This window comes from Hyphomicrobium sp., assembly GCF_019744875.1.
In the GTDB taxonomy this organism is placed as follows: Bacteria; Pseudomonadota; Alphaproteobacteria; order Rhizobiales; family Hyphomicrobiaceae; genus Hyphomicrobium_C.
This window is the reverse complement of record NZ_JAIETU010000002.1, coordinates 282,757-337,054: the sequence shown is the minus strand read 5'-3', so window position 1 is coordinate 337,054 and position 54,298 is coordinate 282,757. Positions and strand designations below refer to the sequence as shown.

Annotated in this window: 60 protein-coding genes and 1 tRNA gene (2 of these 61 running past the window's edge); 33 read left to right on the top strand and 28 right to left on the bottom strand. The window is 64.2% G+C overall.

Features of this window, described 5'->3' with window-relative positions; genetic code table 11:
* Positions 1 to 868, bottom strand: partial view of an APC family permease gene (locus tag K2Y42_RS01710; protein ID WP_291147755.1) — the 5' portion only. Its footprint begins 764 nt before the window's first position; the window shows 868 of its 1,632 coding nt (coding positions 1-868); the start codon lies at positions 866 to 868; the stop codon falls past the left edge of the window.
* Between the two features lie 329 nt (positions 869 to 1,197).
* A complete protein-coding gene (locus K2Y42_RS01705) occupies positions 1,198 to 1,872 on the bottom strand; it encodes a TetR/AcrR family transcriptional regulator (protein WP_291147753.1) in 675 nt (224 codons plus the stop codon).
* Positions 1,873 to 2,357: 485 nt separating this feature from the next.
* Here K2Y42_RS01705 and K2Y42_RS01700 point away from each other — a divergent pair.
* Positions 2,358 to 2,433: transfer RNA gene (locus K2Y42_RS01700), tRNA-Ile, on the top strand.
* A gap of 65 nt (positions 2,434 to 2,498) precedes the next feature.
* Here K2Y42_RS01700 and K2Y42_RS01695 read toward each other — a convergent pair.
* The 6 genes from K2Y42_RS01695 to K2Y42_RS01670 form a co-directional block, all read right to left on the bottom strand.
* Positions 2,499 to 3,047, bottom strand: a complete 549-nt coding sequence (locus K2Y42_RS01695; protein WP_291147751.1) for a cytochrome b — start codon at positions 3,045 to 3,047, stop codon at positions 2,499 to 2,501.
* A gap of 3 nt (positions 3,048 to 3,050) precedes the next feature.
* Positions 3,051 to 3,368, bottom strand: coding sequence for a hypothetical protein (locus tag K2Y42_RS01690; protein WP_291147749.1), 318 nt, complete (start codon positions 3,366 to 3,368; stop codon positions 3,051 to 3,053).
* Positions 3,368 to 3,793 carry a cytochrome c-550 PedF gene (pedF, locus tag K2Y42_RS01685; RefSeq protein ID WP_291147747.1) on the bottom strand — a complete coding sequence of 142 codons (426 nt, stop codon included), beginning with the start codon at positions 3,791 to 3,793 and terminating at the stop codon, positions 3,368 to 3,370. The genes K2Y42_RS01690 and pedF (K2Y42_RS01685) overlap by 1 nt, the downstream gene beginning before the upstream one ends.
* A gap of 17 nt (positions 3,794 to 3,810) precedes the next feature.
* Complete coding sequence (locus K2Y42_RS01680) at positions 3,811 to 4,269, bottom strand: hypothetical protein (protein ID WP_291147745.1); 459 nt, start codon at positions 4,267 to 4,269, stop codon at positions 3,811 to 3,813.
* Positions 4,270 to 4,280: 11 nt separating this feature from the next.
* Positions 4,281 to 4,988 carry a pentapeptide repeat-containing protein gene (locus K2Y42_RS01675; RefSeq protein WP_291147743.1) on the bottom strand — a complete coding sequence of 236 codons (708 nt, stop codon included), beginning with the start codon at positions 4,986 to 4,988 and terminating at the stop codon, positions 4,281 to 4,283.
* A gap of 119 nt (positions 4,989 to 5,107) precedes the next feature.
* A complete protein-coding gene (locus tag K2Y42_RS01670) occupies positions 5,108 to 7,012 on the bottom strand; it encodes a methanol/ethanol family PQQ-dependent dehydrogenase (RefSeq protein WP_291147741.1) in 1,905 nt (634 codons plus the stop codon).
* 445 nt (positions 7,013 to 7,457) lie between these two features.
* Here K2Y42_RS01670 and K2Y42_RS01665 point away from each other — a divergent pair, with 445 nt between their 5' ends.
* From K2Y42_RS01665 to K2Y42_RS01655, 3 genes are all read left to right on the top strand, one after another.
* On the top strand, positions 7,458 to 7,961 hold the full coding sequence (locus K2Y42_RS01665; RefSeq protein WP_291147739.1) for a hypothetical protein: 504 nt from the start codon (positions 7,458 to 7,460) through the stop codon (positions 7,959 to 7,961).
* Positions 7,962 to 7,985: 24 nt separating this feature from the next.
* Positions 7,986 to 8,438, top strand: a complete 453-nt coding sequence (locus K2Y42_RS01660; protein ID WP_291147738.1) for a DUF3617 family protein — start codon at positions 7,986 to 7,988, stop codon at positions 8,436 to 8,438.
* Between the two features lie 132 nt (positions 8,439 to 8,570).
* On the top strand, positions 8,571 to 9,197 hold the full coding sequence (locus K2Y42_RS01655) for a hypothetical protein (RefSeq protein ID WP_291147737.1): 627 nt from the start codon (positions 8,571 to 8,573) through the stop codon (positions 9,195 to 9,197).
* Between the two features lie 98 nt (positions 9,198 to 9,295).
* Here the strand turns inward: K2Y42_RS01655 and K2Y42_RS01650 are convergent, their stop codons facing one another.
* Positions 9,296 to 9,976 (bottom strand): response regulator transcription factor, encoded by a 681-nt coding sequence (locus K2Y42_RS01650; protein WP_291147736.1) that lies wholly within the window; start codon positions 9,974 to 9,976, stop codon positions 9,296 to 9,298.
* A 20-nt stretch (positions 9,977 to 9,996) separates the two neighbouring features.
* A complete protein-coding gene (locus K2Y42_RS01645) occupies positions 9,997 to 10,479 on the bottom strand; it encodes a hypothetical protein (RefSeq protein WP_291147734.1) in 483 nt (160 codons plus the stop codon).
* Between the two features lie 545 nt (positions 10,480 to 11,024).
* Between K2Y42_RS01645 and K2Y42_RS01640 the strand changes: the two genes are divergently transcribed.
* The 14 genes from K2Y42_RS01640 (at position 11,025) to K2Y42_RS01575 (ending at position 23,978) form a co-directional block, all read left to right on the top strand.
* The gene (locus tag K2Y42_RS01640) at positions 11,025 to 12,857 is read left to right on the top strand and encodes a methanol/ethanol family PQQ-dependent dehydrogenase (protein ID WP_291150135.1); all 1,833 of its coding nucleotides are present in this window, start codon (positions 11,025 to 11,027) and stop codon (positions 12,855 to 12,857) included.
* Between the two features lie 217 nt (positions 12,858 to 13,074).
* Positions 13,075 to 13,953 carry a methanol oxidation system protein MoxJ gene (gene moxJ, locus K2Y42_RS01635; protein WP_296205406.1) on the top strand — a complete coding sequence of 293 codons (879 nt, stop codon included), beginning with the start codon at positions 13,075 to 13,077 and terminating at the stop codon, positions 13,951 to 13,953.
* A gap of 48 nt (positions 13,954 to 14,001) precedes the next feature.
* Complete coding sequence (gene moxG / locus K2Y42_RS01630) at positions 14,002 to 14,580, top strand: cytochrome c(L), periplasmic (RefSeq protein WP_291147732.1); 579 nt, start codon at positions 14,002 to 14,004, stop codon at positions 14,578 to 14,580.
* Positions 14,581 to 14,676: 96 nt separating this feature from the next.
* Positions 14,677 to 14,967: a methanol dehydrogenase gene (locus K2Y42_RS01625; protein ID WP_291147730.1), complete on the top strand. Its 291-nt coding sequence runs from the start codon at positions 14,677 to 14,679 to the stop codon at positions 14,965 to 14,967.
* A 145-nt stretch (positions 14,968 to 15,112) separates the two neighbouring features.
* Positions 15,113 to 16,162, top strand: a complete 1,050-nt coding sequence (locus K2Y42_RS01620) for a MoxR family ATPase (protein ID WP_291147728.1) — start codon at positions 15,113 to 15,115, stop codon at positions 16,160 to 16,162.
* Positions 16,159 to 17,034, top strand: coding sequence for a hypothetical protein (locus K2Y42_RS01615; protein ID WP_291147726.1), 876 nt, complete (start codon positions 16,159 to 16,161; stop codon positions 17,032 to 17,034). Before K2Y42_RS01620 ends, K2Y42_RS01615 begins: the two co-directional genes overlap by 4 nt.
* A 3-nt stretch (positions 17,035 to 17,037) precedes the next feature.
* Positions 17,038 to 17,952 (top strand): nonribosomal peptide synthetase MxaA, encoded by a 915-nt coding sequence (locus K2Y42_RS01610; protein ID WP_291147724.1) that lies wholly within the window; start codon positions 17,038 to 17,040, stop codon positions 17,950 to 17,952.
* Positions 17,949 to 18,950 carry a vWA domain-containing protein gene (locus K2Y42_RS01605; RefSeq protein ID WP_291147722.1) on the top strand — a complete coding sequence of 334 codons (1,002 nt, stop codon included), beginning with the start codon at positions 17,949 to 17,951 and terminating at the stop codon, positions 18,948 to 18,950. The genes K2Y42_RS01610 and K2Y42_RS01605 overlap by 4 nt, the downstream gene beginning before the upstream one ends.
* A complete protein-coding gene (locus K2Y42_RS01600; protein WP_291147721.1) occupies positions 18,947 to 19,564 on the top strand; it encodes a hypothetical protein in 618 nt (205 codons plus the stop codon). Before K2Y42_RS01605 ends, K2Y42_RS01600 begins: the two co-directional genes overlap by 4 nt.
* Positions 19,564 to 20,526, top strand: coding sequence for a vWA domain-containing protein (locus tag K2Y42_RS01595; RefSeq protein WP_291147719.1), 963 nt, complete (start codon positions 19,564 to 19,566; stop codon positions 20,524 to 20,526). Before K2Y42_RS01600 ends, K2Y42_RS01595 begins: the two co-directional genes overlap by 1 nt.
* Before the next feature lie 16 nt (positions 20,527 to 20,542).
* Entirely contained in the window at positions 20,543 to 21,076 is a 534-nt protein-coding gene (locus K2Y42_RS01590) for an SRPBCC family protein (protein ID WP_291147718.1), read from the top strand.
* Between the two features lie 5 nt (positions 21,077 to 21,081).
* Positions 21,082 to 22,068, top strand: a complete 987-nt coding sequence (locus K2Y42_RS01585; RefSeq protein ID WP_291147716.1) for a YncE family protein — start codon at positions 21,082 to 21,084, stop codon at positions 22,066 to 22,068.
* Between the two features lie 35 nt (positions 22,069 to 22,103).
* A complete protein-coding gene (locus K2Y42_RS01580; protein ID WP_291147715.1) occupies positions 22,104 to 22,421 on the top strand; it encodes a hypothetical protein in 318 nt (105 codons plus the stop codon).
* A gap of 339 nt (positions 22,422 to 22,760) precedes the next feature.
* Positions 22,761 to 23,978: a serine hydrolase domain-containing protein gene (locus tag K2Y42_RS01575; RefSeq protein WP_291147713.1), complete on the top strand. Its 1,218-nt coding sequence runs from the start codon at positions 22,761 to 22,763 to the stop codon at positions 23,976 to 23,978.
* Positions 23,979 to 24,021: 43 nt separating this feature from the next.
* Here the strand turns inward: K2Y42_RS01575 and K2Y42_RS01570 are convergent, their stop codons facing one another.
* A complete protein-coding gene (locus K2Y42_RS01570) occupies positions 24,022 to 24,840 on the bottom strand; it encodes a quinoprotein dehydrogenase-associated SoxYZ-like carrier (RefSeq protein ID WP_291147711.1) in 819 nt (272 codons plus the stop codon).
* Between the two features lie 88 nt (positions 24,841 to 24,928).
* Here K2Y42_RS01570 and K2Y42_RS01565 point away from each other — a divergent pair, with 88 nt between their 5' ends.
* From K2Y42_RS01565 to K2Y42_RS01535, 7 genes are all read left to right on the top strand, one after another.
* Positions 24,929 to 26,038 (top strand): formylglycine-generating enzyme family protein, encoded by a 1,110-nt coding sequence (locus K2Y42_RS01565; RefSeq protein WP_291147709.1) that lies wholly within the window; start codon positions 24,929 to 24,931, stop codon positions 26,036 to 26,038.
* Positions 26,039 to 26,397: 359 nt separating this feature from the next.
* Positions 26,398 to 28,278, top strand: a complete 1,881-nt coding sequence (locus tag K2Y42_RS01560) for a PQQ-dependent dehydrogenase, methanol/ethanol family (protein ID WP_291147707.1) — start codon at positions 26,398 to 26,400, stop codon at positions 28,276 to 28,278.
* A 177-nt stretch (positions 28,279 to 28,455) separates the two neighbouring features.
* The gene (locus K2Y42_RS01555) at positions 28,456 to 30,276 is read left to right on the top strand and encodes a quinoprotein dehydrogenase-associated putative ABC transporter substrate-binding protein (RefSeq protein WP_291147706.1); all 1,821 of its coding nucleotides are present in this window, start codon (positions 28,456 to 28,458) and stop codon (positions 30,274 to 30,276) included.
* Positions 30,277 to 30,384: 108 nt separating this feature from the next.
* Positions 30,385 to 30,987 carry a cytochrome c gene (locus K2Y42_RS01550; protein WP_291147705.1) on the top strand — a complete coding sequence of 201 codons (603 nt, stop codon included), beginning with the start codon at positions 30,385 to 30,387 and terminating at the stop codon, positions 30,985 to 30,987.
* The gene (locus K2Y42_RS01545; RefSeq protein ID WP_291147703.1) at positions 30,984 to 32,252 is read left to right on the top strand and encodes an ABC transporter substrate-binding protein; all 1,269 of its coding nucleotides are present in this window, start codon (positions 30,984 to 30,986) and stop codon (positions 32,250 to 32,252) included. The genes K2Y42_RS01550 and K2Y42_RS01545 overlap by 4 nt, the downstream gene beginning before the upstream one ends.
* Before the next feature lie 22 nt (positions 32,253 to 32,274).
* Positions 32,275 to 33,246 carry a PQQ-dependent catabolism-associated beta-propeller protein gene (locus tag K2Y42_RS01540; RefSeq protein ID WP_291147701.1) on the top strand — a complete coding sequence of 324 codons (972 nt, stop codon included), beginning with the start codon at positions 32,275 to 32,277 and terminating at the stop codon, positions 33,244 to 33,246.
* Positions 33,247 to 33,273: 27 nt separating this feature from the next.
* Positions 33,274 to 34,389 (top strand): WD40 repeat domain-containing protein, encoded by a 1,116-nt coding sequence (locus K2Y42_RS01535; RefSeq protein WP_291147699.1) that lies wholly within the window; start codon positions 33,274 to 33,276, stop codon positions 34,387 to 34,389.
* Positions 34,390 to 34,424: 35 nt separating this feature from the next.
* Here K2Y42_RS01535 and K2Y42_RS01530 read toward each other — a convergent pair whose 3' ends face one another.
* The 8 genes from K2Y42_RS01530 to pedF (K2Y42_RS01495) form a co-directional block, all read right to left on the bottom strand.
* A complete protein-coding gene (locus K2Y42_RS01530; RefSeq protein WP_291147697.1) occupies positions 34,425 to 35,876 on the bottom strand; it encodes an ATP-binding protein in 1,452 nt (483 codons plus the stop codon).
* An 81-nt stretch (positions 35,877 to 35,957) separates the two neighbouring features.
* Positions 35,958 to 36,431: a DUF3617 family protein gene (locus tag K2Y42_RS01525; RefSeq protein WP_291147695.1), complete on the bottom strand. Its 474-nt coding sequence runs from the start codon at positions 36,429 to 36,431 to the stop codon at positions 35,958 to 35,960.
* 173 nt (positions 36,432 to 36,604) lie between these two features.
* Positions 36,605 to 37,429 carry a DUF1194 domain-containing protein gene (locus K2Y42_RS01520; protein WP_291147693.1) on the bottom strand — a complete coding sequence of 275 codons (825 nt, stop codon included), beginning with the start codon at positions 37,427 to 37,429 and terminating at the stop codon, positions 36,605 to 36,607.
* 143 nt (positions 37,430 to 37,572) lie between these two features.
* Entirely contained in the window at positions 37,573 to 39,345 is a 1,773-nt protein-coding gene (locus K2Y42_RS01515) for a PQQ-dependent methanol/ethanol family dehydrogenase (protein WP_291147691.1), read from the bottom strand.
* Positions 39,346 to 39,524: 179 nt separating this feature from the next.
* The gene (locus tag K2Y42_RS01510) at positions 39,525 to 40,529 is read right to left on the bottom strand and encodes a quinoprotein relay system zinc metallohydrolase 1 (RefSeq protein ID WP_291147689.1); all 1,005 of its coding nucleotides are present in this window, start codon (positions 40,527 to 40,529) and stop codon (positions 39,525 to 39,527) included.
* Complete coding sequence (locus tag K2Y42_RS01505) at positions 40,507 to 41,307, bottom strand: quinoprotein dehydrogenase-associated SoxYZ-like carrier (RefSeq protein WP_291147687.1); 801 nt, start codon at positions 41,305 to 41,307, stop codon at positions 40,507 to 40,509. The genes K2Y42_RS01510 and K2Y42_RS01505 overlap by 23 nt, the downstream gene beginning before the upstream one ends.
* A 14-nt stretch (positions 41,308 to 41,321) precedes the next feature.
* A complete protein-coding gene (locus K2Y42_RS01500; RefSeq protein ID WP_291147685.1) occupies positions 41,322 to 42,170 on the bottom strand; it encodes an ABC transporter substrate-binding protein in 849 nt (282 codons plus the stop codon).
* A gap of 14 nt (positions 42,171 to 42,184) precedes the next feature.
* On the bottom strand, positions 42,185 to 42,619 hold the full coding sequence (gene pedF / locus K2Y42_RS01495; protein WP_291147683.1) for a cytochrome c-550 PedF: 435 nt from the start codon (positions 42,617 to 42,619) through the stop codon (positions 42,185 to 42,187).
* Positions 42,620 to 42,849: 230 nt separating this feature from the next.
* Here pedF (K2Y42_RS01495) and K2Y42_RS01490 point away from each other — a divergent pair, with 230 nt between their 5' ends.
* The 3 genes from K2Y42_RS01490 to K2Y42_RS01480 all read left to right on the top strand — a co-directional run bounded on the left by K2Y42_RS01490 (position 42,850) and on the right by K2Y42_RS01480 (position 45,324).
* Positions 42,850 to 43,863: a YVTN family beta-propeller repeat protein gene (locus K2Y42_RS01490; protein WP_291147682.1), complete on the top strand. Its 1,014-nt coding sequence runs from the start codon at positions 42,850 to 42,852 to the stop codon at positions 43,861 to 43,863.
* Complete coding sequence (locus K2Y42_RS01485) at positions 43,845 to 44,453, top strand: rhodanese-like domain-containing protein (RefSeq protein WP_366512355.1); 609 nt, start codon at positions 43,845 to 43,847, stop codon at positions 44,451 to 44,453. The genes K2Y42_RS01490 and K2Y42_RS01485 overlap by 19 nt, the downstream gene beginning before the upstream one ends.
* Positions 44,454 to 44,607: 154 nt before the next feature.
* Positions 44,608 to 45,324, top strand: coding sequence for an SIMPL domain-containing protein (locus K2Y42_RS01480; RefSeq protein WP_291147681.1), 717 nt, complete (start codon positions 44,608 to 44,610; stop codon positions 45,322 to 45,324).
* 66 nt (positions 45,325 to 45,390) lie between these two features.
* On the opposite strand, the gene K2Y42_RS01475 is transcribed toward K2Y42_RS01480, so the two are convergent.
* The 5 genes from K2Y42_RS01475 to K2Y42_RS01455 form a co-directional block, all read right to left on the bottom strand.
* On the bottom strand, positions 45,391 to 46,299 hold the full coding sequence (locus K2Y42_RS01475; RefSeq protein ID WP_291147679.1) for a carbon-nitrogen hydrolase family protein: 909 nt from the start codon (positions 46,297 to 46,299) through the stop codon (positions 45,391 to 45,393).
* A complete protein-coding gene (locus tag K2Y42_RS01470) occupies positions 46,296 to 46,889 on the bottom strand; it encodes a GNAT family N-acetyltransferase (protein ID WP_291147677.1) in 594 nt (197 codons plus the stop codon). The genes K2Y42_RS01475 and K2Y42_RS01470 overlap by 4 nt, the downstream gene beginning before the upstream one ends.
* Positions 46,890 to 47,010: 121 nt before the next feature.
* Positions 47,011 to 47,436 (bottom strand): ketosteroid isomerase-related protein, encoded by a 426-nt coding sequence (locus K2Y42_RS01465; RefSeq protein ID WP_291147675.1) that lies wholly within the window; start codon positions 47,434 to 47,436, stop codon positions 47,011 to 47,013.
* A gap of 224 nt (positions 47,437 to 47,660) precedes the next feature.
* Complete coding sequence (locus K2Y42_RS01460; RefSeq protein ID WP_291147673.1) at positions 47,661 to 47,984, bottom strand: hypothetical protein; 324 nt, start codon at positions 47,982 to 47,984, stop codon at positions 47,661 to 47,663.
* Positions 47,985 to 48,019: 35 nt separating this feature from the next.
* Positions 48,020 to 48,439, bottom strand: coding sequence for a secondary thiamine-phosphate synthase enzyme YjbQ (locus K2Y42_RS01455; RefSeq protein ID WP_291147671.1), 420 nt, complete (start codon positions 48,437 to 48,439; stop codon positions 48,020 to 48,022).
* 47 nt (positions 48,440 to 48,486) lie between these two features.
* Between K2Y42_RS01455 and greA the strand changes: the two genes are divergently transcribed.
* The 4 genes from greA to K2Y42_RS01435 all read left to right on the top strand — a co-directional run bounded on the left by greA (position 48,487) and on the right by K2Y42_RS01435 (position 50,781).
* Positions 48,487 to 48,954 (top strand): transcription elongation factor GreA, encoded by a 468-nt coding sequence (greA, locus tag K2Y42_RS01450; protein ID WP_291147669.1) that lies wholly within the window; start codon positions 48,487 to 48,489, stop codon positions 48,952 to 48,954.
* Between the two features lie 143 nt (positions 48,955 to 49,097).
* Complete coding sequence (locus K2Y42_RS01445) at positions 49,098 to 49,397, top strand: hypothetical protein (RefSeq protein ID WP_291147667.1); 300 nt, start codon at positions 49,098 to 49,100, stop codon at positions 49,395 to 49,397.
* Positions 49,398 to 49,543: 146 nt separating this feature from the next.
* A complete protein-coding gene (locus tag K2Y42_RS01440) occupies positions 49,544 to 50,053 on the top strand; it encodes a hypothetical protein (RefSeq protein ID WP_291147665.1) in 510 nt (169 codons plus the stop codon).
* Between the two features lie 140 nt (positions 50,054 to 50,193).
* Positions 50,194 to 50,781 carry a YSC84-related protein gene (locus K2Y42_RS01435; protein WP_291147663.1) on the top strand — a complete coding sequence of 196 codons (588 nt, stop codon included), beginning with the start codon at positions 50,194 to 50,196 and terminating at the stop codon, positions 50,779 to 50,781.
* A gap of 26 nt (positions 50,782 to 50,807) precedes the next feature.
* Here the strand turns inward: K2Y42_RS01435 and K2Y42_RS01430 are convergent, their stop codons facing one another.
* Both K2Y42_RS01430 and K2Y42_RS01425 read right to left on the bottom strand, forming a co-directional pair.
* Positions 50,808 to 52,367, bottom strand: a complete 1,560-nt coding sequence (locus K2Y42_RS01430) for a diguanylate cyclase (RefSeq protein WP_291147662.1) — start codon at positions 52,365 to 52,367, stop codon at positions 50,808 to 50,810.
* 138 nt (positions 52,368 to 52,505) lie between these two features.
* Positions 52,506 to 52,880, bottom strand: coding sequence for a hypothetical protein (locus K2Y42_RS01425; protein ID WP_291147660.1), 375 nt, complete (start codon positions 52,878 to 52,880; stop codon positions 52,506 to 52,508).
* A 199-nt stretch (positions 52,881 to 53,079) separates the two neighbouring features.
* On the opposite strand from K2Y42_RS01425, the gene K2Y42_RS01420 reads away from it, so the two are divergent.
* Positions 53,080 to 53,274 carry a hypothetical protein gene (locus K2Y42_RS01420; RefSeq protein ID WP_291147658.1) on the top strand — a complete coding sequence of 65 codons (195 nt, stop codon included), beginning with the start codon at positions 53,080 to 53,082 and terminating at the stop codon, positions 53,272 to 53,274.
* A gap of 122 nt (positions 53,275 to 53,396) precedes the next feature.
* Here the strand turns inward: K2Y42_RS01420 and K2Y42_RS01415 are convergent, their stop codons facing one another.
* Entirely contained in the window at positions 53,397 to 54,116 is a 720-nt protein-coding gene (locus K2Y42_RS01415; RefSeq protein WP_291147656.1) for a hypothetical protein, read from the bottom strand.
* Positions 54,117 to 54,246: 130 nt separating this feature from the next.
* On the bottom strand, positions 54,247 to 54,298 hold the end of the coding sequence (locus tag K2Y42_RS01410; RefSeq protein ID WP_291147654.1) for a hypothetical protein. It continues 194 nt past the right edge of the window; the window shows 52 of its 246 coding nt (coding positions 195-246); its start codon lies beyond the right edge, outside the window — the gene reads right to left on this strand; its stop codon occupies positions 54,247 to 54,249.

The following is a 54,298-nucleotide window of genomic DNA, read 5'->3' as shown; positions in this document are numbered from 1 at the left end:
AGAGAATGCCGGCGGCGATGAGAGACAGCGGCGTATCGCGACCCGGATTGCGGAACTCCCGCGTGTAGCAGACCGCAGTCTCGAAGGCGTAGGTCGACCAGCCGGCAATGAACAGGCCACCGGCGAATACGGTCCAGCCGGCCATGTTCCACTCACCCGCGATGGGGTTTCCGGCAGCGTCGCGTGCGAGCGGCACGAACGGCTCGAAGTTCGCCCACGAGAAGCCGCCGGTGAAGAAGGGCGAGAGGCCGATGATGATCAAGGGCGCCAGCGCCGTGATGGCGAGCAGCTTCTGAAGGTTCGCGGCCTTCAGTACGCCGCGGTGCTGCACCGCAAAGACGATGAGCACGAGGATCCAGCCGAGCACGAACACCGAGTTGATGCGAAGGGTCAGGCCGGACTTCAGAAAGTCGAGTGAGAGCAGGGTGATCTGCCACGTCTGAACGGGATGATCGGCCGGAAAGAAGAGATTGAGAATGTAGCCGGCGCCCAAGCCGGTGCCGATTGCGAGCACGGGCGTCCACGAGAACCAGTTCGACCACACGGAGATCGGGCCGAGCATCTTGCCGTAACGCACCCAGGCGAGCGCGCCGTAGACAGAGGCACCACCCGACTTGTGCGGGTACATCGACGAGATCTCGGCGTACGTGAAGGCTTGCAGGAAGCCGAAGATGATCGAGATCGTCCAGACCAGTGGCGAGATGTTGCCGACCGTGGCCGCAATGGCACCGACCGAGAACAACACGAGAGCCGGTGTGCCGGCGGCGAACCAAAATGCGTGGGTCCAATTCAGCGTGCGGACGAGAGAGTGCGAAGTCGCGCCCTCTGCCGAACGCGCGGGTACTTGCGGTAGCGTCGTATCCGTCATCGTTCCTCCCCTGTGCGGACGGCCCCTTTTGTTGCTCTGTCCGCAATCTCGCTTCTTCCCTAAGTGCGACAAACTTGCCAGCCATTGATTGACTAGTCAATCAAATACGAAGAGGCCCGTCTCCGGCGCAGAGATTTGCGCACAAGTAAGCGCCGCCAGCGACCAGCGATGAGCGAGCAACAAGCGGAGCGAGGGTGGAAAACGCGGAGCGGAGGGCCCGCAAAGCGATGCACCATCGGTGTTCGCAAGCGCGAACGGTGCGCGCCGGCGAAGAAGCGCGGAAGGAGGGGAGTGCAGCCGATGCGCGGCTGCTGCGGCCGGGCCGGCTGTTAGGCCTTCTTCGGATCGTAGCCCACGTAAGCCCAGAAAGCGGTGCGGAACGCGGCGATGGCCGCGGGCACGTTGAGCTGCGGCTGGATGATGGAGCGGACCATCACGCCATCGAGATGCATGGAGGCAAACATCGCGGCCGTCTGCGGAGATACGTTGTTGAACAGCCCCAGGCGCTGACCGCGCCGGATGGCTTTGGAGAGAACCTCGGTTTCGACGTCGTAGAACTTGCTCACCACGTCATCCAGCACGCGCGTCTGCGAACTCGAGCTCGAATAGTCGATCAGGATTTTCACGAGCCGGCGAATGTCCGAGGTCAGCTCCACGTGCATCTGGAACCAGTCGTCGATGAGGTCGACGGGTTCCGAGTGCTTGCTGGCGATCTCGGCGTAGTTCCGCATGGCGGCGCCCACGGCTTCCTCGAGCGCGGCCCGAAACAGGGCCTCCTTGTCGGCGTAGTAGTAATAGAGGAGCGAGGTATTGACCTGCGCGAGCTGCGCGATGTCCTTGATCGTGATGGCCGAATAGTCGCGCTCGGAAAACAGCTTCAGGGCCGCCGACAGAATTTCCTGACGCCGCAGCAGGCCTTCCTTTTGCCCAGCCGCTTTCTGCTGGGCCCCTTTCTGCGAAGCCCCTCTCTGCTTGGCCTCTTTCGGCGCCGCCTTGGTGGTCATTTCCAGTCCTCGGTCTTGCACGTGTCGTCAGCAGGCAACGGCACGTTGCCGTCCTGAACCCCTGCCGCGATTACTGCCGCAACTCGCCAAAAAAGGAAAGCTCACCCAGGCGGAACAGGGCACGTGCTGGGAGAGGCACCGCAAACGCAGTGGATGAACCAACGGATGTTTGTCATCGGCTATCGGCTGGGAGGATCGCGCAGGCCGCAAGTTCCGCGCCGCGCCAAGGCGCGTGAGCGCGCCGATTTGATCCCTCTTGCGGGCCCCCCTCTTGCAGGGATGGCTCCCGGCTTCTAGGGTCCGCCGCTCGTCGCGGGCCTCAACCCGGCCATGGTCTATGAGTTTCTGGACGTCACAGGGCGCGCCGCCACCTGATCCGAAACCGGGCCCGGCACGCGTGACGACGAATCGAGCGATTTATGGTAGGCGACGGAAATACATATGCTATTTCCGCCGCAGGGATGGCATCGCACCCCGTTTGCGGGGGGCCCGTAGCTCAACGGTTAGAGCTGGCGGCTCATAACCGCCTGGTTCCAGGTTCGAGTCCTGGCGGGCCCACCAAATTTGACTGTTGATGCAATCCGGCCAGCGCGCGGCGCGGCGCCCCGCACGTCTTCCCGGCAACGTCAACGCGCCACCGGCTTGATCATCCGCCACAGCGTGCCGTCGCCATCGACCACGTGATGCTTCAAGGCGGCGCCGACGTGAAGAACGATGATTGCCGCCAGCAGGTAGGCGAACGTCGAGTGCGCGAGCGAGACGGCCTCGTTCCACGGCACGTTCTTTTCAGACAGCAGCTTGGGGATGAGCGGCGCGCCGAACACCTCGACGGGACGCGCGTACGTCACGGATTTCAACATCCCCGTCACCGGGATGGCGACGGTCAGCAGCAGCATGGCCTCATGAACGCGGCGTGCGACCCGCGTCTCCCAGCCCGGCGCGTGCGCCGTGGCGGGGGGAAAGCCTTCACGGCTGCGCCACACGAGCCGCAGGAGCGCCAGCGCCCCGACCAGGACGCCGCACGATTTGTGGATCTGGATCGCCGCGGTCTTGTCCGGACCGCTCTCCATCGCGCCGACCCAGACGCCGAACCCGATCATCCCGAGAATGCCCACGGCAACCAGCCAGTGCAGCGCGATGCTTGTCGCTGAAAATGCGCGGGGCGTCGCGGACATGGCTCACTCTCCCTTGGGCCGCAGCAGCTCCAGGCTGTCGAACTCGCGCGCCGTCGTTTCTGCCCGGCAGTGGCGATCGTCGTCGGGATCGGTGCAGATCACGAAAAGACCGTGCGGATACGAGGAGACGTCACGGCATTCGGCCTTGAACCGCCGCCAGTCCGGCCGTCCGGCATCCAGCCGCTCGAGCTTCTGCACGCCGCACGTCGTGCCCAGATAGAGCATGCGCAGGATCATGTAGTCGTGAATTTCGGAGCGCGCCGGAGAGCCGAGCCCGGCCACCGTCGAAAACGCAAGCGCTACGACCCGCAAAGTCAGCATCAGTCGGGCTGAGAGTCGATGTACGTGCGGATGGCCCAGATGGCTTCCTGATTGAGCAGCCCTTCGAAGGGAGGCATCTTCTGGCGGCCGCTGACGACGGCGCCCTGCAGAACGCGCGAGATGAACCAGGCGTCTTCCGTCTCGCTCTCGCCGAGTTCGCGCAGGTCAGGCGCCATGCCGCCGGATTTCGCTTCGAGGCCATGGCAGCGGGCGCAGTTCGAATTGTAGCCCCGCGATCCGATCTCGATGGCGGCAGCCTTCTGCTTGGCATCGTCGCGATAGGGGTTCGTGCCGCGCCACTCATCTCCGAGCGGCTCGAGGCCGGTCGTGTCGACGGGCTGCGGGGCTCCGTCGCCGTGAGCGAGAACCGCGGTCGGTGCCGCGAACAGAATGGCAAATGCAACAACAGCAGCGCGCAACGTCATCGGAAAGTGCCTCTTTGCTAATTGGTCTTCATGTCTCTTTGCGGCTCGAGCCAGATGCGCCAGGATTCACTGCCGCTGACGTCGAGGTAGTAGGTTCCTGGGCGGTCGATGAGGTAGCTGTCCTCGCCCCCGCCGCCGATGTGGAGGTTCTGGATCACGGTGTCGTCGGGCGCCTTGAGATAGAGAACGAAGATCGGACCGTCGCTTTGGTATCGAAGCACCGTCGGCCCATCGATCTGGAAGCGATCGGTCGTCTTGCTCAGGCGTCCTGAAAATGTCGGCGCGACGAGGTTGCGGACTTCGCGGTCGTAGCAGGCCAGTCTCTCGCTGTCGGCCGCGATGCCGAGGCACGTCTGAACCGATGATCTTGGATCGCCCGCGAACGCAACCCCGTCGACGCACGGCAAGGCCAGGAGCATGAGGGCCGCGATGCAGCCGAAGCCGGCGTTGCCGAGGAGATGAGGCGCTGCGCGCATGCGGGCCACCGTTATTTGGTCGCCGGCTCGGGCGCAGCGGGCTCCCACCGCTCCTTGTTCGTTTCCCACACGCGCTCGCCGTGCTGCCAGGTCAGCGGACATCCCTTGCAGCCTTCCATGAAGGCATCCTGGAAGATCGCAAACCGGATCTTCACACCGTCGAACACGGCATTCGACAGGTCGGCCTCGTAGAATTTCGTTTCCTGGACGTCCGTGTTGATGAATTTGGTGCCGATGAACTTGACGCCCTTGGCCATCGCTTTTTCAAGCGTCGCGGCCGTCAGGTCGGCGTTGCTCAGATCGGCCTTGTTCATGCGAACGAAGGAGAGGTCGGCGCCCTTGAGCGACGCGCCCGGCATCTTGACGCCCTGGATGAACGCGATCGTGAGACGCGCGCCGTCGAGATTGGCCCCCGTCAGGTCCGCGCCTTGCAGGTTGGCGTGCCGAAGATCGGCGCGAGCAAGAATGGCGCCCTTGAGATTTGCGCCCTGAAGGTTGGCATCCTTGAGATCGGCGTGCCGAAGATCGGCGCCCTCGCAGGTGGTCTTCGGCGCGATCGTGCAGCCGTTGATGACCCAGGGTTCGGGCCGCGGCTCTTTGTTGACGATGATGGGGTAGCCCTGCGCATCGGCCTGAACCGGCACCGCGTCACCCGCAATCACAGTGGCAATAGCAAGAAGCAGCGGCTTCGCACCGCGCAGAAGTCGGCGTCCGGTCATGCGGCAAGTCCCGTGCTTGAGAACGGAGGGAACCGCCAGCGCGGCGTGGTCGCGCTGGCGGTCTGGTGTCTCGAGCGGCTTGGAGAGGAAGGTTTATCCGGCCGCTCAAGCCAATTGCACTACTCGTTCGAAGCCGTGGTGCGCGGCACCTCGAACACCCAGAACGAACCGCCCTGGCTGACCTGCTTGGTCTGGTCGGCCATGTCGCCACCCCAAAGCGGAACGGCGCCGCCGTAGCCCGAGGAGATGCCGATGTACTGCTTGCCGTCAGCTTCCCAGGTCACAGGCTGCGAAACGACGCCAGAGCCCGTCTGGAACGACCAGAGCTGCTTGCCGTCCTTCGAGTCGAAGGCCTTCACGTAGCCGTCGCTCGTGCCGGTGAGAACGAAGCCGCCCTTGGTGGCGAGCACGCCGCCCCACAGAGGCATTTCTTCCTTGTGTTCCCACACGATCTTGCCGCTTGCCGGGTCCATCGCGCGAAGCACGCCGACGTGCGTGTCGAACTGGCGCTTGATGCGGAAACCCTGTCCGAGGTAGGCGGCACCCTTCTTATAGGTGACGTTCTCGGTCCAGTAGTCTTCCGACCAGTCGTTCGTCGGGATGTAGAACAGCTTGGTGTCCTGGCTGTAGGCCATCGGCATCCAGTTCGTGCCGCCGAGGAAGTTCGGCGTGACCTGAATGACCTTGCCCTTCTGCTCGCCGGCAGCCGGTGCCGGAGGACGCTGTCCTTCGACTTCGTTCGGACGGCCGTTGGCGACATCCCAGCTCTTTGCCCAGGTGATGTCGGGCACCATCGGGTAGATGCCGAGCGCGCCGCCGACCTGCTTCGAGATCTTGCCGTCGCGTGCGGTCAGCTTGTCGAGATCGGTGATGAACAGGTAGCCGTTGCGGTCGGCGTGAGCGCCGGCGCGGACCGTCTTGCCATCCTTCTCCATTTCGAACAGCGTGATCGGGTTGTTGCCCGAATAGTCCCACGCGTCGTTCGGCGTGTGCTGGAAGAAGCCGACCGGCTCGCCGGTCGACGGCTCGATGTAGACCTGGCCCGACGTGTAAAGGCTGTCGTAGGGCTTCCAGTCGCCGTTCGGGCCGGAGCGATAGTGATGGTTCCACGGAGCCGGGTTGCCCGTTCCGATGACGATCGTGTTGGTCTTCTCGTCATAGGTCGCCGTCTGCCACGGAGCGCCGCCGCCGTGATTCCAGGCTTCGACCTTCTTGCCGTCCTTGGCGTTCGGCCACGACGGAGCCTTCGGATCGCCCGTCGGCGTCGAATCCTTGCCGTTCATACGACCGACGTGGCCTTCGACCAGCGGACGCATCCAGATTTCCTTGCCGGTGTCGGGGTCGCGCGCATAGAGGCGGCCGACGACGCCGAACTCGTCACCCGACGAGCCGTGAATGAGAAGAACCTTGCCGGTCTTCTGATCCTTCACGATGGAGGGCGCACCCGTCATCGTGTAGCCGGCGGTGTGGTCTTCGAACTTCTCGCTCCAGACGACCTTGCCGGTCTTCCGGTCGAGAGCGACGATGCCGGCATCGAGCGTGCCCATGTAGAACTTGTCGCCGTAGAGAGCGCCGCCGCGGTTGACGACGTCGCAGCACGGGCGAATGTCGTCGGGCAGGCGGTGCGAGTAGGACCAGATCTTCTTGCCGGTCTTGGCGTCGAGCGCGAAGGCGCGCGAGTAGGACGCCGTGACGTAGATCACGCCATCATGGACAAGGGCCTGGGTTTCCTGGCCGCGCTGCTTTTCATCGCCGAACGAGAACGACCAGACCGGCTTCATCTGGCCGATGTTGGCTGCGTTGATCTGCTCGAGCTCGCTGTAGCGATGGTTGCGAACGCCCATACCCCAGCTCACCACGTCGCCGGGCGTTTTTTCGTCGTTGAGAATGTCTTCCCAGCTCACCGGCTTGGAGCCCGTCTGGGCTTGCGCGGTGAGGGTGCCGCTAAAGGCGGCAATCGCGAGTGTCGATGCGGCCGCAAAAAGCGTCGCGTTGACGCCCCGAAGGGGGTGTCTACGTTGCATGGCGTTTCTCCCAGTTTCATTTTAACGAGGCGAGTTTCGAAATCCGCCCCTGCCCGAGAAATTCAGTTTTTGAAATGTGCGTCTATTCGCCTTTTGGCGAACAATGAGCGTTTCGCGATCTCATGTAGACCAATGGACAATATGGAAATTCCATAAATTCCCAGTAGCGCCCAGACTAGTTCCCGAATACGTCAAGATAATCACGTAAATGCAACGCGTTGGACGATTTGCCACCTTTCGCGGAAAACAAATGGCGTCGTGGTGGGTTGGCCGCATTGGGCGTGAATTCCCATTATTGGCGGGAAGTAATTGCACACGCTATTTCACGTTCGCGTCATGTAAAGAGCCGCCGGGAAGATAAGCCTTGAAGGCCGAGGGGTCGCGGTCAATATCCCGTCAAATTCAGCGCCCGGCATCCCTAGATAAAGTGGTTTGGAGCATCAGAATGCGCACGTTGCTGCGAGTAGTCGTCGCCCTGTCGGCCCCCTTCGTTGCCTCCGCAGCCTTAGCCTCGACGATGGCGTTCGAGGACAACAAATTGAACTTCAAAAGCTGTGACGGGGCCAATGTCACCGCCCGCTGGCGCGGACATGTTTTTTCCCTTTCGGAGCCCGGTAAATCGCTCGGCGACGATCACGCAGCGTTCACGCACCTCGGCTGGGACGGCAAGTGCGAGAAGGCGAGCTGGAACGCGGACGGCGCGAAGTTCACGGTTGAAGCGGACGGCGCAGCCAAGCCCGCCCACGTGGTGCGCTACGTTGCGCCCGACGGCTCGAAGTGGGTCGGCATGCGGGCTGGCGACGGCTTCTTCGTGACCCGGATCGCGCGGGAGAACGAGGAGATCTCACCCGAGCGCGTCAAGAACGTCGCCGACTGGCTGGCGCGCACGAGCAAGGAATACACGCCCGGAGCCGAGCTCGCCGTCCACCTCAAGGCCACGGTCCAGTAGGACGCCGCTGAGGTGCCAAGTGCCATGAGGACAGGATCTGTGGTTTCGCGTCTGGTGGCTTCGTCAGTCGCGCTCGGCGCCATGCTGCTCGGCGTGAGCGTTAAGACCGCGACGGCATTCGCAGAGCCACTGCCGGTGCGCAAGGCAGGGCACTGGCGCATCACCAGCGTCTCCGCCGAGCTTGGCATGACCGAGTTCGACGCGTGCATCGCGCCCGCCGACAGCATTGCGGTTCCCTCGGCTGGCAGCACCTGCGCCGAGCCGGATGTGAAACGCTTCGACGATCAGGTGATTGTCAACGTTGTGTGCCGCTCCAAGCTTGGCGAGGAGCGCATCAGCACGCTCTACACCGGTGATTTCCAGACGTGGTACCGCGGCATTACGAAAATGACGTTCGATCCGCCCGCCAATGGCCAGGCCTCCATGGCCGTCACGGTGGACGCGAAGTACGTCGGCCAGCAATGTCTGCCCCCGTGACCGGAAACGCACCGCCGGAGCGGGCGTGCGGCGCCATCCGGAAAAAATCCCATCTGAATTTGCCGCGACACGCCGCGGCGCAGACCGGCAAGTGAAATTCGATCTCAAACCGAAGAAAAATGGAGAGTTCAGGTGCGGACAGTCGTTGTCGCAATCGCGGTTTTGATGGGCCTCGCAGGTCATGCGCAGGCCGATTGCAAGAGCGAGGTTGACCAGGCCTTCTCCAAGCTGCGGAGCGGGAAGAGCTTCCGCCTCGAGACGCGGATCGTCAACGAGCAGCAGGGCTCGCTGACCATGACGGTCGACTATCTCCTGCCGGACCGCATGCACCAGCGCGTCAGCCTCGGCGATTCACCGCAGAAGATGGAGACCATCGCCGTCGGCGATAAGGTCTGGTCCAACCAGGGCCAGGGCTGGTCCGAGGTGCCCGCGAATTTCGCCGAGGTCATCTCCAAGCAGCTCAAGGAAACCATCGCCGAGCCCGCCAAGAGCAAGATCGACTACGAGTGCCTGGGCGAGACGACGTTCGAAGGCAAACCCTATGTCGCCTACAAGGCGACGCTTCCGTCGGCCGTCGAGGAGCAGGCGAAGGGTGACCAGGCCAAGCCGAAAGACGAGCCGAACGTGCAGACGCTCTACGTCGACAAGGCGACTGGTCTTCCGGCGCGCAACGTCGTGACGAAGGGCGCCAGCGCGACGCGCCTGTTCGACGGCACGTTCTCGACGCCGGCCGATATCGCGATCAAAGCTCCGGGCTGAAACTGGTCTTCGCGTACCAATCGACGCGGCACAAACAAAATGGCCGGGCAGATGCCCGGCCATTTTTTGTTATTCAGGATCGATGTGGGAGGCGCGAGCTATTCCTTGCCGCGCCGGCCGGACGGGCCGGGCAGATGCTGGATCGCAAGGCGCATCAGCTCGGGCAGGCTCCGCGCGCCGAGCTTCGACTTGATCTGCGACGTGGTGTTGGCGACGGTCTTGTAGCTGATGTTGAGTTCGTCGGCGATCACGCCGTACGACTTCCCTTCCGAGATCAGCGACAGCGTCTGCAGTTCGCGCACGGTGAGCGCGTTGAGAGGATTGGCGCTGTGGCGCGTGTCGCTGAATGCGATCTCGGACGCGACCTCGTGGCTGAGATAGGGCTTGCCCTGACGCACGCAATGGAACGCCTTCAGAAACTCCTCAGCCGGCGCGTCCTTGAGAAGATAGCCCGTCGCGCCTGCTTCGAGCGCGCGGCGGATGATCATCGGATCGCTGTGCATGCTGAGCACGAGGATCGGCGTCCGCTTGTCGTGCAGCCGCAGGCGGCGCACGAACGACAGGCCGCCGAGCGTCGCGGTCTTGATTGAAAGATCGACGATGATCACGTGCGGATGATGCGCGCGATATTGGCGATAACCGTCAGCGAGACCGCCGGACTGAAGCGCGCGCGCGATATCCGCCTCTTCGAGAATGCGCGCGCAGCCCTGCAGCACAAACGGATGATCGTCGATGATAAGGACGCGGAGCTGCTCTGCGCCTTGAGTATCTAGTCCCATGGGAAGTCTATCCTGAAGTGTTAGCGCCGTGGTCCATAGTGGGTTTTGAGAGCGGCAAGCGCGTCCTGCCGCTCGACGCGCGCAACGCGAAGATTGAAGTAGTGCTGGCTGATTGCGCCGAAGCCTTCCGTTTGGTTGACCTCTCCGGCAATGCTCGTGAGATCGTCCAGAATTTCGATGGGGCTCTCGACGATGCCGAGCGGCGCGAGCATGTCGGAAAGCTGCGAGGCGCGATTGGCGATCATGCGCTCGCCTTCACGATATCGCTCGTTTGCAGCGGCGAGCCGGTCTGCAACGGTGATTACGTCGGCGTCGTCGGCCGGCTTCAACGTATTGTCGCGCTTGCTGACGAGCCACTGGGCCGGGCTCAAGGGGCTCGAAACCTCGAGCCACTTGACCGTGTAGGCAGGTTCGCCGCTCGCAGGCGCTTTCGCATGCTCGGTCGTCGCTTCGTCGCCGCACCCGCCGATTGTAATCGTGCCGATCAGAATGGCTGCGATCACGGACGAAGTCCGCACCGGCGCGCCGATCAGTTTCTGATGTCGAGAGCAAGGCACGCTGGTCGAAGCCTCTTCAAGAATGCGTCCGCCGACGCATGCGCTGCGTCGTGTTCGCCTTGAAACACCACAAGCTTGCTCCCGAGCGCAATCACAAAAACGTTACACAGTTACATGCGAGCCGTGAACCGGCACTAGCCCGGCGGGTTTGCAGTTGTTTCCCGCTGATGTCTGCCAGTCGGACTAGAGACCGATACGAAAGTCGCAGTCTAGCGTGAGCCCACGGAACGAGATGCAATGTCGCAGCGGATAGCTAAGTCCTCTGCGTGCCGAGCGGATCGAAACGTGCTCGCGATGTCCGAGAATTGGTCAGTGGCCATCGCGAATTTGAACAGTGGCAGGCCGCGCCAGCGCCGGGTGGTTTTTCCCTCCGGAGCGCAACGCGGGAACTGCCGCGACCTTGGGATGGATAACGCGAGGTTTAGGGAATGATGAAGCACCTGGGTACGGGGCTGCTGGCAGGCGCGTCTTGCGTCGCGCTGACGGTCGCCATGCAAGTGGGTTCGGCTTCGGTTTCGTTCGCCAACGACAAGCTCAATGAGCTTTCGAAGAGCAACGAAAACTGGGTCATGCCGGGCAAGAACTACAGCTCTCAGAACTACAGCCCCAACACGCAGATCAGCACCGAGAACGTTAAGCAGCTCCGCGCTGCCTGGTCGTTCTCGACGGGTCTGCTGCACGGGCACGAGGGAACGCCGCTCGTTGTCAACAACGTGATGTACGTTCACACCTCGTTTCCGAACAACACGTTCGCTCTCGACCTGAACGACCCGGGCCACATCCTGTGGCAGCACAAGCCGAAGCAGGACCCGGCCGCACGCTCGGTCGCTTGCTGCGACCTCGTGAACCGCGGTCTGGCTTACTGGCCGGGCGACGGCAAGACGCCTGCGCTGATCATCAAGACCCAGCTCGACGCTCACCTTGTGGCCCTCAACGCCGAGACCGGCGAAGAGTACTGGAAGGTTGAGAACGGCGACATCAAGGTCGGCCAGACGCTGACTCAGGCTCCTTACGTCATCAAGGATCTGGCTCTCGTCGGCTCCTCGGGTGCAGAGCTCGGTGTTCGCGGTTACACGACCGCCTACAACGTCAAGACGGGCGAGCAGGTCTGGCGCGTTTACGCGACCGGTCCGGACAACGAAGTGGGCCTCGCAGCCGACTTCAACAGCGCCAACCCGCACTACGGCCAGAAGGGCCTCGGCACTGGCACCTGGGAAGGCGACGCCTGGAAGATCGGCGGCGGCACGAACTGGGGCTGGTACGCCTACGACCCCGAGACCAACCTCTTCCACTACGGCTCGGGCAACCCGGCGCCGTGGAACGAGACCATGCGTCCGGGCGACAACAAGTGGACGATGACCATCTGGGGCCGCGATGCGGACACCGGACAGGCCAAGTTCGGCTATCAGAAGACCCCGCACGACGAGTGGGACTACGCAGGCGTCAACGTCATGATCCTGTCGGAACAGACCGACAAGGCTGGCAAGAAGCGTAAGCTTCTGACCCATCCGGATCGTAACGGCATCGTCTACACCCTCGACCGTGAAAACGGCGACCTGGTCTCGGCTAACAAGCTCGACGACACGGTCAACTGGGTAAAGCAGGTCGACCTGAAGTCGGGTCTGCCGGTTCGCGATCCTGAGTACGGCACGCGCATGGACCATAAGGGCAAGGAAATCTGCCCGTCGGCCATGGGCTACCACAACCAGGGCCACGACAGCTACGATCCCACGAAGGAACTCTTCTTCATGGGCATCAACCACATCTGCATGGATTGGGAGCCCTTCATGCTTCCCTATCGTGCCGGCCAGTTCTTCGTCGGCGCAACGCTGTGGATGTACCCGGGCCCGAAGGGCGATCGCCAGAACTACCTCGGCCTCGGTCAGATCAAGGCCTACAACGCGATCTCCGGCGAGTACAAGTGGGAAAAGATGGAGCGCTTCTCTGTCTGGGGCGGCACGCTGTCGACCGCAGGCAACCTGGTGTTCTACGGAACGCTGGATGGCTTCATCAAGGCTCGCAACTCTGACACCGGTGAGCTGCTCTGGAAGTACAAGCTTCCCTCGGGCGTGATCGGTCACCCGATGACGTATGAGCACAAGGGCACCCAGTACGTCGCCATCATGTACGGCGTCGGTGGCTGGCCGGGCGTTGGCCTCGTGTTCGACCTCCAGGATCCGACGGCCGGTCTCGGTGCGGTTGGCGCCTTCAAGAACCTGCAGAACTACACGCAGATGGGTGGTGGCCTCCAGGTGTTCTCGCTCGATGGCAAGAACCCCTACTCGGAAGACATCAACGTCGGTGAGTTCGACAGCAAGGGCTGATCCAGCCTGAACTAACGGTCGCCGCAGTGCCGAACCTCAATGAGGCACTGCGGCGGCTCTTCACGACCTAGCTAAAAGCCGCACAACCGCGAGAGACGCATCTGAAGCGTCCGGGATGGAGTGTGCGCCGAGCCAAGCCGCAAAGCCCGGGCCCGTGTCCGGAAGCAAAACAGACGGCAGGCCCGAAACCACAAGAGGAAACCCAAGGGTAGAGACTATGAAGCGTTTTGCCTCCTTCAGCTTCGCGTTTATGAAATTCGGCCTTGCCGCGCCGGCTCTCGCAGCCGGCTTGATGGCGGCCCCGGTGCTTGCCGCCGACGATGACGTCGAAAACCCGAATGCTCTGCGCATCTGCGCCGCCGCCGATGAGCTCCCCTATTCGAACCGCGACGGCTCTGGCTTCGAGAACAAGATCGCAATTGCGCTGGCGGAAGCCATGGGCCGCAGCCCGATGTTCGTCTACTTGAACAAGCCTGCGATCTACCTCGTGCGCGATCTTTTGGACGTGAAGCGCTGCGACGTTGTCATGGGCCTCGACACCGGCGACGATCGCGTCCTGACGACCAAGCCGTACTACCGCGCGCCCTACGTGTTCATCCAGCGCAAGGACACTAAGCTCGACATCAAGGACTGGTCGAGCCCGGACCTCGCCAAGGCGTCCAAGATCGGCTTCACGCCGGGATCGCCTGCCCAGATCATGCTCGAGAAGATCGGCCTCTTCCGCGAGCACTTCAACTACATGCACTCGCTGACCAACTTCCAGGACAAGCGCAACAAGTTCACGCGCATTCCGCCCCAGCGGATGGTCAACGAGGTCGCCGACGGCACGGCTGACGTCGCGATCAATTTTGCACCCGAAGTGGCCCGCTACGCGAAGGCCTCCGACAAGATCATGCTCACCGTCATCCCCGACAACAACACCCGCAGCGACGGCGAGAAGGTTCCGCACCATTTCGACCAGTCTGCCGGCGTCCGCAAGGATGACAAGGCTCTTCTCGCCGCGCTCGAAGCAGCGCTCGAGAAAGCAAAGCCGAAGATCGAGGAAATCCTGAAGGACGAGGGCATCCCGCTCGTCGGAGGATTGCCGCGCTCGTAAGACGCGGCTGAACAGATCAAGCGTTAAAGAATGGATGGCGATTACACGATGAAGAGCAAGGCACTTGTTGTGATGGCGGCGGTCGCCGCGATGATTACCGGAACGGCCGTGGCGGCGGAAACTTTCCGCAACACGATTACGGGTGACGATCTCAAGGTGCCGGAATCTTCCAATCCGGAAGGGCGCGATACGGCAGCGGTCAAGCACTTCCTCGAAAGCGGTGTCAACCTCTACACCGAGGTCAAGGCATGCCTGCCGAAGGGTGAAGAAGTCTACCTGACGTCGTGCTCGGGCTGTCATGGCCACGTGGGCGAAGGCAAGGTTGGCCCGGGTCTCGCCGACAACTATTGGACCTACCCGAAGAACAAGACGGACAAAGGTCTCTTCGAGACGATCTACGGCGGCGCGCAAGGCATGATGGGCCCGCACAGCGATCTGACGCTCGATGAGCTTCTGAAGTTGATGGCTTGGATCCGCCACATCTACTCAGGCGATGTCGCGGATGCCGATTGGCTGACCGAAGAGCAGAAGAAGACGTTCAAGCCATACAAGCCCGAAGAACACGCGTCCGCGGACGGCAGCGCCAAAGCCGCCGACGGGGATGAGTGCAAGGTATCCGCAAACTAGTCGGCAAGGCGCCCTGTAAAAGGCGCTCCCGACAGCATGTGGGTGTCAAGGCGGATGAAACCGCTCGAAGTGGAAGACGATTTGGAGGAACGACCCATGACGATCAAGTCTATTGTCACCGTTGCAGCAGGAGCGCTTGTGCTCGCGATCGGAGCCGGTGCAGCCGGCGCCTACGACGGCACCAAGTGCAAGGCCCCCGGCAACTGCTGGGAAGCCAAGCCTGGCTATCCCGATAAGGTGGCCGGCTCGAAGTACGATCCGAAGCACAACCCGGCTGAGCTCGCCAAGCAGCAGGCTGCTCTTGACGGCCAGGACGCACGCAACAAGAAGCGCGCTGAGCACTTCAAGAAGACCGGCAAGTGGGTTTACGACGTATCGAAGCTCTAGAAGCTTCGGCGTTCTAGTCTCCTCGGCTGCGGTGCCACGCTTGCAAAGTGCTCTGCTTCCTCTCCGAGGGTTCTTGGGGTGCGGCTTCGGCCGCACCTCCTTTTGAATGGGCGACGGGTCGGCTCCGCGCGCCGCGAGGTCAAAGATGGCGCTCGACAGAAGGGAAAGCGGCGAAGTGGCCGAACGCATAGACTTGCGCGAATGGCGCGAGCGCGCCCAGAAGTTCGAAACGGAAGTGTCCAAGGCCGTCGTCGGCCAGCAGCGCGTCATTCGCCTGCTTACGATTGCGCTTTTCGCACGTGGACACGTGCTTCTCGAAGGTGACGTCGGCGTCGGTAAGACGACGCTGTTGCGCGCCGCCGCGCGGTGCGTGGGCGGGGCCTACGAGCGCATCGAGGGCACCATCGACCTGATGCCCGGCGATTTCATCTACCACACGTACCTCGCCGAAGATGGCCGACCGCGCGTCGAGGAGGGGCCCGTGCTGCGTGCGGGCGAAGACCTCGCAATCTTCTTCTTCAACGAGATCAACCGCGCCCGCCCCCAGGTGCATTCATTGCTCCTGCGCATCATGGCCGAGCGCAGCGTCTCCGCATTCAATCGCGAGTTCCACTTTCCGCATCTCGTCGTCTTCGCAGACCGCAACCGCGTCGAGCGCGAAGAAACGTTCGAATTGCCGGCCGCCGCGCGCGACCGCTTCTTGATGGAAATCGCCATCGGGCTTCCGTCGGACGACGCCACGCGGCGCGCCCTCGCGTTCGATACGCGTTACCACGATGGCGACCGGCTGATCGGGCAGCTCGAGCAAGGCATCCTCAAGCACGATCTGCTGAACGATGTCGGACGGGCCATTCAGAACGAGACAAAGACTAGCGACGTGCTGGAGCGCTACGTGCTCTCCCTCTGGGAGGCCGTCCGCAACCCGAAGGCAGCCGGCATCGACATCGATGGTGTCGACACCGCGCGTCTCGTCGCGGCAGGCGCCAGCCCTCGCGGCCTGAGCTATCTCGTGCGCGCGGCCCGCGTCGCCGCCTGGCTCGACGGCCGCTCGGCAGCGCTGCCCGAGGATGTGCGCGATGTCTTCTTCGAGACCATGGCGCACCGCATCTTCTTCGAACCGGCTTATGAGTTGCGGCGCGAAACCATCGTGCGCGAGCTGATCGGCGCGCTGTTCGATCGGATACCGGTGCCATGACGGCCACTGAGATGGCGTCGAACAACGCGCTCTCGGACGTCCCCTATCGCATCATCTGGCGCAGCCGCGCGCTGCGGCAGGGAGCCCATCGCAGCACGCACGCGGGCTCGGGGGGCGTCTTCCGCGATCTCGCCAGCCTGCTCGAATACCGCGACCCGCGCCGTATCGATCTGCGCCAGACGATGCGCGATCCGTTCGGCGCCCTGCACGTGCGCCGCTTCGAGGAGAGAAGCCAGATCGGCGTCACGATGCTGCTGGATGTCTCGGGCTCGATGGGGTTTTCGGGCGCGGCCCGCAAGATGGCCATCGCGGCCGATCTTGCGCAGGTCTTTTCAGCGTCCGCACGCCGGGCAGGGGACACCTTCGCCCTCTTCAGCGCCGACGAGACGATCCGCGAGGAGCTGTGCGTCGCGCCGCAGCGTTCCCGCGCTGGCGAGCCGCAGATGGTCGACGCCATCCGCACCTATGTTCCCCTGCGCCGGGGCGCATCCGGGCTTGTCGACGCCGCGCGCCGCGTGGGCCGCAAGCGCAACCTCGTGATCGTCGTGTCGGACTTTCTGCTCCCCGAGAAGCAGATCGAAGCGGTGTTCGAAGAGCTGAGCACGCACGATGTCGTGCCCATCCGGATCTCGGACTCGCGCGAAAATGCGGAGCTGCCGTCGTGGGGGCTCCTGGAGCTTTCCGATCTCGAAACTGGCCGGCGCCGTCTCGTCGCCATGAGGCCCTCACTCCGGGCCGAGTGGCAAAGGAGGATCGAGGCGCGCCGGTCCTTTTTTCGCTCGCTTGCCGCACGCTACGGCCGTGAGCCGTTTGAGATTACCGATCACATAGCCTGGGATCGCCTCGGCGCCCATCTCGCAGCGGGGGCGTGAGCGATGGTGCGCGCGCTTCTCGCGGCTCTCATTCTCGGCGCGTTCGCCCAGCACGCAGCGGCCGAGGTGCGCTCCGTGCGCATGATCGAACCGCGCCCATTCGGCTACTTCCTGGGCGACACGCTGCAACGCACGGTCGAGATCGAAACCGGCCTGGAGGATGAGATCGTCCCGGCTTCGCTGCCGCGCGTGGGCCCGTCGAACTACTGGCTGGAGCTGCGCGGCATCGAGCAGCACGCCGTGCGCCGGGGCGACGCGCGCGTCCACATCCTGAAGCTCACCTATCAGATGTTCTATGCGCCGATCGACCCGCGCAAGCAGACGATCCCGGCGGCCGAGATCGCGGTGCGCGGCGCGGGCGGAGCCGCGACGGCCACCATTCCGGCGTTCACGTTTCTCATGTCGCCCCTGCGCGAGATCTTCCCCGAAAAGAGCGGCGAGACGGCCGAGACATTTCTGCGGCCGGATTACCCCAACGGCCTGCGGCGCTCTGGAGCTACGCGCACGTTTGCGCTGATCATGGCGGCGCTCTCTCTGGGGCTGCTCGCGCTGTTGGCGCGCGAGCTAGCCTGGTGGCCGTTCCACCGCCGCCCCGCGCGGCCCTTTTCCCGCGCCACACGCGAGATCGGCCGCGCCCTGGCGCAAGGCGGTTCCGAGGGCTATCGCGCCGCGCTTCTCGCCCTGCATCGCGCCTTCGATGCGGCCGCCGGCCGCCGGCTTATGGCCGCCGACGTCGATGCGTTTCTGGGCACGCATCCCGAGCATGGCGACGCGCGCATGGCAGTCGACCGTTTTTTCCGAGCCTCCCACGCGGTCTTTTTCGGCGAAGGGCGGAGAAGCAATCCTGACACGTTCGGAGCGGTCGAGCTCAAGGAGCTTGCGGCCAATCTGGCACGACAGGAGCGCGCCAGCCGATGAACCTCGCGGTCTCCAGCCCGGCCCTGCTTCTGCTGCTGCCTCTCGCGCTGCTTCCGCTCTTCCGGTCCGCGCAGCGCCCGCAGAGCGCGTCATCGCTCGACGGCATCGAATCCGATCCGCTTTCGGTCGCCATCGACTGGACGCTGCGCATTGCCGGTGCGGTCGCCATCACGGCGCTCATCCTCGGCATCGCCGGCCTCCACCGCCTGGGCCGCACTATCGAGAAGACAGGCGAGGGCGCGCACATCGTGCTCCTGATTGACCGCTCGTCGAGCATGGACAACACGTTCGCCGGGCGCGCGCCCGAGGGGGGAGAAGAAAGCAAATCGGCCGCCGCGCGGCGTCTGCTGAAAGACTTCATCGCCCACCGCGATCATGACCTCGTCGGCGTCGCCGCCTTCTCGACATCGCCGATGCACGTCCTGCCGATGACGGAGCACAAGGCAGCCGCCATGGCCGCCATCGACGCCATCGACCGCCCGGGCCTTGCCTTCACCAACGTCGGGCGCGGTCTGGCCTTGTCGCTCGACATGCAGGAGGCGGACACGTCGCCCGCGTCTCGCGTCATCGTGCTGGTGTCGGACGGCGCGGCCGTCATCGACCGCAAGGTGCAGGAGACGCTGCGCGCGGCCTTCGCCCGCCGCCCGATCAATCTCTATTGGCTGTTTCTGCGCACCGCCGGCACGCCCGGCATCTCCACCGTTCCCGCCCCCGGCGAGGACGACACGCCGCAAGCCATGCCGGAGCGCCATCTCGACAAGTTCTTCAAGTCGCTCAACATCAGCTACCGCGCGTTCGAAGCGGAGAATCCGGAAGCCGTCAGCGGCGCCATCGCCGAGATCGGCAAGCTTGAGCGCAGCCCCATCACCTATTTCGAGCGCATCCCGCTCGAGGACATGAAGGCGCACGCCTTTGCCGTCGCCATCGCGGCGCTGATCGTGCTGCTCGCGGCGAAGTTGGCCGAGGTCCGCCTCGTGCCGGTCGCGGAGGGAGCATGATGGAACGTTCGCAATCCGCGTTCATAGCGCAAGCCCGAGCGGCGCTCGTGGCGGCCTGGCGCAAGGTGCGCTTGCCGGCGCTCGTCGTGGCGCTGGCGGCGTCGGTCGCCGCGCTCGCGGCGCTCACTTGGCAAATTCTCGAGGTTCGCCGCGACAACGCAACCATCGCGGCCCTCAAGGCGGGCGAGGACATTCCGGTCGATCTGCGCAAGGCGTCCGACGAGGTTCTGTTCGCCCGCTCGGAATTCCTGATTGCGCGCGACCGGCGCGAGGAAGCGCAGGCCCTGCTCGATGCGTCTTCGTCCATGGACGATCCGAAGCTGCGCGCGCGCCTGCTGGCCAACCACGCCAACGCGCGCATCCGCTCGGCCATCGCCTTCGTCGAGCGCGGCGATCAGGACAAGGCCATTCCGATGACCCGGCTCGCGAAGGACGAATACCGCCTGGCGCTGCGCCTGGATCCGGAAGCGTGGGATATCAAATACAACTTTGACGTCGCCATGCGCATCGTCCGCGATTTCCCAGGCTACGACCAGGAAGGCGAAGACATTCCGCCCGACGCGCCAAAGCGCCTTTGGACCGATCTTCCCGGCGTGCCGAAGGGACTTCCCTGATGCGGCTTCCGTTGGACGATGCCCGGTTCTGGGCGCTCCTCGCGGCGCTGCTGCTCACGTGCCTCGCGATGGCGCTGCCGCGCGTCACGCTCACGCGCAATGTCTACGACCTCGTCGCCATCGTCGACGTGACGGGCAGCATGAACACGCGCGACATGACGGACGCCGGCCAGCCCGAAAGCAGGCTCGACGCATCGAAGGCGGCGCTTGAGCGCCTGCTCGCCCAACTGCCGTGTCAGTCGCGCCTGGGGCTCGGCATCTTCACCGAGCGCCGCAGCTTCCTGCTCTTCAATCCGGTCGAGGTTTGCGACAACTTCGCCCCGATCGAAACCGCCATCCAAAACCTCGATTGGCGCATGGCGTGGGAAGGCGACAGCATGGTCACCAAGGGCGTCTACCACGCCATGACGATCGCCGAGGATCTGAAGGCCGACCTTCTGTTCCTGACGGACGGCCACGAGGCCCCACCCGAACCGCGCGGCGTGCCGTTGCCGGAGTTCGAAGGCACGCTCGGCAAGGTCAAGGGCGTCGTGATCGGCGTGGGCGGCAAGGACAAGGTGCCGATGCCCAAGTACGACGACGACGGCAACGAGATCGGCAGCTACGGCCCCATGGACGTGCCGCAGGAAAATCATTCCGGCCCCCCGCCGCCTGACGCACATCTCCGCCCCGGCTACCACCCGAAGTGGGCGCCGTTCGGATCGGATGCACCGCAGGGCGACGAGCATCTCTCGTCCGTGAGAAGCGAACACCTCGCTGCCATCGGGGCGAAAACGGGCCTGGCCCACGTCGATCTCATCGACAATCCGAACCTTCTCGAAACCATCGCCGGCAACGCGCGCTCCCGACCGGTTGAGGTCGCAGTCGACGTGCGCCCGGTGCCCGCGGCACTCGCGCTCGCGTTGCTGGTTGCTCTTTACGCCGCGCCGGCCTTCCTGCGCGGCACTCCATCGAAACTCTAGAAAAGTGAGGTCACGAATGTCGAAGTTCGCACACGTAATGGGAGCATTGGCTCTCTGGATCGGCGCCGCTGCACCGGCTCTCGCCCACGGGCCGACGCCGCAGAAGGCCGAGGAGAAGATCACGATCGCAGCACCGCCCGCGAAGGTGTGGGCTGCCCTCAAGGAGTTCGGCGACGTGAGCTGGAACTCCGGCATCAAGAAAGCGGAAGCAAGCGGCGGCAACGGCAGCGGCGCCACGCGCACGATCACGCTGGAAACCGGCAACCTTGTCGAAGGTCTCGACGAGTACAGCGACAAGGACATGTCGTACGGCTACCGCTTGTCGACGGAAAACCTTGAGGCCCTGCCGGTCAGCTTCTACTCCGCCACCATTGCCGTCACCCCGGCAGGCGAAGGGAGCGAGGTAACATGGACCGGCCGCTTCTATCGTGGCGACACCAGCAACTTCCCGCCGGATAACCTGAACGACGAAAGCGCCGTGAAGGCCATGACCGGCTTCATGCGCGCAGGCCTCGAGTCGCTCAAGGCCAAGGTCGAAGGCAAGAGCTGACGCCGATGAGCATGCGCTGCCTCCGGTCACTGGCGGTTTTTGCAATGGTGCTGGCGCTGGGTCTGATGGACCGCGGCGCCAGCGCAGCAGCCGCGGAACGCATCTACGTTCTCAGCCAGACTGGCGCCACGCTGAGCGAGATCGAGGACGGCGCAGAGGCCACGTCCGGTGCGATCGCCCTGGACAAGGCGCCAGCGGCGCTGGCCATTGCGCCGGACGGGAGCCGTGCCTATGTCACGCATCCCGATCTCGGCGCGGTGTCGATCGTCGATCTCGCCAAGAAGAGCGTCTTGCGGACGCTCAAGGTCGGCGGCTCGCCGTTCGGCGTGGCCATCGCCCGCGACGGACGCCTGTTCGTCGCCGACTGGAACGGCTCGCATGTCTCCGTGCTGGACGCAGACGGCAACGAGCCCGCAAAGACGGTTGAGGTGGGGCGCGCGCCAGCGCACCTCCTTCTCTCGCCCGACGAGAAACTGCTGTTTGTCGCCAACCGCGAAAGCGACAGCGTCAGCGTCATCCGCACGGACGATCTGACGGCTGCGGCGACGGTTCCCGTGGGCCACGCGCCGTTCGCGATCGCCCTCTCGCCCGACGCCCGCAGCCTGTACGTGGGGAATGTCCAAGGCGGCACGGTCTCTCGGATCGACACGACGACGTTCAAAGTCGCCGACGTGATGCAAAGCGGCGCGATGCCCTATGGCGCGGCTGTCGTGGGTGACGGGTCGCGCGTCCTCGTCACGAACCAGCAGTCAGGCACCATCGCCGTATTGGGAGCGGCCGGTGCGCCACCCGCACACGTCAAGGTCGGCTCTTACCCTGAAGGCATCGTCATCGTCGCGGGGGGCGCCCGCTGCTACGTCGCGAACTGGTTTTCCGACACCGTTTCCGTGGTCGATCTTGCGAGCCTGAAAGAGATCCGCCGCATCAAGGTGCCCGGCGGTCCGCGCGGACTTGCCGTGCTGCATGAGACCCCCGAGCGTCCCTCACCGTAACCCCCGAAAAGGATCCCAGGATGCAAGCGAGCAGCGTGACCCGGGCTATTCTGACGGTGCTTCTGATGGTCGGCGTGGCGGCGGATGCCAGCGCCGGAAAGTACTGCGGCGATCCCGTCGAGAGCGGGCTGTCGTCGGAAGCGACGCAGGAAAAGGCCATGGTCGCCGCCCAGGAGTGGTGGTCATCACGGGCCGGTGCGCTCGGCCGGGGTTACGAGAGCTGGGACAACTCGGAAGACCGCGCGCTCGAATGCAGCAAGGACGACCGCAACATGTTCCGCTGCAAAGCCTCCGGCCGGCCCTGCCTGCCGGACGGGACGCTGCCGGACAACGTGCCGAAGATCGACATGTAGGCGTCTCGCGCGCGCTCAAGACGCCCGCCCGGGACTGGGACCGGCTACGGGATTGGGAAACCTGGCAATCCATATCGGGATGTAATCCCGTGGTGGGCCGTCAGGGTGATACCCTATGGTCCGAGGGCTTGCAGCGAGCCGGGCGTCGAGTGAGCGGTCTCCTCCTTATGTTTTCTCGACGCCCGGCCCTTTTTTTTCGCTGAGCCTTTTTGCAAAGCGTGTGACGCTCGCCGGGTATGGCGGCTGGAGTGTCGGTAGCCCCCCGGGATGTTCGGTTGCGGGATTTGATCGGCTCGAAAAAAGCTCTAGTCTTGCCGTCTTTGGCCGAGCCGTGGCGGCATGAACAAAGTTCCCAAACCGGGTGTACGCAGCGCGCCATTTGGCGGGCGGTTCCCGTGGGTCGGGCCCCTGTGGATTGGGTGCGCGATTGCATTCGCGCTCGCTCTTGCCGGCCATTCCCCGTCACGAGCGGCAGACTGGTCGCAGGAAGCAGCCGCAGGCACGGACGCGCTGGTGGCGAGGTTCCTCGCCGAGCTGGACCGGCAGGCGGCGGACCTGCCGAAAGCGTCGCTGGTGTATGGCATCGCGACCGACAAGGGCGTGCTCGCCGCCAAGGGCTATCGCGAAGCCGCGCCCGGCGTTCCGGCGAGCCCCCACACCGTCTATCGCATCGGCTCGCTCGCCAAGCAGTTTACGGCCGCCGCTGTCCTGGATCTCGTCGGCCGTGGCGCGACCCTGAGAGACGGCACGCCAGTCACGCTCGAGCTTCCCTTGTCGCGCGTCTTCTCGGGCGTCGCGCATTGGCCGGGGCTCGCGAGCGATCTCGACAAGCAGCCGGTGACCCTGCGCACGCTGCTCACGATGACATCCAACCTGCCGAACTTCACGCGCACGCCCACGGCGTCGATGAACCCCTGGGGCCGGATTGCCGCGCCCGACCTGCTGTCGGAAATCAAGAAGCTCACTCCCTCTGGCTGGCCGAACACGTTCGAGTATTCGAACACGAGCTACTTTCTGCTGGCCGAGGTGATCGAGGAGGCGGTCCGTCCCGGCGCGACTGCGCCGATGGCACACCGCCGCTATCTGCGGGATGTCATTTTTCCGGCCGCCGGACTTGCCGAAACCGGCTTCGTCGATGAGCCGCAGACCGGAGCTATCAACGCCGTCGCAATTCCGAGAAGCGAGCCCGTTTTCGACCAGCCCGATTGGCTCAAGGGCAGCGCCGACATCACCAGCTCCATCGCCGACCTTGCACGCTGGAACGCTGCTCTCATGGGCGGACGCGTGATATCCGTCGATCTGAAGCGGGCCATGTTCTCGGACGGCGCGCGCGTCACGCCGGACGTCTACTACGGAATGGGATGGTTCATCGAGCACGCCGGCGGCGTGGATCTCTACAGCCACTCGGGGCACGTGCCCGGCTTTACATCCTACAACATCATCGCCGCGCATCCCGAGACATCGGACTGGATGTCCGTCTCGGTGTTGATCAACACGGATGTGGGCGAGGGGATCGACGTTCTGGCGCGCGACATCTTAAGGCTCGCGCGCCAGTAGAGGTTGAAAGTAGCGCTTACGAGTAGCGGCTTACGCGCAGCCCTCACGAGCCGCTGTCGGACTTGCTGGTGAACTGCTCGCCGTTCGTATCGCGCGCCGTCACCTCGATCGGACCCTTCGTGCTCGTGCCGTAGCTGAAGCGCAGGTTGGGGTTCTCCGAAATCGAAATGCCGCCCTTCATCTTGAACAGCACGCCGTCGGCGCTCTTGATTTCGAGATCGTCGATGAAGCGGGCAGGGACGAAGCCGCGCGACACGGGATCCATCTGCAACCCGGTGAAGTTCGGATGCTTGATCTTCACCTGGGTTTCGCGGAACGCGTCGCCGCGCGCAGGCTCAGACAGCGTCTTGATGTCGATCCGGCCGATCCCGGCGAGGGCTGCTTCCATGTCCTTCGACGAGGTTGCAGAGCAGCCGCCCGCGCCCATCACGAAGCGCGTGGCCATGTGCAGCTTGCCGTCGGTCGTCTCGACGATCGCGCGCACGCGCGAGAAGCTGTCGAGACGGATGCGCGTCGCGAGCTGGCGCTCTCCGATATCGTCGCCCTTGCGAAACGCGTCTCCGAATTCGAACGTCGCCGCGACAGGCGCCGGATTGCGATCCACGAGCAGCGTCATGGATGTAATCGTCCGCGACGTGTTCGGCGGGAAGCGCACGCTGATCGGCACCAGCGCGGCGTCCTCGGCGGTTTCAGGTGCAAAGAGCGCGATCACCCCATCGTTCTCGGCGATGACGCGGTCTCCGAAGATCTCCTCTTTGAGCCCGGGCCAGAGGTCGGGCTCGGCCGCCGAGCTTTGGGTCGCGACCAAGCCTTGCGTTGCGAAAAGGATCGATGCGATGGCGAGCACGAGGCTACGGGGCATGTCTGTCCTCCACGGCCGGAACGGCCCGGCTTGATTGCAGCAACAGTATAACATAGGAGTACGCGCGCTTTTTCGAGAGGACAATGGCATGAGCCGCGCCAGGAGAAGTTCCCAATTCGGTTGCTTCGCGGGCGTCGCTGTGCTGTTCGCAAGCGCGCCGGCTCACGCTGCGGGAGGTGCGGCCGAGATCGCATCGGCAACCAGCGCGGCGGCTCTCGAGGCGATCCTCACAGCAAATCCGCAGGACAAAGACGCTGTTGCCGCGCGCGCCCGTGAGCTCGGCCTTGCCGTTCTGTCGTTCCCCGCCGGGCTGAAGGGGCAACACACGGAGACGACGCGGATTGCGGGCGGCGCCAATCCGTTCCGGGATTGCGAAAAAGACTGCCCGGTGCTGGTCGCCCTGCCGCCGTCGCCGAAGGGCTTCAAGATCGGCACACCCGAAAGCGAACGCGACCACATGGAGGACGAGATCCAAGTGGAGGTCGCCATCGCGCCGTTCGCCATCGCGGCACTGGAAACGACCGTTGCCGAGTACGAAGCCTGCGTCGCCGACGGCGGATGCAAACCGGCGGAGTGGCGCGAGCCAGGCGGGCAGCACAACATCGAGACCGGATCGAGCCGCTACTATCGCAATCTGGGAGACAACCTCACGGCGCCGGGCCAGCCGATCGTCGGCGTGAGCTTCAACGACGCGATGGCCTATGCGGCGTGGCTCACCGCAAAGACCGGCCACGACTATCGATTGCCGTCCGAAGCCGAGTGGGAGTTTGCCGCGCGCGCCGGCACGACAACGGCCTACTGGTGGGGCGATACGCTTCCCGCCGATGGCGCGCCCCGCGCGGCGTGCAAGGGGTGCGGTGGCGAATGGGACGGAAAAGCGCCGGCGCCAGCCAATGCGTTCGCACCGAACGCGTGGGGACTTCACAATGTCCACGGAAACGTCTGGGAATGGACGGCAGACTTCTACTGCGAAGACTATGCGTCTGGCCCCAGGAACGGAGCGCCGCGTAGTGCCGACGATTGCGCTCCTGTTGACGATCAACCGCCGTCGCGTGGTGTGCGCAGCATGCGCGGCGGATCCGTCTTCTACTCGCCCAAGGTCATGCGCTCAGGCATGCGCGCCCGCAACGTGCCTGACTTCAGGAACTTCAGTGTTGGTTTCCGCGTCGCGCGCACGCTCGAGCCAATCGATCACTAGTCCGTGATTGGGAAAATGCCCCCGCGGAGATGGGACATTTCCCTCTCGAAGTTCTGGTATAACATCCCTACCGTGCGTGCTGTGGGTAGGGCGTCCACGCAGGCATATTCGGCATGAATTGCACGCGCTCGCTCTCACCGACGTTTGTGAATTGAACGCCAGGGAGCAGAAGCGCGGTCCGCCTGCAGCGTAGGTTGCGGGACATAAGGCTCGCTGAAAGAGCCAGATCGCCCTGCCAAAGTCACATACTCGCGTGAGCGGATCGTCCGGGGTTTCTTGCTGAACCTCTCGGGCGGGCGGATGTGCTTTGCCTGGCTCCTCAATCCTCAAACCTTCGAAGATAGGAGAGGAGACCTGACATGACGAAAAAAATGGGCCTGCTCGCGGGCGGCCTCATGTTTGCGATGCTGGGACTTGCCGTCCCCGCCTTCGCAAACGACGAGGTCGACAAGCGCGCGGCTGACCCCAACCAATGGGGTTCCCCCGGGCGCGACAATTCATTGACCCGCCATTCGCCGCTGAAGGACATCACCACCGACAACGTGAGCAAGCTGCAGATGGTCTGGTCGCAGTCGACCGGCGCCCTGCGTGGCCATGAAGGCCAGCCGCTGTTCATTGAAGACGTCGGCGGCAAGCCGATGCTGTTCTTCGTGTCGGGTTGTCCGAACATGGCCCAGTGCAACATCGCACAGGGTCTCGATCTCTCGGACCCCGACCATCCGAAGCAGATCTGGAACTACGTCAAGACCACCGACCGTGATGAATCGGCCGTGCCGCGCGCCTGCTGCGACACCGTCAATCGGGGACCGGCCTACGCCAACGGCAAGCTCTACTACGGCACGCTCGACGGCTTCCTGATCGCACTCGATGCCGCAACCGGCAAAGAGGCCTGGGTCGTCAAGCACGCCTGGCCCGAAAAGGGCGAGACCAGCACCAGCGCTCCGCTGATCGCCGGCAACCTCGTCATCCTCGGCTTCGGCGGCGACGAGTTCGCAGCCCGCGGCCGCGTCACGGCTTATGATCTCAACGACGGCAAGAAGGTCTGGGAGTGCCACTCCACGGGCTCCGACAAGGACGTCTGCCTGACGCCCGAGACCAACAAGGCCAACCCGCACTACGGCACCGCCGGCCAGGACCTCGGCATCAAGACGCACGTCGGCGAGGACTACAAGATCGGCGGCGGCGCTGCCTGGGCGTGGTTCAGCTACGATCCCGAGCTCAAGCTCGTCTACTACTCGACCGGCAACCCGGGTCTCTGGAGCCCCTCGTATCGCTGCTCGAAGAAGACGCACGAAGAGTGCAACACGGGCGAGTTCGACAACAAGTGGTCGATGACCATTTTCGCCCGCAAGGTCGAAACCGGTGAAGCTGTCTGGGCCTACCAGATGACGCCCTTCGACCAGTGGGACTACGACGGCGTCAACGAGAACATCCTCGTCGACATGAAGGTTGACGGCAAGGACCACAAGGCCCTCGTGCACTTCGACCGCAACGGCTTCGCCTACGTTCTCGATCGTGCGGACGGCACGCTGCTGCGCGCCCACAAGTACGTGACGACGGACTGGGCCGAGAAGGTCGACCTCAAGACGGGTCGTCCCGTGAAGGTGCGCGAGCACTCGCCGCTCGAGCGCGGTCGCAACGTCTCGGCATGCCCCTCCGCCATGGGCGGCAAGGATCAGCAGCCGTGCTCCGTCGATCCTGCCGATCCGACCAAGTTCTACTGCCCCACCAACAACTGGTGCATGGAGCTTGAGCCTCAGGAGCGCACGCACACGCAGCAGGGCACGGTCTACGTGTTCGCGAACGTGTTCATGTATCCGGAGAAGCCCGGCACGACCGGCAAGATCAAGAAGTTCGACGTGCTCAGCGGCACGGCGGATTGGGAGATCCCGGATCCGTATCCGAACTGGGGCGGCACCATGGTGACCGACGGCGGCCTGATGTTCTACGGCTCGCTCGGCGGTGACTTCCGCGCTGTCGACCGCAAGTCGGGCAAGGTGCTCTGGAGCCGCAAGCTCGCCTCCGGCATCATCGGCAACCCGATGACCTACAAGGTGAAGGGCAAGCAGTATGTCTCGATCCTCTCCGGCATCGGCGGCTGGATCGGCGTTCCCGTCACGGCTGGCCTCGATCTCAACGACAAGTTCGGTGCGATCGGCGCGACGGCCATGACCAAGGCCGCCAACCTCGACAAGATCCCGCAGGCAGGAACGCTCTTCACGTTCCGGGTCTTCGAGTGATCGATTTACTGAAGTAACGGAACGCCCAGCGTCGTATGGCGCTGGGCGTTTTTCTTGCTCAACCGGGACGCGTTCAACGGAACTTGATCATGAGCGCTGGGTTGATTGCTTGTCGCGAATGAAACGCAACAATATACAGTTACATAACGCCGTTGCATGATTGGAGAGTGTGTCCTCGTGAGGCCGTTTCGACTTCTGGCGTCTGTTCTTGCCGCGGGAGCTTTACTCGGCTTCAGCCTTTCGGGTGCGTTTGCGGCGGATCAGGGATTCCGCGCCAACAAGGAATTCGACGAGCTGACAGCGGCCGAGAAAACCGCAGCGCGCGCAGCCGGAAAGAAAGCCTTCGAGACCAAGTCAATTGCCGCGCTCCGCGTCTGCGGCGATCCCGGCAACATGCCGCTCTCGTCGGCAGATGGCCAAGGCTTCCAGAACAAGATCATGGCCGTGCTCGCCAAGGCGATGGGCACGCAGGTCATCAATTTCTGGCGTCCCTATCTCGAGCGCGGCATGACGCGCCAGACTTTCGAAACCAACGACTGCGACGTGCTCGTCGATATGCCGACCGTCTACGGCGGTGTGCTCACCACCAATCCCGTGTACCGCACCACCTATGTGCTGGTGTGGAAGAACGATCGCGGGCTCGACATCTCGGGTCTCGACGACCCGAAGCTCAAGGATCTCAAGATCGGCGTGTACCAGACCTCGGCGATCCGCGAGGTTCTGAAGAGGCGCGGCCTCAGCACGAACGTCGTCATCCATACCGTAAGCCACAACGGCGATCTCCTGCCCGAGCAGCAGCCGACGTATCAGGTGCAGCAGGTGGTCGACGGCCGTCTCGACGTCGCGGCCGTCTGGGGCCCGTTCGCGGGATGGTTCCGCACCATGAAGGGCGCGCCCGTCGCCGTGCTGCCGGTGAACCTCATGGAAGACGAGGTGCCGCTTGAATTCGATCTGTCGCTCGGCGTGCGCCCGACCAATGTCGTGCTCAAATATGCCCTCGATTACGCGCTCGACGCGAGCCGCACCGAGATCGAGAAGATCCTGCGCGACTATGGCGTGCCGCTCGTCAAGTGCAGCAAGTGCGTCGTGCCCGGCGATTTGCCGGCACACGGCTCCTACACGAAACCGTTCGAGATCAGCCAGGGACAGAAGGTCGAAGCATCGCCCGATCAGCGCGTGACGCGCGAGCGCCTTGAGGCGTGGCTGGCCGAAGGCGCCGACGTCCAGGGCGAGCTTGCGAACGCGGTGCTCGCCTCCGACGCCGAGCGCATCCGCTTCCTGATCGAGAAGGGAGCCGACATCAACAAGCACGATGCGCAGGGTTACGGCGCGCTCCAGGCCGCCGCGCGCAATCGCAACGACAAGATCATTCCGCTCCTGATCGAGCTCAAGGCCGACGTCAACGGTCGCGACAATGACGGTTTCACCGCGCTGATCCACGCAGCCGAACGCAACCACGTGCCGTCCATCAAGGCGCTCGTCACGGCGGGCGCGGATATCGAGAAGGCGGTCGACGGCGGCTTCGGCCCGCTGTCGCTCGCCATCGAGAGCAACAAATTTCTCGCCGCGAAGTCGCTGATCGAACTCGGCGCATCGGTGAACGCGGTGGCCGGCACCGACCGCGTCACGCCGTTGATGGTCTCTGCAAGTCAGCTCGCTGTCGGCGAAGCGGCGAAGGAAATAGAACGTCGCCAGGGCCTGCGCTCGACCGACATCGCGACGGCGCTGATCGAGCGCGGCGCCGACGTCAACGCGGTGAATGCTCAGGGTGTGACGCCGTTGATGATCGCCTCGGCGCGCGGCAACCTCCCGATGATCGGCCTGCTGCTCGAGGCAGGCGCCGACCCAACAACGACATCGAAGGCCGGAAAGACCGCGATCGACATCGCGCGCGACAACCTCAACGAGGATGCCGTGAAGTCCATCGAGCTGTTCAAGGCCACCATCTCGGAGCGATCGCAGCCGGGCGACGGCGCAGGCGCCAAGGACAAACTCTGAGCATGCGATGGGCTGCTGAGGGAGATACGGGGAAGACAGGGGCGGAGGCCTCGCCGCCGCTGGACTGACTGGGAGGCGCAGTTCGTGAATGAAACAGGGGACTAAAACGTGAAAAGCCAATTCATAAGGCTGCTGCTTGCAGCAGCGCTCTCGGTCGGAGCGTTCGTCGGTGCCGCTGGTGCCGCAGACGCGCCCGCGCCGGCAGAGAAATCGGAACCTGCAGCAGCCGACAAGAAAGCCGATCCTGCTGCGGCTCCGGAAGCGGCACCGTCCGGCGAAGCGGCGGCAGCTCCGGCTGCCGGCGGCGCGCCGATGAAGCCGATCGACCGCGTCAACTCGACTGAAAAAGGAACGCTCAAGAACCCCTACAGCTCGACCGACAAGGCCATCACCGACGAAGGCCACAAGATCTACATGGGGCTCTCCTGCAACGGCTGCCACGGCGGCGGCGGTGGCGGCGGCATGTGCCCGCCGCTCACGAACGAGACGTGGGTGTACGGCGGCGACGACGACACGCTCTTTCGCCTGATCACGCTGGGCACCCAGGAGTACAAGAAAAAGTACAACGCCACGCGCACGGGAACGGAATCGGTCGTCGGCCCGATGCCGCCCTTTGGCGAGCTCATCGACGACGAGACGAAGCTCTGGAAAGCCATCGCATGGATCCGCACCGTCTGGGGCGGGCGCGCTGAGAAGAAGGTGTGGCAATGAGGGAACGACGGCTGCCGATTTCGGGTGCGCACGCGAAGCTCGGCTCGGCGGCCGTCTTCTCTCTCGTTTTAGGCTGGCTGGTCGCGGCGTATCCCGCCGCGGCTATTCCCGAGGCTCCGACCCACGCGCCGGAAGGCGCCCTCGTGACCAAAATCCTTTACGTGGGCAAGCGCTATCCCGAGCCGTTGCCGCTGTCGCTGCTCGACAAGGATCTGACCGACGAGGGGGTGCAGGGTGCACGCCTCGCGATCAAAGAAAACAACATGACCGGCCGGCTCATCGAGCAGCATTTCGAGCTCACCGAGGTGGTCGCGGATGCCAATGAGGACGTCGTCACGAAGGCGCGTGCCGAGCTCGCCAAGAAGCAGGGCCTGATCATTGCCGACCTCGAACCGTCCGACCTTCTGGCGATGGCCGATCTCCCCGAGGCGAAAGGTGCCATCATCTTCAATGTGCGGTCGAGCCGCGATGAGTTGAGGCAGCAGGACTGCCGCCAGAACGTCTTTCACATCATCCCGAACTGGGCGATGCGCGCCGATGCGCTGGCGCAATACCTGTCCTGGAAGAGATGGCGCCGATGGCTGGTCGTCTATGGCACGACGCCGGGCGACAAGGACTACCTGGTCGCCATCCGGCGCTCGGCCCAGAAGTACGGCGCCAAGATCGTGGACGAGCGCTCCTATGAATTCGATGCCGGTTCGCGGCGCACGGATTCCGGCCACCAGCAGATCCAGACGCAGATGCCGATGCTCACGCAGGGCGCGCCGGATTATGACATCATTTTTGCGTCCGACGTCGGCGAGGCGTTCGGCGACTATCTGCTGTTTCGCACCTACGAGCCGCGCCCGGTCGTGGGTTCGCAGGGGCTGCAGGCGGTCGCGTGGCACCGCACCTTTGAGCAGTACGGCGGAACCCAGCTGCAGAACCGGTTCGAAAAGCAGGCCCGCCGCATGATGACCGAGCGCGACTACACGTCATGGCTTGGCGTGCGCGTTGTCGGTGAGGCGGTCACGCGAACGGCCATCAACGCCCCCGCCGACATCAAGCGCTACATCCTCTCGAAGGATTTTGCGGTCGCGGGCTTCAAGGGCATCGGTCTGACGTTCCGCACCTGGGATCATCAGATGCGCCAGCCCATCCTGCTGTCGGGCCCGCGCACCCTGGTCTCGATCTCCCCGCAGGAAGGCTTCCTGCATCAGACGTCTCTCGCCGACACGCTGGGCTTCGACGAGCCCGAGACGAAGTGCCGGATGCAGAAACAATAGTCCGCTCGAAAGGGAACCGCTCATGAAGCGCATTTACGCAGCCGCGGTTATCGCTGCGATTGGAAACTTCGGCGCGCAGCCCGTATCGGCCGCGACGCTTTTCGTGTCGAACGAAAAGGACAATACGGTCACGGTTCTTGACAGCGAGACGCTCGCGATCGTCAAGACCATCCCAACCGGCGCGCGCCCGCGCGGGATGGCGCTGACGCCGGACTTCAAGGAGCTTCTGGTCTGCGTCGGTGACGACAATCGCCTGGATGTCATCGACACCGAAACTCTGGAAGTCGTCCGCACGCTCGAATCCGGCCCCGATCCCGAGCTGCTCGATATCGACCCCAAGGGCGAGCGCGTCTACATCGCCAACGAAGACGAGGGCTATGTGACCGTTCTGGAGCGCGTCAGCGGCAAGGTGCTGGCGGAGATCCCGGTCGGCGTCGAGCCGGAAGGCATGGCGGTTTCGCCCGACAACAAGTTCACCGTCGCCACGTCCGAGCAAACGAGCATGGCGCATTTTATCGACAACGAAACGTTCAAGGTGACTGCGAACGTGCTCGTCGATACGCGCCCGCGCGTCGCCGAGTTCGAGCGCGACGGAAAGCTCGTCTGGGTTTCGGCCGAGATCGGCGGCACGGTGTCGGTGATCGATCCCGTGACGCGCAAGGTGGTCAAGAAGTTCGGTTTCGAAATCCCGGGCGTGCGGCGCGAGCTGATCCAGCCGATGGGCATCCGGTTCACGAAGGACGGCAAGACCGCATTCGTAGCGCTCAGTACGGCCAACCGGGTCGCCGTCGTCGACGTCGCGACCTACACGACGAAAGAGTACATCCTAGTCGGCCAGCGCCCCTGGCACATGGCGCTGAGCCCCGACGGCGCCAAGCTCTATGTCGCCAACGGCCTCACCAACGACATGACGATCGTCGATGTCGCGACGCGCAAGGCCGAGAAGTCGGTTCCCGTCGGCCGCCTGCCGTGGGGCGTCCTCGTCAAGCCGTGATGGTCATCCAACTCCGCGGAGGGCGCCATGACACTTCCGATCCGGCCGGTGAACTTATGGCTGGGATGCCTCCTGATCCTGGCGTCCATCGTTCACTCGGCCGCGAAGGCGCACGCGGATCCTGGGTCCGCATCGCTCACCTTGCGCGGGCACACCGCTGACCTGACTGTTGCGCATTTCAGCCCGGACGGCTCCCGCATCGTGACCGCCGCGAACGATCGCACGGTGCGCCTGTGGGATGCAAAAACCGGGAAAGAGCAGCTGTCGCTCACCGGGTTCACCGAAGGCGTGCGCTGCGTGGCGTTCAGCCCGGATGGCAAGCTGCTGGCCACCGCCAGCCGCGACGGCGCCGCGGCGGTCTGGGATGCGCACACGGGCGCGCGTATCGCCGATCTCGTCGGCCACGCCGCCATGATCGAGCAGATCGCCTTCAATGAGGCCGGCGACCGCGTCGTGACCGCATCGCACGACAAGACGGCCATCGTCTGGGACACGAAAGGCGGCAAGCTCGCAACGCTGGCGGCGCACGGGGAGTGGGTGACGGGAGCCACGTTCAGTCCGGACGGAAAATCGGTGCTGACGTCATCGAGCGACGAGAAGGCGCGCCTGTTCGACACGGAGACGGGCAATGTCCGCCTCACACTCGACGGACATGAGAGCATGATCGCCATGGCGCGCTTCAGTCCGGACGGAACCCGCATCGTCACGGTGTCGAGCGACAAGACGGCCAAGGTCTGGGAGACCACGTCGGGCGCACTGGTTGCAACCCTCGCGGGGCATACGCGCGGCGTCCGATGCGCCGCCTTCAGCCCGGACGGCAAGCGCATCGTGACCGGTGCCGCCGACAAAATCGCCCGCGTGTTCGATGCCGCGACGGGACAGGTGCTGGCTGAGATGTCGGGCGCGCATCGCCGCCTGATCAGCAGCGTCGAGTTCGATCACGATGGTACAAAGGTCGTGACCGCCGCGCACGACAACCGCGCGGCGCTCTGGGATGCGCAGACGGGAAAGCTGATCGCCACCCTTGAGGGGCACGAAAAATCTGTCGAGATGGCAGAGTTCAGCCCCGACGGGCGCTTCATCCTCACAGCATCGCTCGACGGGACGGCAAAGGTCTGGCCGGCAGGTCCGCCCGCGCCGTAACGCTGCGGAAATTGCATTCCGGGCGGAACGGAGTGCTAGACGCCCACTCTCGGCGCGTCGTCTGCTAAGGGGATGATGACCGTGAGGCAGGTTCCGCGCGGCGACGAAGCGCCGACCCGTACCGTGCCATCCAGCGCGCCGACTCGCTCCCGCATGCTGCTCAGCCCGTAGCCGAACGGCGCGTGGGCCGCAATCCCGGTACCATTGTCGCGAACGTTGAGGGTTACGGTTCGCGCGGAGCCGTCCTCCGCCAGCGCAAGCTCGACTTCAATGCGGCCCGGCCGCCCGTGCCGGATCGCGTTCGTCACGCCTTCCTGCACGCAACGATAGACCGTCAGGTCGATGATTTCGCCGAACGTAGCGGGGAGGGCGGCGGTGTCGAGATCGAACGTGATGCCCGCGTGCCGCCGCTTGAACGTGTCGATCAGTTCGGCAATGAGCTGCTCGATGGTATGGCGGCCAAGCGCGATGGGCCGCAGCCGGTTGAGCAGCGCCCGGTTCATGCTCTTGAGATGCGAGGAGACCTGCACGATCTCGTCGACGCAGGCGAGGATCGGCGCCGCCTTCGCCTCGGGAAGCTGCTTGGCGTGATGGGCGACGGCGGTCGTCGCCGCCATGATGCCGAACAGGCAGGGTCCGAATTCGTCGTGCAGATCGCGGGAGATCTCGCGCCGCTCTTCCTCCTGCACGGCGATGAGCTGGCGGTAGAGACGCCCGTTTTCCGTGTTCGCCGTGTCGAGGGCAGCCGCCAGCGTATTGAAAGCCGACGAGATCGACTCGAGTTCCCGGACTTGCGAGATGTCGAGGCGGAACGTGTAGTCGCCGTCCTCCAGCTCCTTCATGCCGTCGCCAAGGATCGCGAGCGGATTGAGCACGAGGCCGAGAATGAAGTAGAGGCCCACCATCATCAGCGCGATCGCGCCGAGCCAGAGCGACCCCATCAGCTCCAGGAAGTCCCAGGTTTCCGCGATCTCGTCGTCCGGCACGCCGTGGATCGTGACCGTGCCGATCGGCTCGCCGCGGGACGTAATGTTGACCGTCTGGAAGGCGGCGTTGGGCTGCACGAGCGCGGTAAACCATTCGGGCGCGCGATCCTCCGGCGGCCCGGCCTTTTTCGTGGAATGAACGTCGACCGGATTGCCGTGGCTGTCCTGCACGCCGACCGAGACGTGGCGCACGTTGGCCATTTCGGATTCGAGCTGCGCGGCAAACTCGCGGAGCTGGTCCGGCCGGTCCAGAGCCCGCACCTTCGCGGCGATATGATTGGCCCAGAGATCGATGTTCGTGCGCGTTTCCATGTCCGCGCGCCGCTTGGCGTCGAGTACGGCAAACACGCTGCCGAGCATGCTGGTGATCAGAGCGAGGATCGAGATGGCGATGAGGATCTGCCACCGGAACGGAAACCTGTTCCACCATCGGCCGAGCGAGGCGAAGGCGGTCGTCTCATCGCTGCGGGCCGAAGCGCTGGGCGCTTGAGGAAGGGCCAAGCTACGCTATCCTTGTTTGTTGCTCCCGGAGCTCACCGAGAACAGGACTGCGACCGCCAGCCGGTTTCATCGGCCCCGGCGTCATTGCACCATGACCCGGGTTCCGTCCGGCCCCTTTGCTTCGCCGCCGGAAAGGTCGCCGCAATCCGCGCCGAGATACGTTCCCGTCTGTTGGATGGTGCGTTTGACGCTGACAGACTGCGCATCCTGCTCGCCCGACGTCGTGCTTTCGATCTTGACGGCAAACGCCGACTGGAAATCGCCGCTCATCTCCGTCTTGCTCTCGACCTGCCGCCCCGAGAACTGGCAGGACATCTCGACGACGGTGGCCTCGCCCCGCCGCGCGATGTCATAGCGCGCGCATTGCTTGCCGTGCTCTTCCGCGCTGGTCGAGACGGTCAGGCGTTCCATGCGGGCATCGACGCACATCGTGAGATCCTGCGTCACGGCGCCATTGCCCTCGTCCATGGTCGTCGTCATGTGCCACAGACCGGCTTTGCGCTCCGGCATGCGGGCCGGCTCGGCTGCTGCCGGGAAGACTGATAAGGCCGCCATCGCAGCCGCCAACGCCGCAAGCAAACAAGATCTTTTCACGTGTCCGCCCTCGAAGTGTATTTTTTCACTTTTTGTGCCGGGAAGCTTACACGGGCGCCGCGGGATTTGGAACAATGTTATAAAGTATCACAATTCGTGATGGCCCGGAGCCGATCTTCCGGCCGCGACGCCGTCTATTTTGCAGCGCGGACGAGGGGCATGGGCGCGCCCCGCGCGCTGATCTCCGTCACGAACTTGTGCCGGAACGCGCGACCGAAATCCTCATACCCGTCAGCCAGATGCAGGAAGCCCCCGGCGCCGCCGATGATATGATCGCGGTACCAGGCATCCAGCGTGGTCGCGTCCCGGTCGAGGCCCAGGTCTTCAAAGGCGAAACCGGGACGCCGGAACGTACCCGCGCCGACGACATCGTTCTCGCCCTGGACGATGATCGGCAGGCCGTTGATCGTCGCACCCTGAGCCACGATGGCATCGCGGGCGGTGTCGCTGGCTTTGCGCACCGCGCAATTGTCGATGCCGTCCCCGGAAACGTCGATCACGGTGTGGTCTGCGCTGAGCGCGGCCTGCGGCAGAAGACTGTCGTGCACGCGATAGAGCATCCGCGACACGCAGGTGTATTCGCCGCCTTTTTGCGGCAGCGTCCGCACAATGCCCGCGACGCGTCGCGCATCGTCCACGTTGCGGATGGTCTGCCACGGCATGACGAGCTCCGCGTCGTCCGACCACGCCAACAGGCTGAGGGTGATGCCGCCCCTGGGGCCGCTCGTGATCGCGTCGATCACGGCCGGATCTTCGAGCGCCCGGGCGATGCCTTCCATCTGCAAGCGATAGCGTTCCGCATCGACCGATTCGGAAACGTCGACGGCGAGCACCAGCGCCGTGTCGACCCGCGCGCCCTCCTCGCCGCCACCCGCATGCGAGCAGCTTGCCGGATACGCGAGCGCCAGCATGGCCGAGATCGCACAGGCAAGTGCGTTGCGCAGGGCGGTCAGCGGCATCTCTGATGTGCTCCTCGTCTCGCAGTGAAAAGGGACACGGCGCGGGACGCCGATCCAGACCCGCCAAACAAAAAGGCGGAGTAGACCTATGTCTACTCCGCCAAGGAGGGAGGAATCCCGTCTCTTTTTTGTTTCGCGCGTGCTTACTGAGCTGCAGCCAGCTTCTTCGGCAGCTTGAACGTCCAGAGCATGCCGCCCTGGTTCAGGTTTGCGACCGTCTTGGCGACTTCACCGCCCCAGAGCGGAACAGCACCACCCCAGCCCGAGAGAACCGAGACGAACTGCTCGCCGTCCTGCTCCCACGTGATCGGAGGAGCCACGATGCCCGAACCGGTGTTGAAGCTCCAAAGCTCCTTGCCGTCCGTTGCGTCGAGCGCCTTGAGATCACCCTCGGGCGTTCCGAAGAACACGAGGTTGGAGCCCGTCGTCAGCACGCCACCCCAGAGCGGAGCGCGGTTCTTGTAGGTCCAGACGATCTTGCCGGTGGCCGGATCGACAGCCTTGAGCGCGCCGATGTGATCTTCGAAGATCGGCTTGATGGTGAAGCCAGCGCCGAGGTAGGCGGCACCCTTCTTGTAGGTCACAGGCTCGTTGTGGATGTCCATGCCCCACTCGTTGGCGGGAACATAGAAGAGCTTGGTATCCGGGCTGTAGGCCATCGGCTGCTGGTTCTTGCCGCCGAGGAAGCTCGGCACGGCGAAGACCGACTCGCCCTTCTTGCCGTCCTTCGAGTCCTTCGGATTGCCGGGGCGGTTGTCCGGATTGTAAACCGGACGGCCGTCCTTGCCGATTTCCTTGGCCCACGTGATCTTCTCGACGAACGGCGTTCCCGAGATGAACTTGCCGTCTTCGCGGCCGAGAACATAGAAGAAGCCGTTGCGGTCGGCGGTGGCGACAGCCTTGGTGCCGTTGAGATCGAACGAAACGACTTCGTTCACGCCGTCGAAGTCCCAGCCGTCATTCGGCGTCGTCTGGTAGCCCCACTTGATCTCGCCCGTCTCGGGGTCGATCGCGATGCGCGAGCACGACCACTTGTTGTCTCCAGGACGCATGTGGCTGTTCCACGGAGCAGGGTTGCCCGCACCGACGAAGATCAGGTTGGTTTCGGGATCGTACGTGCCGCCGAGCCAGGTCGCGCCGCCGCCCGTCTTCCAGAGATCGCCCGGCCAGCTCTCGCCCTTCTTACCGGTCATCGTCGACGGCTTGCCGTCGAGCGTCCCGACGTGGCCTTCGATGGTCGGACGCGACCAGACGAGATCGCCGTTGTCTGCCTTGCGCGCTTCGACCCGGCCGACGATGCCGAACTCGCCGCCCGATACGCCGGTCACGACCAGCGGGCCGTGCGCCTTCGAGGGTACGATCAGCGGTGCAGCCGTGTAGGAGTAGCCACCCTTGAAATCGTCGATTTCCTTGGTCCAGACGACCTTGCCCGTCTTCCGATCGAGGGCCACCAGCTTGGCGTCAAGCGTGCCGAAGATGACCTTGTCGTTGATCAGGGCTGCGCCGCGGTTGACGACGTCGCAGCACGGCAGAATGCCTTCCGGCAGGCGATGATCGTACTGCCAGATTTCATGGCCTGTCTTGACGTCGATGGCCCAGAGGCGGCTGTAGGACCCCGTGACGTACATCACGCCGTCCTTGACGAGCGGCTGCGCCTGCTGGCCGCGCATCTTCTCGCCGCCGAGCGACATGGCCCAGGCGGGCGCGAGCTGGCTGACGTTGTCCTTGTCGATGGTCTTGAGGGGGCTGTAGCGCTGACCCTGCGTGCCGAGACCCGAGGTCACGACGTCATTGGTCGTGGTGGCATCTTTCAGAATGTCTTCGATCGAAACGTCGGCGCGTGCCGGCGTCGAAAGTGTCAGCGCGAGCGCAAGCGCCGGCGCACTCGCAGATGCGAGCCATTTGGCGGTCATCATGGGAATCCCCTTGGTTCGTTTCCTACCCGCTTCCGGCGTTTTTCCCGTTGAGTACCGGGCAAGGAAGGCAGGCTGGGCAGGAACTTATTCCAGGGTATGTCCAGGAATAATAGGCAAATAGTCTATTCGCCTAAAGTCGCGACAACATCAGTGAAAACAAATTCGCAAAAGGAAAGAAACTATCGGCTTTGGGCATCGACGCGGGGTAATTTCCCGGCTTCGAGCTTCGGATAGAGATGCATCACCGTGCGTTCGTATTCATAGCGCGCGAGTGCAATCTTGTTTGTCCACGAAGGCAATTCGAGCGCAACGGCCTCGGAAACATCGAGACCCTTTTCGAATGCATCGGAAATCATCGCGTAAACGGCCTCGAGCCAATCTCGCGTCTGGCGAATTCCGCGATCGGTGTCCTCGGAAGGGCCGTGCCCGGGCACAATCCGCGAGCAGGGAATGCCGCCGAGATTGGCGAGGCTGATGCGCCAACGCTCGAAGTCGGCATGAGGTGTTGTCGGCGCTCTGTCGAGGAAAACGAGATCGCCCGCGATCAGGATGCCGGACTTCTCGTCGAACAGCACGAGATCGGAATCGGTGTGCCCGCGCATGGGCAGGCAGCGGATACGCCGGTCGCCGAAATCCTCGACGCCGCCTTCGATGATTTTGCCGGGAAGCTTGAGCTCCGTCCCGCGCATCCAGTCGCCGGCCGAGCGATACATCGAATCCGCGAACGCTTCGCCCAGGGCTTCGAGGCCCTTCACGACCGCCGGTGTCGTCGCGATCGTGCCCGCTTCGAAGGCTTGATTGCCGAACACGTGGTCCGGGTGGAAATGCGTAATGTAGACGCGCGCGACGGGCTTTCCCGTGAGTTCGGTCGCAAGCGCCGAAAGCGCCGAGCCGAACCGGAGGGACGGCCCCGTATCGACGATCACCGCACCGGCCTTGGTGTCGAGAATTGTGATGTTGGCGATCGCCCCGCCGTTGGATTGCGTGATCGCCTCTTGCGCGCCGGGGATCATCCAGACGCCGTCCGTGAGCTTCTCGGGCTTCAATGAATAGGAAAGAGGCAGCGCCCGCGCATCGAATGCGGGCAGCCAGCACGAGGCGAGCGTTGCCGAAAGCGCCGTCATCGCCTGCCGGCGCGAAAGGCCGGTCGTACGGTCGCGCTTAGCCACGGGGGACGACAACATTGCTCTGCCGCCAGGGCGCAGTGATCTGCGAACGGAAAAGTCCGCCGTTGATGTCGCGTCCCTCGATGTCGATCGCGCCATCAGACGGCGCCAACGGCAGCATGAGGGTCACGGTCGGATCTTCGCTCACGGGCTCGAACATCTGCAGCGTTGCGAGTGGCGCGCCCGCGCTCGAGGTCACCTTCACGGATTCGATATAGAAGGCCGGGGTGTTGTCACGTGCGAGGCCCGTGTCCATGGGATGGCGAATGCGGAACCGCGCGCGCGCGAGCCCCGAGATGTCCCGCCAGATGCGCCCCTGGGTCTGACCGACCGTGGTCGACCACGACTCTTCATTGCGCGCCATGGCGGGTGCGGAACAGCCCCCGCCCGCGGCATCGAGATAGACGCTGCCGACATGCCACACGCCATCTGCTGTTTGCGCGGCCGCGCGCACGGGCGTGCCCTGTTCGACTTTCATGCGAAAGCCGATGTAAGGAGCCGACTTGCCGGGCGTCAGCGTCAGCACGTGTTGGATCGGGTTGAGGTCGGCGAACACCACGAGCTTGGTCACGCCGGGCAGCGCCCGCGCATCTGCCGTAACGGGCACCTGCGCCTGATTCTCGACGATGCTCGGGACGACGACTTTGACCTTGTCGTCGAAAACGACTTCACCGCCTTCGAGCACGCGCTCGACCATGTCGGCCCACATCGGCGAGCCGAGCGGATCACTGGGCGGCGCTGCGTAGGCCGCGCCCGAAACGAGGAGCAGAAGAAAAGTGCTCGCAAGCAGGCGCATGGCCAACTCCCGGATCAGTTCAATGGGGGCGAGACGTAGCTCACGCCGTACTTTTCGAAGCATCGGGCCAAATCGCCAGATGCCGAAAGCTTAACGAGTGCCGCGTCGATTGCATACCCAAGATCGCGGCTGTTTTCCTTCCAGGCCATTCCGATGACCCAGGTCTTTCGTACAATGCCGGGCATGTCGGGATTAAGGAACTTCGCCCGGCCCTTGGACGCGTGAAGCAGCGATTCGAGTTTCGACTGAATGCCCAGAAGCGCCGATACGTCCTTGTTGAGAAACTCCTGAACCCCCTGTTCTGGCTTCAGATGATGGGAAATGTTTTCAATTAGTGCGCCGTCGTCGTATGTCATCAGGAAGTAGTCGGCGACGGTCGCAAGCTGCACGCCGATCTTACGGGTTTTGAAAGCGTCGAACGACGAGATGTCCGTGCGTTCGCCAGGATCGACGGCGAGTACGACGCGTTCCTGGAAATAGGCGTTACCGAACACGGCCTCGGGATTGCGCAGCGCAAACTCCCGGTCCATCGGCACGTTCATCATGATGTCGCCCGTGCCGCCGCCGGTCAGCGGGCCGCGCCAGACATTCGCGCGAACATCGTCGTCGGCCTTTTCGCCCTGCATGCGCAGCACGATTTCGGCCGTGACGCCGAGCTCCTTTGCGATGGCGCGCGCGATCTCGACGTCGATCCCAGCGGGCTTCCCGTTCTCCTCGAACGAGAACGGCGCATTGTCGAGATAAGAGATGACCCGCAACGAGCCGGACGCGACGACCTCATCGAGCGGGCGCGCCGAGGCGGAGAGGCCGAGCCCGCTGCAACAAACGATGAGGGTCGCAATCCTGAGAACAGCGCGCATCATCACGGACGCGTATGTCACTGAGGCGTGTACTTCGACTCGAGATAGGTCCGGATCGCCCACATGGCTTCCTGACTGATCAGCCCATCGAAGGCGGGCATCATCGTCGTGCCGTCGGGCTTCTTGGCGCCGTGGCGAATGCGCTCCATGAACCATTCGTCGCCCGCGTCGCCCTTGTCGAGCAGGCGGAGATCGGGTGCGAGGCCACCGGAGATGGCTTCGAGGCCATGGCAGCGCGCGCAGTTCTGATTGTAGCCGGAGGTGCCGATTTCAATCGCCTTCGCGTTCTCGCGATAAGGATTGTGCTTGCGCCATTCCTCGCCGAGGGGATCGAGACCCGTCGTGTCGACCGGCTGGGGCGTGACGTCGCCGTGTGCCGAAACTTCCGCGACATTGAAGGCAAAAAGTGCCGTCGCGACTGCAAATGCCGCCGCCAAAAGCCGAATTGACATGAAGTGCTGCTCCCGGGTCCGCCCATACGTTTTTCTTTTCCTCAGCTATGACGCGGGCGGGAAGACTAGGAAATTGACATTTAGTGTAATTCCCAAAGAAAAGCGGCGAACTTCCCGTGCGAATTGCAGCTTTGCACTATGGTCGAATATCAGATCATCCCGGCACCCCTATACAAGTCACACGGCGCATTGTGCGGCGACACCAACGACCGTGTCCGGAAAGGCCATTCATGCTGCGCTTCAACGCAATTGTCGCTTGGTGTGGGGCCCTCATCGCCCTGGCTGCTCCGTGCGCCGCCCATGAGGTCTACGTCACCAACGAGAAAGACAACACCGTCAGCGTCATCGATACGAAATCGCTTTCGGTGGTGCGCACGATCAAGGTCGGCAAGCGCCCGCGCGGCATCACCTTCTCGCGCGACTACAACCGCTTTTTCGTTTGCGCGAGCGACGACAACGCCGTCCAGGTCTACGATACGGCGACAGGCACGCTCCTCCACGATCTGCCCTCGGGCGCCGATCCCGAGCAGTTCGTGCTCTCGCACGATGGCAAGCGTCTCTACATCGCCAACGAGGACGACGCGATCACCACCGTGGTCGATGTCGCAACGCGCCAGGTCATCGCCCAGATCCCGGTCGGAGTCGAACCGGAAGGCATGGCCATCTCGCCGGATGACAGCCTCGTCGTCACCACGTCAGAGACGACCAACATGGCGCATCTGATCGACACCAAGACCAACACCGTGGTCGACAACATCCTGGTCGACGCCCGCCCGCGCCACGCGGAGTTCACGCCGGATGGCGCCAAGATCTGGATCTCCTCCGAGATCGGCGGCACGGTCACGATCGTCGATGTTGCCACGCACAAGGTCGAGAAGACGATCCAGTTCGAGATACCGGGCGTGTCGCGCGACAAGATCCAGCCCGTCGGCTTCCGCATCACGCAGGACGGCGCGACGGCTTACGTGGCGCTCGGCCCCGCCAACCGGGTGGCCGTCGTCGACACGCGCTCGTACGAGGTCACGCACTACATCCTGGTCGGGCAGCGCGTCTGGCACCTCGCGTTCACGCCGCAGGAAAACATGCTGATCACCACCAACGGCGTTTCCAATGACGTGACGATCGTTGACACGGCCTCGAAGAAGGCGACTAAATCGATCAAAGTCGGCCGCTACCCGTGGGGGGCCGCCGTTCGTCCGCAGCCTACCCACACGTCGGGTGAAACATCGACCGAGACACGCTGATCCGCGCCAGGCATGCGAGCCTCGTTGCCGTCGCCTTCGTAATCACCGCAACCCTGGGCACGAACGCGCGCGCCGGTGACGAGACGCATTTCGATGCCACTACGGGCTACCGCATCGACCGCTATCGCGCGCCGACCCCGGACACCGTGCCGGGCGCAACCACGATCTCCGTTGACGACGTCCGCCGGCTGCTCAAGGACGAGCGCGCCGTGCTGGTCGATGCGATGCCGGCCGAAGGCGCGGGGCCCGATCCGAAAACCGGCGCATGGCGGCTGAGCAAAAAGCGCGAGCACATTCCGGGATCGATCTGGCTGCCGGATGTCGGCAAGGGCGTGCTGAGCCCGGCCATGGATCGCTATTTCAGAACCAACCTCGATCGCATCACTCAGGGCGATCAAGCCCGCGCGCTGATCATCTATTGTCTCGCCGACTGCTGGATGGGGTGGAATGCGGCGAAGCGGGCCGCCGCCTATGGCTACACGCGCGTCTACTGGTTTCCCGGCGGCACGGACGACTGGCGCGACTGGGAGGGAACGCTCGAACCGGCTGCTCCCGTGCCGCTGGACGTCTCGGCCGCAGCTCCGAACTGACCGCGCACGCACGAACGAGGGCGCTCGGTGTGCGCCGACGCGCTCCCCAATTTGCGCCGCCGATTTCAACGCTCAGCGCCGCGGCGCCGCGTGCCCCGGCCTAATTTCCACCGCGAACATATCCTACCTCCAGCCCACCAACCTGGAGGATGGAATGCGACTGTTGAATGCCACCAAACCCGCTGTTTTCGCCGCCGCTGCTCTGCTGCTTACTCTTTCGTCTCCCCTTCGCGCCGAGGACAAGTCCATGGATCGCCTGATCACCGTCTCCGCGACGGGCTATGCCTATGCCGAGCCGGATCGCGCGCGCGTCTCCTCCGGCGTCGCCTCCGAAGCCGACACCGCACGCGCGGCCCTGACCGCCAACACCGAAAAAATGCAGCAGGTCGTGGCCGGCCTGAAGGAAGCCGGCGTCGATGCGAAAGACATCCAGACGAGCAACTTCAGCGTCGAGCCGCGCTACACCAATCCGCAGGACGGCTCACCGTCCAAGATCGACGGCTATCGCGTGTCGAACCAGGTGACGATCCTCGTTCGCGACGTGTCGGCGATCGGCACACTGCTCGACAAGCTGGCCACCCTCGGCGCCAACCAGATCTACGGATTGACGTTCGAGGTCAGCAAGGCCGAGACGCTCAAGGACGATGCGCGCAAGGAGGCCGTCGCCAACGCGCGCCGCCGCGCTGAGCTGCTTGCAGGCGCCGCCGGTGCCGAAGTGGGGGAGGTCGTGAGCATCGCGGAAGATGTGCAGTATTCAGGGCCTCGGCCGATGGCGATGGCGCGCGCCTCCATGAAGGCGGATTCGGTGCCCGTCGAAGCCGGTACGGAGACGCTGGAAGCCCGCGTCACCATCACCTGGAAACTGAAGTGATCTTCTGAAGCGATCCGGAGATCGAAGTAGCCACGGCCGGAAAAACCCACGCCCGAACCGAGCAGCTCAGGAAAGCGTCACCATCTCGACGGTCTTCTTGAGCGGCTCGGCGCCGGGCTGGGCCGGCCAATCGCCGAAATTGCGCATCTCGCCGCTGGTGCGGAGCTGGCGCAGCGAGGCGAGGTTGACGGCGGCATAAACCCACTCCGCCTTGTTCAACGTCCCCTCCGCCAGCACGCCCGTGTCGCTCACGCCGTGCTCGGGCGGCACGTAGATGCCCGCCGCTCCGACATTGAAGTCGACCGCCGGAGACCACGGCGCATCGCCGACTGTCGGGCTTTGCACCGTCACGATGGTGTTTTCCAGCGCACGCGCCTGCGAACCGGTGCGGACGCGCCAATAGCCGGAAATGCGCTCCGTGCACGACGGCACGAGAATGGCGTCGGCTCCCGCCTCCACGGCTGCCCGCGCCAGCAGCGGAAACTCGCTGTCGTAGCAGATCAGCACGGCGAGCTTGCCGAGCGCGGTGTCGAACACCCGCAGCGGCGCCCCGGCCGTCACGCCCCAGCCGTGCTCGAACGGCGTCATGATGAGCTTGTCCTGCACGCCCACGGCGCCCGTCGGCGTGACGAGCTGCGCCGAATTGACGAAGCGCCCGTCCGCCGTCTTTGCCGGGCCCGATCCGACGAGGATATGCACGCCGTGCTTCGCCGCCAGGTTGGCGTGAAAGGCGACGCGCTCATCGGCAAGATGCGCGACGCGCTCGAGCGTCGTCGTGAGATCGTTGTAGACGTCGGGCCCGAAACACGCGGCCTGTTCGATCGCGGCGTACTCCGGAAACACGAGCAACTCAGCTCCGGTTGCGGCCCCGGCAGCCACCCAGGTCGAGATCTTGTCTTCCCACTCCGCGAGCGAATCGGGCTGGCCGATCGGATATTGCGCGGAGGCAACCTTGAGAATCTGCGGCGCCGTCATCGGAGGGCTTTCATCCAGAATTGCATCGTGTGCGTGGTCTCGTCGTCGTGGTCGACGTCTTTCCAGTCGTACGTCGCAGTCAGCCCGGGAACGGGAGCGTAGCCGCGTTTCGTCCAGAAGCCGTCGAGCGGAACGTAGTCGGCCGGCTTGAGCGGATGGTCGTCAGGACGCACGACGCGGCAGAAGGTGGAATGCGTGAAGCCGCCGAGCGCGTGCGCTTGCCCTTCGCGCAGATCGAAAAACTTGTGGCCAAGCCCGTGCCCGCGATGGCTTTTGAGAAGCACGCTCTCGCCGCAATAGAAAATCTTTGAAAGGTCGTACCCGGCCTGCCGGAAGGGCTCGCCGAATTCATCCGCATGCTCGATCATCGGCGCGCCCGTCGACGCGCCGACGACGAGGTCACCGTCCCGTGCGATCACACAGACGGCGCCCATCGCGGCCGCAAACTTCGCGAGGTACTCTTCCTCGTAGGCCAGCGTGCCGTCGTAGAGGTAGGGCCAGTCGCGGAACACGGTGATGCGCAGACGCGCCAGCTCCGGCAACGCCGCTTTGATGTCCTCGCCGGTGAGCGCCTGAACCGAGAGGCTCATGAGCGACGTCCTTTCTCAGCACGTTTGCCCCGAAAGGGGCGGGTAGCACAGCCGCGCCCCGACGCGCGCCTCGCGCGAGAGGTCTCTCCGCGAAGCGAGCGGATCGGCGGCCGCAGCCGGATCAGGCGACCTGCGCGATCCAGTCCGTGAGATTGTAGTACGTCGTCACGCGCGCGATCTTGCCGTCGCGAATGGCGAAGAACGTTCCGGCCGGCAACAGATACGTCTGGCCGTTGGCGGCAGGCAGATCGCTGTCGCTGTTGATGTAGGTGCCGTTGACGTTGAACTCGGCGGCGGCGCGCGTGCCGTCCTTCGAGACCAGCACCGTGATCTCGGTCAGGATCTCCTTGTAGTGGTGCGTCATGCGCGCGTTGAAGGCGCGGAACTTGTCCTTGCCGACGCGGCGCTCGCCCTGGTTGACGTCGTGGATCACGTCGTCGGTGAGGTGCGCCAGCATGCCCTCGCTGTCGCCGGCGTTGAACGCCTCGTAGTAGGTGCGGATCAGCTTTGCGGTTTCAATGCGGGTCTGGCTTTCGGCGTCGCTCATGGCTCTTGGCTCCGGACAGGGGGATTTGGCCGCCTCATTAGCAAATTGCGGGTGCGGCCTCAAAGGGAACGCGGACAACCGCCACGCGACAAAGAGCATCGCCAGCGGCCGTCCGCGATCACGCGCGAGAGTGAAAATCGTTAATGTCGAAGGAGGAGAGGGGCCAGGCTGCAGAAAAATCAGCGTGCGTCAGGCTCTCGAGGCCCAATGCCCTGGCGCCGGCTCTAGCGCTTCTTGGCCGCCTTCCGGGCGGGCACCTTCTTGACGACGCGCTTCACGGCCTTCTTGGCTGCCGGCTTCTTGGCCGCTGCCTTCTTGGCGGACGCCTTCTTTGCGGCTGCAGACTTCGCGGCCGCAGTCTTGGCAGCAGCTCCGCTCGCCTTCTTGCGCACGCCCTTGAACGGCTTCTTGTCTTCCTTGACGTCAAGGAACTTGCCGCTCTTCTCGTCGCGTTTCGTCCACGTGCCCGTAATCACGTTCTTGATTTGCGAACGCGACTTCACCGCTCCAACGCGACGATTGTCTCCGGCTTCTTTGTTCTTTGCCATGATGTCCTCTCAGTGGATTCGAACCGCAGTGTCGGTCACGCGCCCATCACATGCAACACGATCTTGCGTGCATGCGGCGCATGGCGGTGCTCGAACAGGTAAAGACCTTGCCACGTGCCGAGCACGAGCGAGCCTTGAGCGATGGGCACGACGAGAGAAGATTGCGTGAGCGCGCTCTTCACATGCGCCGGCATGTCGTCGGGGCCTTCCATCGTGTGCACGAAGAGCGGATCGCCATCCGGCACGAGCCTGCGGAAGAAGGCCGCGAGATCGCGCTGAACGTCCGGATCCGCGTTCTCCTGGATGACAAGCGAGGCCGAGGTATGCCGGCAAAAGGCCGTAAAAAGCCCCGTTTCCATCTCCGCCGAGGCGACGAAGGCGTGCGCCTCGCGGCTGAACTCGTAGAGCCCAGCGCCTGACGTCTTAAGTGTAATTTCGCGCAGCACCTGCCGCATCGAAGTGACCTCGTGAACATTGGCTTGGATGAGCCTATATTAGTGCCATGAGCAGAGCCTTCGTCAAAGAACCGGACGGACTGGAAGCCTTCGACGAGCTTCCCGAACGTCTCGTGTCGTCCAATCCCAACCTCGTCACCGAGGCCGGTCTTGCCGCCATCGAGCACGAGGTGGCACGCCTGTCGCGCGCCTACGCAGACGCGCAGGCCTCCGGCGATCGCGCAGCCCTCAATGTCGCCGCCCGTGACTTGCGCTATTGGAACGCGCGCCGCGCAACCGCTGAGCTGGTGCCCGCTTCAGGCCCCGCGACCGAAGTACGCTTCGGCTCGCGCGTGACGATCGCGCGCGGCGACGGCCGCCGGCAGACCTATCGCATCGTCGGCGAGGATGAGGCCGATCCCGCGGCCGGGACGCTCTCCTACGTCTCGCCTCTCGCTCGCGCGCTGATGGGCAAGTCTCCGGGCGACGTGATCGTCGTGGGCGCGGGTGAGATCGAGATTGTCGAATTAACCTAACGCGTTATTCGCACCCCGCTGGGCGTGCAGGGGCGCGATTGCGCCTGTTCCTTGGGAAACAGCTCGAAGCCGCGCGGGCATTCTAATCAGGCCCACGAGCCCGGCGCCGCCGGGCCGCAGAACAGGGTACAAGGAGTTTCCCAATGAGCAGCATCTTCCGCGCCGGCGTTGCCGCACTTGCACTTTCCGTCCTCTCGCTGGCCGTCGTTCCGGCAGCCATGGCGGGCAGCCGTCCGGACGACAAGAGCGCCGAGGCCGAGGTCAAAGGCGTAGGCCCCGAAGCCACGAAGGCGGCCCGGCGCGCGGCGATCGCGGAATGGAAGCGCGAAGTCGCTCGCGACGGAAACACGCCGGTCTGGCGCACCGCCACCGAGAAGAAGGTGAAGTGCAAGACCCACCGCACCGAAACTGAATGTGAGGTCGAAGCGCGCCCCCTGCGCTAAGCCGCCGCCGATCAAAGACTGTTGCCGGGTCGTCTCACAACGATCCGGCCGCTGTCGTTTTTGCCGCCCGAAGCCCTTGCGAAAAAGCGCCGGCCAGTTTTAGACTCGCCCATCGTGACGCGCGCCACACGCAGGCGGGGGCTGAGATGCGGATCTGGGAGCCATTTCTGAGACGGCATTTCGCGGGCGGCAGCGCCGCGGGTGCGGTTCTCTGCATGCTCGCCGTGTGCGGGCTCGCCGCCGCAGCAACCTTCGCGCGCGCCGGAGAAGATGCTCCGATGGCCGGCCTGGTCGAGGTCAAGCTCGGCCTCAACTCGATGAACAAGACCGATCGCGCGACCCTTTGGCGGCGCGTGGACGAATACGCCACGGTCGATGCGTTGCAGGAGTTCTGCGGCCGCAAGCTGAACCTGCAGCGGCGCACGTGGGCGGCGGTCAGCCCCTGCGTGGAGGTGGCGTCGCTGCGCAAGGTCGCGGCCGTCTTCCGCACCAAGAAGTCCGAATACATCAAGGGCTGGGAAACCGCCCACGGCGATCCCGAGAAGAAGAAGGCCTTGTGCGACACGTGGCGGCCGAAGCTGCTCGAGTACCAGAAGGTGCTCGACGCCCACATTTCGGAAGCGGCCACGATGTGCAGCGCGTGCCTGTTCTGCTGAAATCGCAGTTTTGATCCGCCCGCCAGCCGGTTGCGCCACATTCATTCCGCGCCGTCTTGCTAGAGATGGCGCACTCTGAGTCGGCACCGGTTACGTTGCGCCGCAACAACCGGGCCCAGGAAGCACAGGATGTTTTGACGATGACCGCCCCGACGACGACCGCCAAGATGACGTCCGCGATCTGCCGCGCGCTCGCCCTCAACCTGATGCTGGCTCTCGTGCTGCTCGCGAGCGCCACGCGCGATGCCGGGGCCGCATCGGCCCGCGCCATCGACGCCGACGTGGACCACGCGCTGTCGCACTTCTACCGCTCGGTCGGCGGCGCCCGCGAGCTCGTGCGCGACGCGGCGGGCGTGCTCGTCTTTCCTTCGGTGATCAAGGCCGGCTTTGGCGTCGGCGGCGAATACGGCGAGGGCGCGTTGCGCCGCGGCGGCTACACCGAGGGCTATTACAACACCGTCTCCGCCTCGTTCGGCTTCCAGCTCGGCGCCCAGGCGCGCACCGTCATCATCCTGTTCATGAGCGAGGAGGCGCTGGGCAGCTTCCGCCGCAAGCAGGGCTGGAAAGTCGGGGTCGACGGATCGGTCGCGTTGATCACGGTCGGCGTAGGCGGCTCCATCGACAGCAACCAGATCAAGAAGCCCGTGATCGGCTTCATCCTCGATCAGAAGGGCCTGATGTACAACCTCACCCTCGAAGGCTCCAAGATCACGCGCATCGACCGCTGAGGCGCAGGTAGCCTCACGCCGCCGTTCTACGCCGCGCGGTCGTGCGAGAGTGCAGCGGGCGCGCCCGGCTCGGGTGTGCTCGCCTCAGGTGATTTGGACACGTTCTCGCTGGCGCGCAGGAACGAGCTTGAGGTCTCGGCCGCCTCGGCGTCCAACGTGGGATCGTAGAGGCGCGAGCAGCCGCGCCCGTCCCGCTTCGCCCGGTAGAGCGCCATGTCGGCCTTCGCCAGCAGACCGTCGATGGAGAGTGCCGACGGCGCCTCGAACATGGCGGCGCCGATGCTGACGCTCACGTCGATCACCTTGGAGCCGTAGAGCACCGGCATCATGAGCGTCCGCTCGATCAGGCGCACGACGCCCGCCGCGTCTTCCAGGCAGGCGAGGGGACGCGTCACGGCCGCGAACTCATCGCCGCCGAGGCGGGCAGAGATCGTGAGCCTGCCGTCGCACGCGCGCAACCTGTCCGCGATGGCGCCGAGCACGGCGTCACCCGCCGCATGGCCCAGCGTATCGTTGACGGACTTGAAGTAGTCGCAGTCGATCAAGAGCACCGCGTACGTGCTCTGCTTCTGGGCGCCCGACGTCAGCAGGCTCGAAAACACGCTCATGAACCAGCCGCGATTGGCAAGCCCCGTCGCCGCGTCATGGCGCGAGGAATAGACGGCGGCCTGCTCGCTCTCGGCGAGGCGGCGCGTCAGCCGGCGCACGGTGAAAGCGGCGAACAGCGTCATGGCCAGGATCAATCCCAGCGACACGGCGATGGCGGGCAGCGCCGCCAGCAGGATGGCTTCACCGGGGGAGGCAAATTCCCACGTCAGGTGCGCAATGACGTTTCCGCGCGCATCGCGCACGGGATGAGCATTCTCATCGTCGCCCTGTTTGCCCGAGCTGACACTCAAATCGTCGATGTGGGTGAGGCTTTCGAGCTTGTCGAGCACCGCAGGCGTCATGACCTGGACGCCGATGAGCAGCGTCGGCTCGGTTGGCGTCGCGAGGGTCTCGTCGTCGGGGGTGAACGGCGACACCGTGATCAACGCGGCCTTCCCGTCGAGCTTGACGATGTCGTTGACGTAAAGCCCGTCCGTCATTGCTCCGTCGAGGCGCGGATCGAAATCGCCCGTCGCCCGCGCGTCCCTGTAGAGACGGCGCGCGCGCTCCATCGGATTGGCCGCCGCCGCGAGCAATCCGGCCACCCTGTCGGGCGGCGGCGCGGCATTGTATTCGCTCGAGAAGGTGGCGCGGCCCGTCGGATCGACGATGACGATCTGTTGCGGCCCGGTCGGCGAGAGGGCTTCGCTGCCGAAATTCTTGCGGATCCACTCGGTCCGCTTGTTCACCACGACGTTGTGGAAGGCCGCATCCCAATTGGTCTGAGACACCATTTCGGACGCATGCAGCTCGCCGAGCACCTTGATGCCGCGCTCGATGGCCGCCCGCTCGCGTTCCAGTGCGTTTTCGTTGATCTGGTTGACGACCAGAAGGGCGTCCTTGCCGAGCAGCACGACGGCGACGAGCGCGGGCAGGCCCATGGCGAGCCCGATCCACCGCGCGAGCTTAACGCCGCTCGTCTCCTGCTTCGTCCGCATGGCTCGACATCCCCCAAGATGTTCTTTCCCTTGGGTTCATCTTGCGCTGCAATGCTTGAGGGCGCTGCAATGCGAGCCCGCAAATGCAAGCGAGTTCGGTAAGGACTTGTTGACCATGAGGGCGCGGCGCGGGCCTCGCTAGTCGGACTTTCCGCTCTCGACGTGGAAGTGGTGCAGCACGCGATGGAAAATCGGCGCCAGCACGAAGCCTGTCGCGATCACGATGATGAGGCCGGAAAGGATGGCGTAGAACCCGGCGAACCACTTGCCCCCTGTCGTATGCAACTCAGACACCGGGCCCATGCCCGAAAGGATCATCGCCGCATTGACGAAGGAATCCGCGAGCCCCATGCCCTCGGTGAACGCGTAGCCCGCCATGCCGATCACCAGCCCGACGAACGTCAGCGCCAGCCATAGCCCGATCGCCCGCGCCATCCGCTGCGCGAACAAAAAGCGCGGGATCACCTTTTTGTTGCGAGGCTCGAAGCCTGTCAGCGTGACTTTGCTCGTCATGGCATCCTCGATGATCCTGCCGGGGAGCGCGCCCCCTGGCGTCACACGCCGTCTCCATAAGGGTCGGCATCCGTGAGGTCTGTTACAACCATCTGCGATGATTTGATTATTTGTAAGATTCTCGCCACATCCGCGCCGTTGCGTCGCCACGCGCGCCTCCTACATGTCTCCGCGTAGCACGACAGCGCGGAGGACATCCATGCAGTATGCCAGCGGTTACCGGGACAACGCCTCAAAGGTCCGGGACGAAACCTACACCAGCATCATCGAGCACGCGAAGGCGCAGGCGCGCCGGTATGCGTCGCTCGGAACGCGCGAAGGCCGCACCGCAGCCGTCGCTGTGCTGCGCTTCGCCAGAAGCCTCCGCGCGCGGCGCGGCCGGCTGAACGCATAGCGCCCGCACGCCGATCGAGACAGCAAAGCCTCCGAGCCAACCCGCTCGGAGGCTTTCGCGTGGGCGTAGTCGAAGAGCCTCGTCACACACAGCCGCTTCCACTGAAGCGCCGCGCTCGGCGACTACGGCTTCTGCGCCGCGTCGAGCTTCAACACCACGGCGAGCCCATCGTGGTCGCCGGTGGTGATGTCCGGGTTGCCGGAAATGGCGTTGTCGAGCGGCGCCATGCCGGCCGGCCGGAACGCGGTGTGCGCGGTGAGTTCGGCGGCGAAGTTATCGCGCGCTTGCTTGAACGAGGCATAGCGATGCGGCGGGTCGCGCAGGAAATCCACGGCTTCGCGGCTGAACGCGCCGACAAAAACGAAGCCGCCCTCGTAAGCATGCGGGCCGAAAATGCGCCCGTGATTGTTGGTCTCCTCGAAAATCCGATTGGAGAACGCGTCGTCGCGCCCTTGCGGAAGCTGGCCGTAGACCGATCCGCCGATGAAGCCGCGATAGCCCGTCGAGTGGCCGAAGCGGACGGGATAGCCCGCTTTCGTCGCCGCTGCCGTTAATGTCCGGCGCGCCTGATCGGCGGTCGTTGAAGCGCCGTCGATCAGGATGACGTTGATCGGCTCATGCAGCATCTTGCCGTCGACGCGCTCGCCCAGCCAGTGCGCCACCGATCCGTCGCGCGCGATCATCCATTTCCCGACCTGCGGCAACCCCGGCGGCGTCGCGATATCGGCGGGCGGGATGGAGAGCGGCACCGCTGCTAGCGGACGCTGCTGCGCCTCTGCAATGCTCGCGCTGAATACCAGCACGCAAACAGCAGCGAAGGCAGAAGTGATCCGGATCGTCATCTGTACGACGCCTTGGCCATGACCGCGGCTAGCATATCGGGATGGTGATAGCTGGGTCAGCAACGAAATCTATCCATCCCGTCGGGCCGCCTTCGCCTGGGCCCTGACCTTCGTCAGGGTCACGCGCATTTCAGAGCTTGCGTGCATAGTTTCCGCGGATGTGTCGATTGATGTACGTGGCC

Excerpts from the sequence above, each read along its gene's own strand:
- K2Y42_RS01545 (WP_291147703.1), top strand. The coding sequence starts at position 30,984 with ATGAGGGAACGACGGCTGCCGATTTCGGGTGCGCACGCGAAGCTCGGC.
- moxG (WP_291147732.1), top strand. The coding sequence starts at position 14,002 with ATGAAGAGCAAGGCACTTGTTGTGATGGCGGCGGTCGCCGCGATGATT.
- K2Y42_RS01615 (WP_291147726.1), top strand. The coding sequence starts at position 16,159 with ATGACGGCCACTGAGATGGCGTCGAACAACGCGCTCTCGGACGTCCCC.
- K2Y42_RS01690 (WP_291147749.1), bottom strand. The coding sequence starts at position 3,368 with ATGCTGACTTTGCGGGTCGTAGCGCTTGCGTTTTCGACGGTGGCCGGG.
- K2Y42_RS01605 (WP_291147722.1), top strand. The coding sequence starts at position 17,949 with ATGAACCTCGCGGTCTCCAGCCCGGCCCTGCTTCTGCTGCTGCCTCTC.
- moxJ (WP_296205406.1), top strand. The coding sequence starts at position 13,075 with ATGAAGCGTTTTGCCTCCTTCAGCTTCGCGTTTATGAAATTCGGCCTT.
- K2Y42_RS01510 (WP_291147689.1), bottom strand. The coding sequence starts at position 40,529 with ATGTTGTCGTCCCCCGTGGCTAAGCGCGACCGTACGACCGGCCTTTCG.
- K2Y42_RS01695 (WP_291147751.1), bottom strand. The coding sequence starts at position 3,047 with ATGTCCGCGACGCCCCGCGCATTTTCAGCGACAAGCATCGCGCTGCAC.
- greA (WP_291147669.1), top strand. The coding sequence starts at position 48,487 with ATGAGCAGAGCCTTCGTCAAAGAACCGGACGGACTGGAAGCCTTCGAC.
- K2Y42_RS01465 (WP_291147675.1), bottom strand. The coding sequence starts at position 47,436 with ATGAGCGACGCCGAAAGCCAGACCCGCATTGAAACCGCAAAGCTGATC.
- K2Y42_RS01505 (WP_291147687.1), bottom strand. The coding sequence starts at position 41,307 with ATGCGCCTGCTTGCGAGCACTTTTCTTCTGCTCCTCGTTTCGGGCGCG.
- K2Y42_RS01660 (WP_291147738.1), top strand. The coding sequence starts at position 7,986 with ATGAGGACAGGATCTGTGGTTTCGCGTCTGGTGGCTTCGTCAGTCGCG.
- pedF (WP_291147747.1), bottom strand. The coding sequence starts at position 3,793 with ATGACGTTGCGCGCTGCTGTTGTTGCATTTGCCATTCTGTTCGCGGCA.
- K2Y42_RS01535 (WP_291147699.1), top strand. The coding sequence starts at position 33,274 with ATGACACTTCCGATCCGGCCGGTGAACTTATGGCTGGGATGCCTCCTG.
- K2Y42_RS01415 (WP_291147656.1), bottom strand. The coding sequence starts at position 54,116 with ATGACGATCCGGATCACTTCTGCCTTCGCTGCTGTTTGCGTGCTGGTA.
- K2Y42_RS01455 (WP_291147671.1), bottom strand. The coding sequence starts at position 48,439 with ATGCGGCAGGTGCTGCGCGAAATTACACTTAAGACGTCAGGCGCTGGG.
- K2Y42_RS01500 (WP_291147685.1), bottom strand. The coding sequence starts at position 42,170 with ATGATGCGCGCTGTTCTCAGGATTGCGACCCTCATCGTTTGTTGCAGC.
- pedF (WP_291147683.1), bottom strand. The coding sequence starts at position 42,619 with ATGTCAATTCGGCTTTTGGCGGCGGCATTTGCAGTCGCGACGGCACTT.
- K2Y42_RS01540 (WP_291147701.1), top strand. The coding sequence starts at position 32,275 with ATGAAGCGCATTTACGCAGCCGCGGTTATCGCTGCGATTGGAAACTTC.
- K2Y42_RS01705 (WP_291147753.1), bottom strand. The coding sequence starts at position 1,872 with ATGACCACCAAGGCGGCGCCGAAAGAGGCCAAGCAGAGAGGGGCTTCG.
- K2Y42_RS01420 (WP_291147658.1), top strand. The coding sequence starts at position 53,080 with ATGCAGTATGCCAGCGGTTACCGGGACAACGCCTCAAAGGTCCGGGAC.
- K2Y42_RS01460 (WP_291147673.1), bottom strand. The coding sequence starts at position 47,984 with ATGGCAAAGAACAAAGAAGCCGGAGACAATCGTCGCGTTGGAGCGGTG.
- K2Y42_RS01600 (WP_291147721.1), top strand. The coding sequence starts at position 18,947 with ATGATGGAACGTTCGCAATCCGCGTTCATAGCGCAAGCCCGAGCGGCG.
- K2Y42_RS01475 (WP_291147679.1), bottom strand. The coding sequence starts at position 46,299 with ATGACGGCGCCGCAGATTCTCAAGGTTGCCTCCGCGCAATATCCGATC.
- K2Y42_RS01435 (WP_291147663.1), top strand. The coding sequence starts at position 50,194 with ATGACCGCCCCGACGACGACCGCCAAGATGACGTCCGCGATCTGCCGC.
- K2Y42_RS01640 (WP_291150135.1), top strand. The coding sequence starts at position 11,025 with ATGCAAGTGGGTTCGGCTTCGGTTTCGTTCGCCAACGACAAGCTCAAT.
- K2Y42_RS01565 (WP_291147709.1), top strand. The coding sequence starts at position 24,929 with ATGAGCCGCGCCAGGAGAAGTTCCCAATTCGGTTGCTTCGCGGGCGTC.
- K2Y42_RS01675 (WP_291147743.1), bottom strand. The coding sequence starts at position 4,988 with ATGACCGGACGCCGACTTCTGCGCGGTGCGAAGCCGCTGCTTCTTGCT.
- K2Y42_RS01480 (WP_291147681.1), top strand. The coding sequence starts at position 44,608 with ATGCGACTGTTGAATGCCACCAAACCCGCTGTTTTCGCCGCCGCTGCT.
- K2Y42_RS01425 (WP_291147660.1), bottom strand. The coding sequence starts at position 52,880 with ATGACGAGCAAAGTCACGCTGACAGGCTTCGAGCCTCGCAACAAAAAG.
- K2Y42_RS01445 (WP_291147667.1), top strand. The coding sequence starts at position 49,098 with ATGAGCAGCATCTTCCGCGCCGGCGTTGCCGCACTTGCACTTTCCGTC.
- K2Y42_RS01590 (WP_291147718.1), top strand. The coding sequence starts at position 20,543 with ATGTCGAAGTTCGCACACGTAATGGGAGCATTGGCTCTCTGGATCGGC.
- K2Y42_RS01620 (WP_291147728.1), top strand. The coding sequence starts at position 15,113 with ATGGCGCTCGACAGAAGGGAAAGCGGCGAAGTGGCCGAACGCATAGAC.
- K2Y42_RS01525 (WP_291147695.1), bottom strand. The coding sequence starts at position 36,431 with ATGGCGGCCTTATCAGTCTTCCCGGCAGCAGCCGAGCCGGCCCGCATG.
- K2Y42_RS01680 (WP_291147745.1), bottom strand. The coding sequence starts at position 4,269 with ATGCGCGCAGCGCCTCATCTCCTCGGCAACGCCGGCTTCGGCTGCATC.
- K2Y42_RS01515 (WP_291147691.1), bottom strand. The coding sequence starts at position 39,345 with ATGATGACCGCCAAATGGCTCGCATCTGCGAGTGCGCCGGCGCTTGCG.
- K2Y42_RS01665 (WP_291147739.1), top strand. The coding sequence starts at position 7,458 with ATGCGCACGTTGCTGCGAGTAGTCGTCGCCCTGTCGGCCCCCTTCGTT.
- K2Y42_RS01575 (WP_291147713.1), top strand. The coding sequence starts at position 22,761 with ATGAACAAAGTTCCCAAACCGGGTGTACGCAGCGCGCCATTTGGCGGG.
- K2Y42_RS01490 (WP_291147682.1), top strand. The coding sequence starts at position 42,850 with ATGCTGCGCTTCAACGCAATTGTCGCTTGGTGTGGGGCCCTCATCGCC.
- K2Y42_RS01430 (WP_291147662.1), bottom strand. The coding sequence starts at position 52,367 with ATGCGGACGAAGCAGGAGACGAGCGGCGTTAAGCTCGCGCGGTGGATC.
- K2Y42_RS01520 (WP_291147693.1), bottom strand. The coding sequence starts at position 37,429 with ATGCCGCTGACCGCCCTGCGCAACGCACTTGCCTGTGCGATCTCGGCC.
- K2Y42_RS01625 (WP_291147730.1), top strand. The coding sequence starts at position 14,677 with ATGACGATCAAGTCTATTGTCACCGTTGCAGCAGGAGCGCTTGTGCTC.
- K2Y42_RS01595 (WP_291147719.1), top strand. The coding sequence starts at position 19,564 with ATGCGGCTTCCGTTGGACGATGCCCGGTTCTGGGCGCTCCTCGCGGCG.
- K2Y42_RS01570 (WP_291147711.1), bottom strand. The coding sequence starts at position 24,840 with ATGCCCCGTAGCCTCGTGCTCGCCATCGCATCGATCCTTTTCGCAACG.
- K2Y42_RS01610 (WP_291147724.1), top strand. The coding sequence starts at position 17,038 with ATGGTGCGCGCGCTTCTCGCGGCTCTCATTCTCGGCGCGTTCGCCCAG.
- K2Y42_RS01440 (WP_291147665.1), top strand. The coding sequence starts at position 49,544 with ATGCGGATCTGGGAGCCATTTCTGAGACGGCATTTCGCGGGCGGCAGC.
- K2Y42_RS01650 (WP_291147736.1), bottom strand. The coding sequence starts at position 9,976 with ATGGGACTAGATACTCAAGGCGCAGAGCAGCTCCGCGTCCTTATCATC.
- K2Y42_RS01670 (WP_291147741.1), bottom strand. The coding sequence starts at position 7,012 with ATGCAACGTAGACACCCCCTTCGGGGCGTCAACGCGACGCTTTTTGCG.
- K2Y42_RS01585 (WP_291147716.1), top strand. The coding sequence starts at position 21,082 with ATGAGCATGCGCTGCCTCCGGTCACTGGCGGTTTTTGCAATGGTGCTG.
- K2Y42_RS01560 (WP_291147707.1), top strand. The coding sequence starts at position 26,398 with ATGACGAAAAAAATGGGCCTGCTCGCGGGCGGCCTCATGTTTGCGATG.
- K2Y42_RS01470 (WP_291147677.1), bottom strand. The coding sequence starts at position 46,889 with ATGAGCCTCTCGGTTCAGGCGCTCACCGGCGAGGACATCAAAGCGGCG.